The sequence below is a fragment of the Paraburkholderia solitsugae genome (genome assembly GCF_013177695.1).
In the GTDB taxonomy this organism is placed as follows: Bacteria; Pseudomonadota; Gammaproteobacteria; order Burkholderiales; family Burkholderiaceae; genus Paraburkholderia; species Paraburkholderia solitsugae.
Window position 1 is genome coordinate 1 of record NZ_WOEY01000078.1, and the last position, 57,671, is coordinate 57,671.

Consider the following 57,671-nt stretch of genomic DNA (forward strand, 5'->3'; position numbering starts at 1 on the left):
GGACTCATCGAATGACGGGTAACCCATGCTGGCAAGCGATTCCGACGAAATTGAGCGAAGCGCAGTTCGAGGAATTTGTCTTGCCGCACCTGAGTCGTGGCCGACGCGGACCGCCACCCACGCTGCCATTGCGCAAGATCTTCAACTACATCCTGCAAATACTGTACATGGGCTGCCAATGGAAGATGCTGCCGATCGAAAGGAATGACAAAGGCTTCCCCGAAATCCACCACACGCGTATCTACCGGATGATGCGGCGCTGGCAGGCCGATGGCAGCATCGACCGGATCTTTTCGGGCACGGTACATAAACTTCATCAGGACCAGCTCCTCGACCCTTCCGTCATCCACGGCGACGGCACGACGACTGCAGCGAAAAAAGGCGGCGACAACCTCGGGTATAGCGGACACAAGCATCTCAAGGGCTGCAAGGTCGTCGCCTTCTGTGATCGCGACTGCAACATCATCGCGCCGTTCGTGACGGCCCCGGGCAACCGCAACGAATCGCCGCTGTTGCGCGACGCGCTGCCCAGACTAACCGAAATGGCCCGCGCCATTGGCGCGGACCTGCAAGGTTCAACCGTCAGTCTGGATGGCGTCTACGATTGCCGGGCCAACCGCAAGGCGATCTTCAATCGCGGTATGACCCCGAACATCCCCGAGAACCCGCGTGGGCGCAAAACACCGAAACGCGGTCGCAAGCAGCGCTTTGATCCGGCGATCTTCGAGGAGCGCTTCAGGACCATCGAACGCGTCTTTGCCTGGGAAGATAAGTTCCGCCGTCTGCTGCTGCGCTTCGAACGCATCAGTGACGTGCACTACGCGTTAAAGACGCTCGCCTACACGATGATCAATCTGCGGCACTACTGCCGTAGCTGATCACCCACCCGGGACCTGTGCTTCATCACCGGCGCCGCGCGCCGCGATGTCGCTCGTCCGCGTCATCGATACAACTTCGCATAACAGAACATGTCTGCGCATCGCGCGCTTTCCAACACCCCATTCCGCGCAGCCTTCGTAATCCGTAAGAAACGCCACCATGATTTTGATCGAAACCCGCAACCAGTTGGTTGCAATGTTCCAGCCACGAATTGGTGGGGCACGATGGTGGCGCCGCGGTGAGAGGAGAGCGAGATGGGTTCCGGCAAGATGTGCTTGCGATCGCTGGTCGAAAAGTGGTTTGGGCACTCTGCGGTGGTGACGGTACGCGTGATGGAGTTCAGTCGCACACCATCGGATCGAAGGCGCTACGTGCGCATCGGCGTGATGCGGCCGGACGGAGGTTTGACCATCGTTTTCTTCCGGCACGATGACGGTTCGTGGAACGTGTTCCCGGCAAAGGCGAGCACGCCGGCGATGCGCGCTTACCCGCTTGCGGCATGAGTGATGGGTCGATAGTCGGGCGATCTCAGGAGAACGGAATGAACATCCTGGAATTGGCGGCGGATGCTGGAATGCTGGTCGTACTTGACGGCAGAATCGGTCGCACCGAGTACCGAAGCGTCAATGGAACGCTCGATGCGTTTCAGCGTTTTGTTCGCGCGTTGGAATCGACGCTGGCGAATAACGAGGAGTCCGATGGGTCTCAGTGTCGGGGCAGCCTGTGCGCGGAGTCTTCATCATTTTGAATAAATGGTGCCGGAGCGCCACCATGGAGACCTTCACGCTGACCCGGAATGCGCATCTGGCCGCTGACCATGAAACTGGAGCGGGTGCAGAACATGCTGGTGCCGAATCGAGTTCGCTCACACGGGGGAGCAAGCTCGATTGGATGGAGAGACTGATGAAGGTTTCCGCAATCTGCGCCTGGGTGACGGCGCTTGCTGCTATCGCCGCGGGGCTCCCGCCGGTCTCGTCCTACGCCTACGCGCTCGATCCGCAACTCGACTGTAGATCGAACGCACACGCGTTCATCGCCCCGCTCCTGAAGGGCCATACATCGATCCGAAGCCGATGCGCGTCGAAGCGAACTCGGTCAACGCATTTCGACCGGCGCACGGCAGCAACCTGACGGCATTTGGCTTTCGCGTCTACGCCGTTCTCGGGTATGAACACGACGATGCACTGTTCAAACGCGGAGATGGCCCGCCTGTTACGGACTCAGCCTATGGCGTGGTAGTGATCGGCCCCACCGAGTCAGTAGAAGCGCACGCGCACCAGGCCGGCAGCGGCGCTGTCATTCATCAAGTAGTCCCCCTCTTGCTAACGGCCATTTTTTGCAGTGGACCGTGACGCGCTCGGCGGCGCGGTCATCGCGAGTCGCTTACTGCTATCGGGCCGCTACAGGTACTGATCCACGCTGCTCATCTGCCCAGGACAGACGGACTCATTTCGCTATCGGAACAAAGCGGCCGCAAGGTGAGTAAATCGCCCCGCAGCTGGTCAGTCCGTGGAAATGCGGGAAGTCATCGATTCACCGCTCGTAGCAGCGGCACGTCGGCGAGTTGGGCGATCGACTGCACACTTTGCTGCTGAATGTGTGCAAGGGCGAGATCGGCATTGAAGGGGTAATCGTACGAAATCTGGCGATAGTCACTTGCAGAGCCGCTTGCAGCAAGGCCCGGCGGCTCCACGGCTTTCGCGCAATCGTCGGATGCGCAAGACATTGATCGAATGATTTTTAGGATCAAACCGCCATAAGTTGCACAAAAGGCACGAACACCCCCTCACCCATTACGGCGATGGAAGTGTGGTGAAGAGGGTTGAGGTCATGCGGTTTCACAGGGCCATTGAAAACCAGCCGCCCGGGCACGTGGGACTGTCACTCGCCGAAGGCAAGTCATTGGTCAATTGTGTGCAGCAGGAGTTTGTCGTCGAGCAGATCGAACGTTTTTACGCATCGCGTAGAGCATGTGTGGTCTGCGGCGCGCAGCGCCGCCTGCACGACAGTCATTGCTCGGAGCTGAAGACCGCACTGGGAAAGGTCTTCTATTGCCGCGAACGATGGAAGGCCTGCAACTGTGGTGCTGACGGCTCAAGATATGTTTCTCCGCTCAAGACCTACCTGACGGAGGCAAGCACCGGTGAACTGAGATGGCTGCACGCGAAGCTTGGCGCCACGATGCCCTATCGGAAAGCCAGGCGCGCCATGGACCTTCTGCTACCCACCTCAGGCCGCGACAATCATGTAACCATCCGCAATCACACCGTGACCGCCGGAAAATCGATACAGCACGCACGGCCTGTGCGCCGGTGGTGCGAGACGACGAAGCCGAATGCGGAGCTTGGCATTGACGTCGGCTATGTCCGTCGCGCACGTAGCAATTTCAAGGGTTCGAGCAAGCGACAATCGCGCAGAAGCCAGAAACGGGTCATCGTCGATCGCAGTCGTCGTTGCTGCTGTGGGCCAAGCCGGTGAGCAACCACGTGCGTGGGCTTCCGCCATGCCGCGCTCCAAGCGACTGAATGAAGAAACGACACGATTCATGGAGGACAGTGGATACGGGGATCCTAATGAAGTCGTTGTCCTGACTGATGGTGAACCGGACCTGGCCGGCGTCGCGAACGACCTTCCCTACGATAGTGAGTGGATTCTCGATTGGGCGCACATCGGGCGGATGTTGCGACGCGTCGATCAAGCTATCGCGCCTCTGGCATATGGGCGACTCACGGACAGTGGATCAGCGTTCGAACTGTGGGATCTGTTCGTCCGCTTCCGCCATTACGTTTGGGTCGAAGACTCAGTGGCTTGGCAGCAGCTCGCAGCAAAGCTCACTCGCCTGCTTGATCTGCGTGAGAACCGAGATCCGGCGTTGAGCAACCAAGTCAAGAAAGCGAGCTACAGCCTCACAAATGTGATCGCCTATCTCAAGAGCAACTTTGAGTCGCCGATCGACTATCGCACATGGCAACGTGTAGGATGGCGAATCTCCACCGGCTTCGTCGAATCGTCGATCAACCGAATAGTTGGCCGTCGAATGTGCAAGAGCCAGCATATGCGCTGGAGTCGCGTGGGGGCACACAGTGTCGTGCAATTGCGCGTCGCGCTGTTGAACCAAGAATTCCACGAACTCGCACGCCGGCAGTTTCCGTGGATTGGACAGCGACGTGTTACGTGGCCCTGGCAGAAAACATCCCGGGATTTTTAACGGCTTCCACCAACAGTTGCATTGAGATGCGAACGATGCTGATAGCCGCCGAATGAGGAACAGGACCGTACCAGCAGCCGGCCGATCGCACCCACGGGTAGCGGCGCGTTGCCCTCGTCGACTACCTTCGCCTCCACTCCGGGCAATGGACAGCCGTCGGTCGCGAACGACCGCTCATCGTCGTCATCGAGTTTTGTCAACGTGACGGCGCCCATTTCGGTCATTCCCCACGCCGAGACGATCTTCGCGCCAATCGCCTTGCGTGCCTGTTCAACCAGGCACGCTGTCTGATGAGGCGTCCTACCATCAAAGACCGGCGCGATCCGACGCTAGCCTGTCGACTAACAGCAAAACTCTCGAGTATCGGCTTACTCTGCGACACTATCCAGCGCGGCGGCACGAATGAGCCGTGTCTCCTGTGCCGTGATCAGATGGCCCGATGCCTTGAGATAGGCCGGGAAATCCGGATGCGTATCGCGTGCGACGCACCGTCGTTCGTAGTCCGCCAGATCGTCATACCCCCACAGGTGGGTGAACTGGTTCTGCTGCCCCACCAGACTTGTCCAGAAGCCGAGCGGATGTCCAAGCGTCTCGCGCAGGATCGGCATGGCAAGCCTGTCAAACACCTCGAGAAACTCGGGCATCTTGCGCAGCGCGATAGTGTAGACCCGGAAGTCCACGAGGGGCTTTGCCAGAAACATTGGGTGGGTACTCATGCGTGCACCTTCTCTTCGCAGGCCATGGCTTTGGTCGCGATGGCGTTACCGGTGACATAGCCGAAAGTCATATTGGGCCCATGGGTGATACCGGCGCCCGGATAGTTGCCGCCCATCACGCTGCGCCGGTCATTGCCGACCGCGTAAAGACCCTCAATCTGGCTGCCGTCGGCGCGCAGCACTTCACCGGTAACGCTAGTCCTGAGGCCGTCGAACGTGCCCAGATCGCCCATCACCACCTTCACCGCATAGAAGGGGCCGGTCGCGATCGGCGCAACGCAAGGATTGGGCTTGTTGTCCGGATCGGCGAGATAACGGTTGAACGATGTGCGACCGCGATGGAACGCCGGGTCTTCTCCGCGCTCGGCATCGAGATTGTAGGCATAGACCGTCATCTCAAGCACATCAGGAGCAATCCCGCAATTGCGCGCCAGCCCGCCGATCGTCTCGCCCTTGATGAGGTAGCCCTTGCGCAGCAACGACCCGACCGGCATCGGCGCGGGCTTGGCATAGCCCAGTCCATACTTGCCCAGCGCCACCTTATCGCAGATCAGCCACATCGCCGTCTCCCGCTCACCCTCGCAGGCGCGGATCAGCGCCGCGCCAACATCGTGGTAAGAGTTCGATTCATTGGTGAAGCGCTGACCGCTGCGCAGCACGCCGATCACGCCCGGTTTATAGCGGTCGAGCAGATGCGGGAATACGCCTGTGCGGCCCTTGCCGAAGGGCACCTTTGAGACAGGCATCCAGGCCGACGCATCGGGGAAGCCGAGCTCCACGGCACCACCCACCTTCTCCGCCATGGTCAGCCCGTCGCCCGTATTGCCGACGGGCGTCGGCGAGAGATGCTCACCCCCACGCTTCACATGCGGATAGACCTGCGCGATGCGCTTGAGATCGTGCGGGAAGCCGCCGCAAGCCAGCACGACGCCGCGCCGGCCGGTGATCCGAAGGTCACCGTCCGCTGCGGTCGCGCGCACACCGACCACCTTGCCGTCCTCGCTCAGCAGTTCCTTCACGGGCGTCGAAGTGAGGATCGGAATGTCGATCGCCAGCGCCGACTTCGCGAGCCTCGCGGCGAGCGCGTTGCCGCTTGTTACGTTGATCCCCCGCCGGTAGAGCGCCAGCTCCTTGATGTGCGTAGCCAGACGCCGGGCCACGTAGAGGAACGAAACAATGGACTTGGTCGCGCGGAAGAAGTGCTTGAGGTCCGCGTTCGAGGAATTGAACATCATTCCCATGAAGGTGATCGTCTCGAGCGGCGGCTTGAGACGGCGCATGTCCTTGCCCAGCCCTCGAATGTCATACGGCGCGGCGAGGATCGAGCGGCCGATGTCGACGCCGCCGGGCGCATCCGGGTGATAGTCCGGATAGAGCGTGGGCACGAACTTCATCTCAGTCTCGCGCTCGAAGAACTCGACCATTCTCGGCCCGTTCTCGATAAAGCACTGGACCGCGGCGGCATCGTAGTTATTGCCCGTCTCGCTCATCATGTATTCGCGCACGCGCTCGACGGTGTCCGCCGGGTTCTGCTGTCGGCCATATTTGCTCAGCGGAATCCACAAGACCCCGCCCGACAGCGCGGTGGTACCACCGAACACGGGCTCCTTTTCGAGCACGATGACATCGAGGCCGCGCTTGCGTGCAGTGATCGCGGTGGCGAGGCCCGCAGCGCCCGATCCGACCACGACCAGATCGCAAGTGATCTCCTTGGCCATATCCACTCTCCTTTTCGTTATGGTGTGATGGTGCTCACGCGGCCGGGGTGGCGTTAAAGCCGGGGCGCGGAACCATGTCCATCAGCATGCAATCGAGCCCGCCGTCGACGAGCATCTCGGCGCCATTGACGTAGGCCGCCAGGTCAGAGGCGAGGAACATGGCCGGCCCGGCGAGGTCCTCCGGCTCGCCGATGCGGCGGCTCGCAGTGGCGGCGGCGCGGCGAGCCTCGAAGCCTGGCTCCTCGTAGAATTTCGCGGACAGCGCGGTTCGGATCATGCCGGGCAGCACGCAATTGCTGCGCACGCCGCGCGGGCCCCACTCCGCCGCCAACTGCCGTGAAAGCAGCAGCACGCCTGCTTTGCTCGGGCTGTAGGAACCGCTATTGGTCTGCGGATTGAGCGCCGCAATCGAGGCAACGTGGACGATACTGCCCTTGCCCGCCGCCAGCATGTCGCGCCCGAACGCGCGAGCACACAGAAGATAGCCAGTGAGGTTCACGGCGATGGCCTGGTTCCAGTCTTCGATCGAGACCGTCTCGAGGGGACCGGCGCGTAGCAGTCCTGCATTGTTGACAAGCACGCTGGCCGGACCGAGCGCTGAGCGAACCTCGCCGGCGGCTGCGGCAACCGAAGCCTCGTCCGACACGTCGCAGCCGATCGCCTGCGCCACAGCGCCTGCCTTTCGAAGTTCGGCGGCGACAGCTTCGGCGCCGGCAAGATTGCGGTCCACGAGCGCCACATGTGCTCCAACACTGGCGAAGGCGCGCGCGATGCCGGCACCAATGCCGCTACCCGCGCCCGTGATCACGCAGACCTTGCCGCCCAGGTTCAGCCCGTATGCAGTCGAGGCGGCCGCGCGATTTTCAAGTTCCTGTTCCATGCTGTTACTTTCCCTAAAATTTTCCACGCAATTACACTTCCTGTAATTCGTATCGCCATTGAACGCCTCAAGCGCCTGTGGAACAATGGACAGAGACGACATATAACAGGACATACCGTGCATCATGGCCGATGACCAACAGCGCCGCCGGACCGTTCGGCACTTCGCGCTCTATGGGACGGAAGCGGGCCAATCCTGGGTCGACATGGTGCATTACGAGCCCATTCCCCTGCGTGCCGGCCGTTTCGACTTCGACATCAAGCCGCACGTCCACGATGCGCTGATCCAGGTGCTCTACGTCACCCGCGGGGGCGGCGAAACCTTCATCGACGGCAGGACGTGGACAGTCGAAGCGCCATGCCTGATCGTCGTGCCAGCGCACTCGGTTCACGGCTTTCACTTTCGCAGCGACATCGACGGTCACGTCATCACCGCCGCGCAGCCTGCACTGGAATCGCTGGCGATGACGGCCGCGCCCGACCTGCTGGAATTCATGCGCACGCCGACGGTGCTATCGGTTGATCCCGACGTCGAGCGCGGCACACCGCTGGACACGCTTTTTCAGTCGATCGGGCATGAGGCGGAGAGCCACGAGCGCTGGCAGTTCACCGCGGGCGCGGCACTGACAATCACCCTCTTCGTCAAGATCGGGCGCCTCAGCGAAAGCGCCCGGCTTTCGGCCAGTTCCGAGCAGCGGACAATGGCGGCGCGGATCGAACGGTTCCGCGCGCTGCTCGACCGCCATTGCCGTGAGCGGCGGCCGGTCGCAAGCTACGCCGACGAGATGGACGTGACCACCGGCCAGCTCTCCCGCATCTGCCGCGCAACCTTCGGGGTCTCGGCAATCGAGGCAATCGACGCACGCTCGATCCATGAGGCTAAGCGCCTGCTCGGCTATTCGAACCTCAGCGTGAAGCAGATCGCCAGTGAACTGGGTTTTCAGGACGAGGCCTATTTCGGTCGCTTCTTCCGCAAACAGACGGGACTGCGGCCTACCGAATACCGCTCTGCGGCCCACGATCGATCCTTGCCGCCAAAAAAAGGGGGAGCGGACTGACTCGACCGCCCCCACCTCCGGGTCAGGTCGATAGCCCGCCCAGCTTGACGAACAGGCGCTCCGGCCCGGAGTTGGTCAGATTGTTGCCCCGCACATACTGGATCGGCCGTGCCGGATCGAGCGCCATCGCGCCAATCTTGCGGGCCAGAGCCTTCGTCGCGATCAGCGTCTCCAGCTTGGCGAGCGGCGCGCCAAGGCATTTGTGCATGCCGTTGCCGAAACCCAGGTGGCCGCTGGAATCGCGGTCGATGTCGAACGTCTCGCCGTCGGCAAACTTGCGGCTGTCGCGGTTCGCAGCCGACAGCAGCAGTCGCACCACCGCGCTCTTGGGCAGATCGACGCCCGCGACCGTGGTCGCTTCGGTAGTGATGCGGCTCACGCGCTGGACGGTGCCGCGATAGCGCGCCACCTCCTCGACGAAACGCTCAGCGTCGGCGGGGTTTTCGCGGATACGTCCCAGCAGATGCGGCTGTTCGGCGAGCATGCGGAAAGCGTTGGCGACAAGGATGGTGGTCGTGTCGTGCCCGGCGATGAAGACGAACGCGCACAGCTCCTTCGCTTCCTTTTCCGAAAGGAGACCGTCCTTCCACATGCGCGCGATATGCCCGCCAATCGACTGGCTGTCGGTGAGCGCGAGCCGCTCCATCGCTTCCTTCAGGTATGCGAAGAAAGCCTGTGCGCTCTGCTCGTCGGTGCCGGTCCCCGGCGCATTGCGGGCGAGGCGGCCGAAGTAGCTGAAGGTCTCGTCCGACCAGAACTTCATCTTCTCCTCATCCTCGTTCGGCACGTCGATCATCGTGGAGATGGTCGAGATGCTGAGCGGGATGGCGAATTCGTTGACGACATCACCGCCGCCTTTGGCGATCATCGCGTCGAGCAGGTCCTCCGCCCTTTGCGCGATCTGCTCGATAAAGGGATCGAGCGCCAGCGGCAGGAAGGACGGCTGGACGACCTTGCGCAAGCGCGAATGGTCGGGCGCATCGAAGAGCGTCAGGAACGTCAGCGGCGGCGGGCTCACGACCTCGGAGGAAAACAGCTTCGGGTTGCGGATCGCCTGGTAGACATCGTCATAGCGCGAGAGGAACCACACGTCCGAAGTCGCCGACTGGCAACGCAGCACCGGCGCATGCTCCCGCATCCAGCGGTAGTGCTCGTAAGGGTCGCCTTGCGAGCCGTCGTCGACCACCTTGAATGGCTCCAGCCCCTCGGGCCAGTCCAGTTCGTGTGAATAGGCCGGAAGGGTTTTGGCCGTGAACGGGCAAACCTGCGGCGCACTCTGCGGCACAGCCGGCGGAGGCACGGGGGGCGCCTCGACCTTGGGTACCGTCTTGCCTTGCGCCATACGCTCCAGCGCACGGCTCATCGTGGCCTTGGAACGGAGCGCATGCAGCGCAATCACGTCTCGCGCCTTGTTCAGGTCGCCCAGCTCGAAGGCGCCGACAATGTCCCGGTGCTGCTGGACGATGTCGCCGACGATCTCGATCTGGTCGGTCAGCGCGCGAGCGATGTAGTCCTGCACGGCCAGTTGCCGGTAGAGCACGATCAGCTGGGCGTTCCCGGAAGCCTCGATCGTGAACATGTGGAAGGCGTGGTTTGCCTCGATGTAGCGCGCAACGTCGGTAAAGCGCTGCCCGGACACGAACGGCGCCGTCGCCTCGGCAAGCTCGCGGAAGCGGATCAATTGCTCGCTCGACAGCCGGCCCATGGTCAGCTGGGCCGCCCCCAGTTCGAGCGCCATGCGCAGGTCGAACGCTTCATCGACATCAACGGGCGCGATGCGCTCCTCGCCGGTCTGCACCACCAGGCCGCTGCCGGCGAACTTCTCATAATAGAAGTTGCGCGGCGTCAGTCCTTCGGCCGAGAGATAGTTGCGCACCGCGTCAACCATCGGCGGCGGCCCACAGAGGTAGACGTCCGCGTCGCCGTCGTTGAGCTGGGAGGGGACGATGTGATGGGTGACATAGCCCTTGCGGGGGTGGGCACTGTCGGGGCTGGCGACGGTGCAGGCACAGGTGAAGTTCGGCAGGCGCTTCGCATAGGTTTCGAGCCGGTCGATGCCAACCAGATCCTCATCGTTGTTCACACCCAGGATCATGCGGATCGGATACGGGCTGCCGCCGTCTTCGACGATCTTGTCCAGCATCGAGAGGAACGGCGCGAGGCCCGTGCCACCGGCCAGAAAGAGCACCGGGCGTTCGATGGGGCGCAGGTAGAAGCTTCCCATCGGGCCGCGAAACTCGATTGGGTCCCCTGCTTTGGCGCTTTCACTGAGCCAGGTCGACATCGCCCCTTGACGCACATTGCGCACAAGGAATGACAAGTGCGGCTCGGACGGCCCCGAACTGAAGGAGTAGGACCGCGTCTGATCGGTTCCGGGCACGCGGATGTTGACGTACTGCCCAGGAAGGAAGCTGAGATCCGCGCGGTTCTCCAGCTCCACCGAGAAGGCGATCGTGCTGTCCGATGCTCGTTGGCAGGCGATGATCCGTCCACTGAAGGAGGACGGGCCGGTGCCGGAGACATCGGAGTTCGTGGTGATCTGGATCACGCAGTCGGAACGGGGGCTCATCTGGCAGGTGAGAACCTTGCGCTCGCTCGCCTCCTCCGGGCTAAGCGCATCTTCCACGCAGTCGCCCAGAACGTACTCGCCGGACTCGCAGACCGCCTTGCAGGTGCCGCACACACCATCACGGCAATCGAGGGGAATATTGATCTTCGCGCGAATGGCGGCATCGGTGATGCGCTCTGTGTCTTCGCATTCGATGAAGCGGGTCACTCCGTCCTCAAAACGGAGTGTTATCTGATGGGCCATGGCGGTGTCTCCTCTAGAGCCGCCCGAACCTGGCGCTCCGCTGGCAGGATGTTCGGACGGGGTGGCGCGCGGTCTTCGTGTTTCTCGCAAGCGCCCGGTGGGTTTAATGCCACCAATTTAGAGCCTGAGCCGCGTTCTCCTCAATGGACAGAGACGACGTTCAACCGGACAAAACGTGCATCGTGATGGAGGCGGATGACCGTAGGAAATGGGGCCCCACTCGTCTTCCGTGTCCGGAAAATGCCCATCGATCACATGACGTGAACAGCGCACCGGCCTGCGGAACACCCTCGTAGACCGACGCGACGGTGTCAACGTTTCGGTAGTAATTGTGTCAATCTGAATAAATTACAGCGCTGACAGCAATCTGATCGAATTTTTTGGTGCGGGCCGCTAAGCGAACTGGCGGCAGGTCACCTGCGGCGCCCGCGCTGATGACAGCCGAAATTTTCTCGGGGCGTCGCCATGATCCTCAACAAAAAGCGACGCGTCGAAGCTCGCTTCGAGCCGCATTACAGTAAGCCCCGATGGATGGGGTTGACGTACTTTTCGTGTAATTTCTGGCGGTTTGTTTCTAGAGATCCTTATCGATCAACGATTTGTGCATCCGTCTATTGCCCGAAAGCCGCGCGTCGCAAAGCCTTGCTGCGAGCGGCTCTGCGCGCGGCCACCGCCAGATTTCGCCCGAAGCGCACGATTACCCCCTCACCGCTGTGTCGGCACGACCCCCATCTTCTTCTCCGCGCCTTGCGCGTTCTCCGGATAGTTCGGGTCGTAACCGCCCGGCTTGTAGCCCGCACTCTCCAGCTTCTTCAGCTCGGCGTTCCTCCTGGCGCGTGCCTCCTTGCGAGCGGCCTTACGCGCCGCCTTCTTCTGCGCCTTCGTCACTGATGCAGAATTCGGCTGACTTGCCGCCGCGACAGCGTTGCTGGACTCGTCAGCATGTTGCGGTTGGGCGGTCGCAACCGACGCAGCAAAGCTCATCGTAATCAGCGTGGCCAGTGTTGCGGCCTGGAATTTCTTCATCCTGTTGTCTCCTTCTTGCCCGTTGATAAATTAGCTCTGGTACGCGCCCCGCTCGCGAGGCGCGACAACGCGGCTGCGTTCATCCCGCTTCGGTACGTCGGGCAGCGAAATCGTGCTTTGGCTCCCGCGCTCCGAACGCGGCGATCAGCAGCCCCAAAACTGCCGAGCCTAGTGCAATCTGCAGAATCACCGAAATGCCGGCGTGCTGCGCGATGCCGCCCGTCACCGCAGGCGCTACCGCGCCGCCGATGATCTCGCCGAGGCCCACGATCATTCCCGTCGCGGTCGCGCCCAACTCGGGCGGCACCGATTCGCTCGCGAACGGCCCGACGGTGATGCCGATGACGCCCGCCATCAAAAACGTTACGAAAGCAAGCAGGATGAAAAGCTTCATTGGCTCGGCCCCGGTCTGTGTGACGAGCCACAGGCCGATCACTTCGAACACAAGCGCGGTCACTATCACCGGCTTGCAGCCGAAGCGGTCCGACAGCGCGGGCAGCACCACGACGCCGAGGCAGCAGCCAACGCCAAGCGCCGAAAGCACGAGACTCATCGAATCCATGCTAAGACGCAGATGATCTGTGAGGTAGCTAGGCAGAAAAGCCGACAGCACGACAAGTCCCGAGAGCGCGCACAGCATCAGCAGCGTGCCCGAAATGACGTTGCGGTAGCGCAGCACGTCAAACCACGACGAGCTTTGCGCGGCGTTGGCCGGACCGGCCGGCGCATCCGCACGCAGCGACTTCGCGAGCAGCGCGGCGATCACGAAGCCCGGCACCGCGACGATCGCGAAGATCCAGTGCCAGTTGGGCACAACCTTCAGCATCGCAATCGCGATCAGCGGCCCAAGCCCCAGCCCAACCAGCGGCGCGGACATCTGCTGCAGACCCACGTTCAGTCCAATACGGCTCGGCTTCGATGCTTCGACCGTTGCAACGATACTCGCGGGCACATAGGCGCCTTCCGCGATCCCCATCAGGCCGCGCAGCAACACCATGCTCAGCATCCCCGCCGCAAGCCCGCTGCCGCCGACGAGAAGCGAGAACACGATGACCGCCGGCACGATTACGCGCTTGCAGCCAATCCGGTCGGAAAGCCGCCCGGTGAGAATCGAAGCGAGGCCCCAGCACAGCGAAAGCACTGCGGAAATCAGGCCGAGATCCTGATAATTCATTCCAAGCTCTTTGGCGATCACCGGAAAGAGCGGGTAAATGATGTTCCGGTCCAGGCCCACCAGCCCATAACCGAGGGCCAGCAGGAATACGGCCTTGACTTCATACCGCACATTCCATCCGGAGCGGTCGTCCGTGACGGCAACAGTTGTCTGCATGATGCATGTCTCCCATCTTTTGATATGACCCACGACGCTGATTACACAGGCAATTCACCGGACTACCAGGTGTGCATCATTCCGAGACGGACCATCGTCTGGTTGCCGGAACTCGAAAATGCCCCCGCCCCGGGAATCAGTGCGTCAGCACCGCCCGACGCGTGTTGATATGCGACAAATCCATAGACGCTGGTACGCTTCGAAAGGTAGTAGGCGAGATTCAAACCAGCCTGATGCATTTTCACGTCGTTCACGGCGTGATTGCCATCATTGAACTGATATTCGAAGCCGACGATCGCGGCTGGACTCAGCGGGTAGGTCGCGGCGAAGTCATACACCATCACTCGCGCGTTATTGAACGTATTCGTGGCCTGCGCAACCATCAAGGCCGCAAAACCCTGGCCTATCGGCACTCTTCCGCCCACGCCCCAATCGCGGAGCCCACTATTACCCGCATTGATCGTCGGGAACTTCGTGTACGTGTAAGCGGCATCGAGTGCAAAGGGCCCTGCGTTGTAACTGACACCCATACTTTGCGTGCTGTTCTGGCTAAACGCACCTGCCTGACCACCAAACCCGTACATCGCGCCGAATTTGAAGCCGGCAATCCGCGGACTCTCGTAGCTGACGGCATTAGGCGTCGAATACAGATCTGCGGTTCGAAGAAAGTCCATGGAACCAAACGCGGGCGCGCCCAACCCCGGGTAAGGGCCACCCTGCGTAAAAGTCGGCTCCAGCGAAGCCAGCATGGGACCCCACCGATCAATGGTCATGTAGTTGAACATGAAATCGGTCTCCAACCCCATCGTGAGCTTGCCGAGTGAATCGTTATCAAGACCCACGTACGAGTAACGGAACATCATGCCAGGCGAATACAACGACCCAGTACCGATGTCGAAGGTATTGAGCAGTTTCGCGATGGCCCGGGTCCCGCCACCGAGATCCTCAATCGCGGAAATGCCAAACCCCGTATTGTTTGAGATTCCTCCTTGCATGAACGTGTTCGAGTGACCGTCTGAATTAGAAACCCATGTCAGCCCGGCGTCGATCGCGCCGAACAATGTCACGCTGGACTGGGCATTCGCCGAACTCGCGACGAGCGTCGCAACTGCGCATGTAATGATTTTCGCTTTCACCCTGTCTCCAAATCTTATTGTCTGCTGCTGTGTGTGCCATACCCGGAAATGCATCCGGTCACGACGTGTCGGTGAGGTCGCCTCCGTTAGCGGCCGCTGACGGGTCTGGCTCCGGACCCGTCACGGTGCCACTCAGTGCTTGAGAAAATCGATCACTAACCGGTTGAAGCGATCCGCGTGCTCCCACTGGGCCCAATGTCCGCAGCGATTGAACACGTGCATCTGCGCGTCGCGCAAACCCCAGATCATGCGCAAGCCGCTGTCCAGTGGCACGAAGCGATCGTCGCGCCCCCATGTAACCAGTGTCGGCGCACCGATTTCGGCGAGACGGCCACTCAGGTCCGGAAACTGGGTCGGGTTGGCCTCCAGACTCTTGACGAAATTCTCGAGGTGATCGCGGTGCGCCATCATGTTTTCAAAGCGGCCCTGGATCAGATCGTCAGTGATCGTAGACGGGTCGAAGACAAACACGTCAAGCATCCTGCGCAGATTTTCCAGCGTCGGCGCCTTGTACACGCCGAACAGCAGCTTGATGCCTTCAAGCGGCATCGGCTGGAACAGGCTCGGACCAACGCCGCCGCCACCCATGATCACCATCTTGCCCAGACGCTCCGGATAGTTCAGCGCAAATGAAAGCGCATTCACGCCGCCCATCGAGTTCCCTACGACGTGAGCACGCTCAATATCCAGCTCGTCGAGCAGCCCCTTGAGTGCCCGTGCGTTGAGATCGGCCCGCGAGCCGCTCGTGCAAAGAATCGGATCGCTCTTATTCCAACCGGGCGAATCCAGCAGAATTACCCGGTAGCCCGCGTCCGCTACCGGTCCAATGTTGCGGTGGAAGTTGCTCCAGCCGGACGCACCCGGTCCGGAACCGTGCATCATCACGACAACTTCCCCTTCCCCAGCGTCGTTGTAGTGAACTTTCAGGTCAAGGTTGCCCTCCTTGATCTGTGCATACTTGCTCGTACCTGCTTCAGTCAGTGCAATCATTGCTCTCCTCCTTGATCAGACTATCGTCCGATATCAACAATGTTTTCGGGGATGTGAACCTCGCCCCAAGCCATCTGATTAGTATTGCGAAAATTATCCGTCCATACCCGTCAACCTGAAATACAACAAATCCGAACAACGCTTTCGCAAATAGTGAACGGTCACGACTAGATCGGTACTTCGGCCGTCTGCGCGCGCTTCAAATCAAGCGCAACGTCCACGATCATGTCTTCCTGCCCGCCTACCATTCGTCGCTTGCCCAGTTCGACAAGGATGTCCACCGTCTTCAGACCGTACTTCTTAGCAGCCGCTTCCGAGTGCCGCAGAAAGCTCGAATAAACACCCGCGTAACCGAGCGCGAGGGTCTCGCGGTCCACGCGTACTGGCCGGTCCTGAAGCGGACGCACGATGTCGTCGGCGGCATCCATCAGCGTGTAGAGATCGGTGCCGTGATTCCAGCCAAGACGCTCCGCCGCTGCGATGAATACTTCCAGCGGCGCGTTGCCCGCGCCGGCGCCCATACCTGCCAGCGACGCGTCAATGCGGTCACAGCCTTCCTCGACCGCAACAATTGAGTTCGCCACGCCCAGCGACAGGTTGTGGTGTGCGTGCATGCCAGTCTGCGTTTCCGGCTTCAGCACCGCTTTCAGCGCGCGAAAGCGTGCGCGCACGCCGTCCATCGTCAGCGCACCGCCCGAATCCACCACGTAGATGCAGGTCGCGCCATAGCGCTCCATCTTCTGCGCTTCGACGGCAAGGTTTTCCGGCGTGGTCATGTGGCTCATCATCAGGAAGCCGACCGTATCCATGCCGAGTTCACGCGCATATTCGATGTGCTGCTTCGAGATGTCCGACTCGGTGCAATGCGTCGCCACGCGCACGATGCGCGCGCCTGCCTGGTACGCAGCCTTCAGATCGTGAATCGTCCCGATGCCCGGCAGCAGCAGTGTTGCGATTTGCGCATGCTCGACCACATCCGCCACCGCTTCGATCCATTCGAGGTCGCTATGCGCGCCAAACCCGTAGTTGAAGCTCGAACCCTGCAGGCCGTCGCCGTGCGCGACTTCGATGCTGTCCACCTTCGCCTTGTCCAGTGCGCGAGCAATGTTCTGCACGTTCTGGATCGAATACTGATGGCGGATCGCGTGACTCCCGTCGCGCAGCGTCACGTCGGAGACGTAGAGGTTTTTGCCGATGTTGCTCATGCGTGTGCCCCCTCGCCGCTCAGCAGCGTTTGTGCCATCCGCTCCGCGGTGGCGAGCGCGGCGGAGGTCATGATGTCGAGATTGCCCGCATACGCCGGCAGGTAGTGCGCCGCGCCTTCCACTTCGACGAACACGGACGTCTTCAGCCCGCTGAAGCGGCCGACGCCCGGGAGGTTCAGCGGTGCGTTCGCTGGTATCTCGTCGAACTGCACCTTCTGCTTCAGTCGATAGCCCGGCACGTACGCCTGAACCTTGCGCGCCATCTCTTCGATCGAGGCCTCAACCTTCTCGCGGTCGACCGTGTCGGACAGCGTGTACACCGTGTCGCGCATCATCACCGGCGGCTCGGCGGGATTGAGCACGATAATCGCCTTACCCTTGCCTGCGCCGCCAACTACCTCGATCGCCTTCGAGGTAGTTTCGGTAAACTCGTCGATGTTCGCGCGCGTGCCGGGACCGGCGGACTTGCTGCTGATCGACGCGACGATCTCTGCGTAGTGGACCTTTACCACGCGCGACACGGCCGCCACGATGGGAATGGTTGCCTGCCCTCCACATGTGACCATATTCAGGTTGAGCGCTTCGATGTTCGCGTCGAGGTTCACAACCGGCACGCAGTACGGACCGATCGCGGCAGGCGTCAGATCGATCATGCGGACGCCTGGCTTCAGCTTGCGCAGCAGCGCGTCGTTCTTCACGTGCGCACCCGCCGACGTCGCATCGAACACGAAGTCGATCTCGTCGAACACCGGCAGGCGCGTCAGTCCTTCGGCGCCTTCGTGTGTGGTCGCGACGCCGAGGCGTGCGGCACGCGCGAGACCGTCCGATGCCGGATCGATGCCAACCATCGCGGCCATCTCCAGATGCTTGCTGTGACGCATGATCTTGATCATCAGGTCCGTGCCGATGTTGCCGGAGCCGATGATCGCCACTTTGCTCTTCTGTTGTGTCATGGTTTTCGCTGCCCTTTCTGTCAAACGAAGCGTGCCGAGCATTGGCCGATGCCGCCAATCGAGACGTGAAGGTTGTCGCCCGCCTTCACCGGCACCATCGTCCCCAGCGAACCCGAGAGGATCACCTCCCCTGCCTTGAGTGACACGCCGAGACGGCCGAGCGTATTCGCAAGCCAGGCTACCGCGTTCGCCGGCGAGTTCAGCGCCGCGGCACCCGCGCCTGTCGTCGCTACCGCGCCGTTGCGTTCAAGCACCATGCCGCACGTGCGCAGATCGAGCGAGCGCGGGTCCACCAACTGGCTACCGAGTACGAACATCCCGCATGAGGCGTTGTCGGCCACCGTGTCCTGGATGCGGATCTTCCAGTCGCGAATACGTGAATCGACGATCTCAAAGCACACCAGTACCCCTTCGGTCGCGCGCAGCACGTCTGCCACGGAAATGCCGGGGCCGCTCAGATCGTGTTTCAGCACGAACGCTATCTCGCCTTCGGCTTTGGGCTGAATCAGATTCGACGTGTCGATCGGGTCACCTTCCGCACACAGCATCGTGTCCAGCAGATAGCCGAAGTCCGGCTGATGAACGTCGAGCAGCGTCATCACAACCTCGCTCGTCACGCCGATCTTCTTGCCGACCATGCGCGCGCCTGCGTCGAGTTGGCGCGCGATCAGATGCTGCTGGATCCGGTAAGCGTCTTCGATGCTCAGGTCCGGATAACGGCCCGAGAGCGGATCGATCGCCGTCTGGCTGCGCAGCGCGCGCCAAAGTTCGTCGCCGAGGTCCGATATCAGTGAAGGGTCCATTGCGTGTTTCCTGCGTCATACGTAAATGTCGGGAGGGGCGCGGCCGCTCGCGCGCCGCGCCTCGAAAGTGCCGCGCTGCAACCGCGCCGGCTATGCTGTTGTCTGCGCGGGCAGCGGGTCGCGCGAATAGAACAGCGGCGGCAGCGGCTGGCCAAGCAGATAACCGCCAAGCGTGCCGGCCGTATCGTCCGCGTTCTGCGTGATGTGATTGGCCGCCGCGATCACGTCGCGCAGGATGCGCTGCAACGGGTTGTCGAGATAAATGCCGCGCGCCGAGAGCGCCTTGAACAGCAGCATCACCGCTTCCTCGCTTTCGCGGCCCACTCGCGCAATATCGAGCATTCCCGGTACGCGCTCGTCGAGCGGCACGAGTTCGCGCTGTTCGGTATAGCGGGTCGTCTCATCCATCATGTGCAGAATCCGCGCGCGCGATGAGCGTACCCGCGCCACCGCATTGCCGAGCCGATCCTTCACGTAAGGGCTCAGGCTCGTCTTGCCGCCACCGGTCGTATCGCGGCGCGTCTGCATCTGTTCGATGAAAACGTCCACTGCGCCTTGCGCCATGCCATTGATCGCCGACGACACCGCTGCGTAGAAAATTTGCGAGAACGGATACAGGTACGTGTTACCGCGATCGCTCATGCTGTAATCCGCGAGACTGTGCGCGCGGTATTCCGGCACGAACGCGTCCTTGACGACCACGCTCTTGCTGCCGGTGCCGGCCAGGCCGAACACGTGCCAGTCGTCGAGAATCGTGTAGTCCGTGCGCGGTACGAGCACCGACAGGCGATCAACCGGCTGCTTGTTTTCGTCGAGCAGAATCTGCCCGAGAAACGCCCATTGGCCATGATCCGTTCCGCTGGAAGTCGGCCACCGGCCATTGATGATGTAGCCGCCGTCCACCTTGCGATAGGTGCCGAACGGCGCGTACGACGACGCGACGATGACCGAGTCGTCCTTGCCCCAGACGTCGTCACAGGCACGCGGGTCGAGATGACCGAACTCCCACGTGTGGATGCCGAGAATCATCATGTTCCAGGCACTGCTGCAACAGCCGCGGCCCAGTTCCATCAGCACCTTGAAGAAGACCGCGGGATTCATTTCATAGCCGCCCCAGCGACGCGGTTGCAGGATGCGGAAAAAACCCGCCTGCTTGAAGTGCTCGATGATGTCGGCCGGGACCGAGCGCGCCTGCTCGACTTCCGCGGCCCGTGCGCGAAGCATCGGGATCATGGCCTTCGCGCGTTCGACTAGCACCGCTTCAGTCGGAATCGGGTAGCCGACTGGATCTTTCAAAACCGTGTTCATACTGCTCCTCCATTGGAATTGTCTGACTCCGCCTGATGCAGGCCGGAAAACTTGCCACCGAAATACACCAGCGGCGGCGTTTCTTCTTTTGCACAACACACTTCGATGACGTCGCACAAAAAGACCGTGTGGGAACCGCCCGGTATTTCCTCAATAACCCTGCAACCGAACGACACGAGACTGCCTTCGAGAATCGGAATGTCGAGTTTTCCGTCGCGCCAAGTGCCTGCGCCGTGAAAGCGGTCATCGCCGACCACGTTGATCACCATCCCGGCGAACCGCTTCGCGATGTCCTCCTGATACCCAGTGAGCACGTTCACGCTCAGCAGGCCGGATTCACTGATGACGGCATGCGCGCGCACCGAACGGTTCACGCAGACCAGTAGCCGCGCAGGCTCAGCGCTGAGCGAGCAGATCGCGGTCGCGGTCAGGCCCGCTCGCGAGTCGCCGCTACGCGACGCGATCACCGTGCAACTGGCAGCAAGCCGCCTCATGCCAGACCGAAAAAGCGATGCGTCCACACCGACATAAGGCGTTTCGTCGCAGGCCACGGCACCGTCCGTGGTAGTCATAGCGGTTGCCATCACACTTGCCCCGTTGAAAGAAACGAATGCATCACCGCGTTGAACTCGTCGGGATGCTCGTATTGCGGCCAGTGCGCGGCGTCCCCCTGCATCACGTACAGCGTGCCCTTTGCGATACGTGGCAATGCGGCCTGCGCCGCGAGTACGTCGTGGATAGGGTTATGTTTCGTCCACAGCAGCAGCGTCTCGCATTGCAGTCGTTCCAGTTCGATCATGTCCATGCGTTGGCTGGCGTCACCGGCCTTGCGCATCAGGCGGCCGAACACAAGCGGCGCCGACTGCTGGAAGTCCGGTCGCGAATAGATTGCGAGACGGCTGCCAATCAGTTCGTCGTCGAGCAGGTGCCAGTTGCTCTCGTGGATCAGCCACTGCATCCGCGCGCGCACGCTCTCGGCAGTCGGCGGCTTGCCGAAGTTGCGCTGACTCAGCTCGGCGAGGTTCTTCAGGTCGCGATGCCCCTGCTCGCTGACGATCGGAATCCCGCCGGTCGTGTTAAGCACGATGCGATGCACGCGCTGCGGATACTTCACCGCGAAGCAGCCCGTCACGACGCCGCCGAGCGATTCACCCGACACGTGGGCGCGCTCGATGTCGAGCGCGTCGAGCAGCTCGCGCAACTGCTCGACGTAATCATCGATCTCGTAGCCGATGTCCGTTTTCTTCTCGGACAGCCCCTGACCAACGAAGTCGAACGCGAGCACGTGATAGTGCTGTGCGAGCGCGACAACGTTCTTTGCATATGCCTCGACATGACCGCCGATGCCGTGCATCAGCACCAGCGTCTCGCGATTCTGTCGGCCGGCCTCGATCACACGCGTCGCGCCGAAACGGGGCGTGTGAACATAGCGGACTTCCGCTCCAAGAAAATCGATCCAGATACTCACATTCATCTCCAGAAAAAGGCAACACGCTTCCCGCCGACCGTACGTGTCGGTTCACAGTCATCTCAGCGGGGAAGAGAAAAGGTGGCGGCCGCCTGCGGCGTTCAGGCCGGCACGGGCGGCGTGCGCTTATGGCCCCAGTCGCTCAGCTTCGAATAGTTGACGACCTTCCACGTGGCGTCGTCGATCACGATGCCGCCGTGGCCGTATTCGAGCGCAAAGCCCGACGGGGTCTGCACGTAGAACGAAAACATCTGGTCATTCGGATGGTGGCCGAGATGCAGGATCATCGGCACGCCTGCCGCCATGCAGCGGTCATAGGCGAGGCCGACGTCGTCCATTTCCTTGACCTGCACCATCAGATGATTGAGCCGCTTTGACCCGGGAATCGCTGCGGTCGCGAGCGAATGATGGCGGCCGGTTTTCGTATGCATGAACGTCGCGTCCACGACGATGCCCGGCTCGCGTTCCTCGCGTATATAGTCGCTGACGCGCAATCCGAGCACGGAGCGATAGAACGCGACGGACTCCGGATAATTGTCCGAGCGCGTAAGAATGTGGCCAATGCCAAGCTGCCCCGTCTCGAACCCGGCGCCGCGCAGGACACTGGAGCGAAACGGCTCGGTCATCGGAGCGATCGCCGGCCCGAAGTAGAACGCATGCCGGTAGCCGTTCGGGTCCTCGCAGTAGTACAGCTTTTCAACGCAGCGTTGCGCGCAATAGTCGCGATTGCCTTGTGTCACGGCGAGGCCGCTCACGCGAAGCTGTTGAGCGAAGCGGTCCAGTTCCTCTTCGGTCTCGAACTCCCAGCCGGCTTCCTGAATATCGTCCGCGTCGCTCTTTTCCAGCACGATGCGCTGCACGTGCTCATCCATGCGCAGCACGAGCGCATTGCCGCCATCGCGCGTTCCGATCTGAAAACCCATCAGGTTATGAGCGAAATCCGCCCATGCGCCCAGATCCTTGACCCCGAACACGACGTACCCAAGGTTCGAAATTGCCGCAGCCATGTTGGCCATATCTCCTCCATCCAGCTTATGTGTATTAAGGACTCTCTAATTCACGAACGCGTTGAGATTTTCGCGAATCGTGGACCTCTCTATGCAAACGGTGTGCCAAGCGCGCGATGCGGCACGCCGTAATGACATGTGCGCCGCGCCCGGCAAGGCTGTGCGCCCAAACAGCGAGTAACGCCCAAGCGTGCCACCAACCGCCGAGGCGCATGCGCGATTCAGAAAATGATGAATGCACACCGCCTCGCTCCCGGGCGACCGCGGGATTTCATGAATTACGCAGCCGGCAGCAAGCGTTTAAGGTTGTGCCTGCAACTAACATGCAATCGCAGGCAAGGGGTAAACACATGGACGAAACGATCGACCGGAACACAACGGGTTGCACGCTGCCGCCAGAATTCGTCCTGCTCGACGCGATGGACTTCAGCGACATCGCCGAGCAACTGCATTTCAATCCGGTCGAGGGTCGGATCTGGCTGCAGGACCGCCGCATGGCGCTTCTGTCGGTCGACGTGCTGGGTGCCCTGCGACGCGAACTGGTCGATTCACTCGGGCTCGAAGCGGCGCGGCGGATGTTCACACGGCTCGGTTACGCAGCTGGCTCCGGCGATGCGGAGTTGGCGTGGAAGGTGCGCAGTCATCAGTCGCAACTCGATATCATTGCAGCGGGCGCGCAGCTTCACGCGCTCGAGGGCTTCGTGCAGGCGGAGCCGGTTCACATCGAAATCGACAGTACGCGCGGCTATTGCTATTCCGAATTTTTCTGGAATCACGGCTTCGAAGACGAAATCCATATCGCGAACCATGGCGTCGGCCATGAGTCCGCGTGCTGGATGGGGATCGGGTATACGTCTGGTTTTCTCAGCAAGATCATGGGAAAGCGCATTCTCGCGCGTGAAGTCGAATGCCGCGCGATGGGGCAGACCAAGTGCCGCGTGATCGCCAAACCGGTCGAAAGCTGGGACGATCCCGAAGAGGATCTACACTATCTGGGCTTCACGCCAGCGCAGCAAACGCGCGTCTCAGTCCCAGCAGGGATGGCGACTGCGGACAGCCTCTCCCCGCCGCCGCCCGCAAACGCCCATCCGGAGCCGTCGCAGGCGGGTCTCATCGGATCGTCGGCCAGCTTTACGTCAGTGCTGCACAAGGTGCGGCGCGTTGCCACAACGCGGGCCACCGTGTTGCTGTCTGGCGAGAGCGGTGTCGGCAAAAGTGCCGTTGCGCGCGAGGTGCATCGCTGGAGCACGCGGATCGACAAGCCGTTCGTCGAACTCAACTGCGCGGCAATTCCCGAGCAACTGATCGAATCGGAACTGTTCGGTGTCGAACGCGGCGCCTATTCGGGCGCCACCGAATCGCGCCCGGGCCGCTTCGAGTCCGCTAACGGTGGCACGCTGTTTCTTGACGAAATCGGCATCCTCAGCTTCAGCGCACAGGGCAAACTGCTGCGCGTGCTGCAGAACGGGGAGTTTGAGCGGCTCGGCTCCACGCGCACAATCAAACTCGACGTGCGCGTCGTGGCCGCCACCAACGAGGACCTGCCGCAGGCGGTGAAGGAAGGACGCTTTCGCGAAGACCTGTTCTATCGCATCAACGTGTTTCCGATTTACATTCCGCCGCTGCGCGAACGAAGAGACGATCTGCCGCTGCTGATCGAATATTTCATCCGACGGCTTTCCGCGCTGCACGGGCGGCACGTGCCAGGCATCACCCCGCGCGCGCTCCAGGCCGTGCTCAATCACAAATGGCCGGGCAACATCCGCGAGTTCGAGAACGTGATCGAGCGCGGCATCATTCTCGCTGACGACGGCGAATCGCTGGACCTGCGCCATCTTTTCAGCGTCGACACGACGCTCGGAAATTCGAGTCTGATGCGCCTGACCGAAATGGGGACGCTCGTGAAAAGCAGTACGCTGACGGTCGGCGAAGAACCGCCGGCGTCCGGCACCGCCGCGCCGATGCCCACGACGCTCGACGAATGGGCGCGTGTTGCGATCAGTCAGCAGAACACGCAGCTCGCCGACGTCGAGGACGCGCTCGTCAACGCGGCGCTGGCCGAAGCGGGCGGCAACATCTCGAAGGCCGCTTCGCTGCTAGGCCTGACGCGCGCGCAGCTCGACTATCGTGTGAAGCGAAACGGCCGCGTTTAGTGCACCTTTCGTCTTTCCCGAAAGGCGAATTCGCCGCGACCCGCTATACCGCGATCGCCGCGCCCCCTATTCTCAACTCGCATGTTCAATCGCGAGGACGAGGATCTATATGGACGAATATTTCGACGTGGTGGTGGTGGGTTGTGGTGTCGCGGGGCTATCGGCCGCCGTGAGCGCGGCGCAACGCGGACTGAACGTTTGCGTGCTGGAGCGTGCGACGCGCGACGAGCGCGGCGGCCAAAGCCGTTACACCGAGGCGTATCTGCGCATGAAGAGCCTTGACGAGGTGTCCGACGACTTCGAAGAGCATCTGGCCGAGAACGGCAGCCGCTACATGGACCCGGACCTGACGGCGGAGATGACGCTCGATCGCGCGTCCTGGTCGCAGATCACCAAGGCGCTCGCCATCGCCGATGCAGAGGTACTGTCGACCTTCTCAGCCCAGGTGCCGTCGGCCGTACAGTGGCTGCGCGGCATGGGCATGCGCTTCGAGTTCCTGCCGACGCAATTCCTGACGCGCTCGCAGCCACGACTGCTGCCTGTGGGTGGCGGCGAAGCGATGGTCGAAGCGCTGGCCGCGCAAGCGGAAGCGCTCGGCGTCACGTTTCACTACGAATGCACTGCGCGCGACCTGATCTTTGACACTCAGGGCGCGGTAGCCGGCATTACCGCGTGGAAGCGCAATGCGGGCCGCCGCCGCTATGCCGGCGCGGTGGTGCTCGCGAGTGGCGGCTTTGAAGGCAACCCCGAGATGCTCGCGCAGTATCTCGGACCGCGTGCGGTCTATCTTCGCCCCGTCTGCAAGGGCGGCTATTACAACCGCGGCGAAGGCATCGCAATGGCCCTGCGCGCCGGTGCGGCGCCGTGCGGTGAATTCGGCAGTTACCATGCCGAGCCGGTCGATCCGCGCTCGGGGGTATCGGAGCCGTCCGTGTTCGTGTTTCCCTACGGGATTCTCGTCAATAAACACGGCCACCGCTTTACCGACGAAGCGCCCGGCACCGTCGACGCATGGTACGAGCGCGTCACACGCCGGATCTACAAGCAGGACGAAGGCATCGCTTACGTCATTCTCGACCAGCGCGTGAAAGACATCCCGAACTACCGCCTCGCGATCCGCACCGACCAGCCGGCGATCGAGGCGTCGAGCCTGGACGCACTGGCAGAAAAACTCGGCATGCCCGCGGATGCGCTCGTCGCCACGGTCGCCACGTACAACGCGGCATGCCGCGACGGACACTACGACCCACTCGTCGCCGACGGGCTTTCGACCCTGGGTGTCGAGCCGCGCAAGTCGAACTGGGCACTGCCGCTGGATCGCGCGCCCTACTTCGCTTACCCGATCATCTCGGCGAACGTATTCACGTTTGGCGGCCTGAAGGTGGACGCCGCCGCGCGCGTGCTGAACACCGATGGCGCAACGATCCCCGGTCTGTACGCCGCGGGCGAAACGGTCGGCATGTATTACGGCAACTACACCGGCGCAACGTCGGTGCTCAAAGGCATCGTGTTCGGCAAGCTGGCCGGCGAAACCATCGGCAACCGTCAGTGAGCGGCGAGTATCCCATGATGACCTCAGACCTTCTTGTGATCGGCGGCGGCATGGCAGGGTTTTGCGCCGCGCTCGAAGCGGCGCAGGCCGGCTTCGCCGTGACCCTGCTCGAAAAGCAGCCCGAAACCGGTGGTTCGTCCGCGATGAGCGGCGGTTGTCTCGCGTTCGCGGGCACCGATCTGCAACGCGCGCACGAAGTTGAGGACAGCGACGAACTGCTGTTCACCGACCTGCGCGAAGTCGGCCAGTTCGACAACGACGAAACGCTGGTGCGCGCCTACGTCGATCATCAACTCGATACCTATCACTGGATGCGCAATCACGGCGTCGTGTTCGGTCCGTCAATTGAAACCTCGTCGGGTCAGTCGGTGCCGCGTGTGCATTCGGTCGATCCCGCCGACGCGGTGCGGCAACTGGCGCGCGCGTGCGCGGCCACCGACCGCGTCACGGTGCATCTGAACGCCCCAGCGCACCGCCTGATCCGTGACGCCCAGGGTCGATTTGCCGGCGTACAGGCAAGCATCAACGGCGAGCGCCACACGTTGGCTGCGCGCTACGGCGTGATCCTCGCGAGCGGCGGCTTTTGCCGCAACGCCGAAATGGTCCATCGCTTCGCACCGCAATATGACGACGCCGTGTTCATCGGCGGCGACGGCAACGTGGGCGACGGCCTGAAGATGGCGATGGAGTTCGGCGCCGACCTGCGTGATATGGCTTATATCAAAGGGACCTACGGCAAGCATCCGCTCGACGAGACCAATCATCACAGTTGCCTCGCGGTGTACAAGGGCGCGATCGCCGTCAACCAGGACGGCCGGCGTTTCGTCGACGAGTCGGTGTCGTACAAGCTGCTCGGCGATGCGGCGATCCGCCAGCCCTACGGCGCGACGTTCCAGATTCTCGATCAGCGCGTGATGGACAGCGGCGACGACCGCGTGCGTATTCTGGATTTTCAGCGCCGCCTCGACGAAGGACTGTTCATCCAGGCCGACAGTCTCGACGAACTGGCACAACTGATCGAGGTGCCGGCCGACACGCTGCGCGATACGGTCACCGCCTACAACGCCGCAATCGATGCCGGCCACGACGAGGCATTCGGCCGTACGCACCTCGTCCACCGCCACGGCGCGCTGTGCCGGATCGAGCAGGCTCCGTTCTACGCGTACCCGTCCACGGCAGCCGTGTTCGGTACCTATTGCGGCCTGCGCGTGAACGCCACGATGGCTGTGGTCAACGTGTTCGACGAGACCCTCGACGGCCTTTTCGCCGCGGGCGAGGTGATCGGCGGCTTCCATGGCGGCGCTTACATGACGGGCACCGCGCTCGGCAAGGCGGCAATCTTCGGCCGCCTCGCCGCGCGCAGCGCATGCAGCACTGCGAGGCTCGCATGAAGATCTGTGCCCTGCTTGGCGGCATTCTCGATCCCAAATGGCCACTGCCGCCGCACGACTATCTGCGGCGACCCGAGATGCTCGACGGCATCGCGCGCAAGCTGAGTCCATTTGACGACGCCGCACTCGAAGTCGCGCTGCGGCTGCGCGAAACGATGCCTTCGTCCACGCTTGCGGTCTACATGCCTGACGGGCCGGGCGCGGAGGGACTGATGCGGGCAGTTGCCGCACACAAGCCGGATCAGGTAGGTCTGCTTGCGATCGATCAGGCGGTGCGCTGGGACGTCACGGCGTTCGCGCGCCAGGCCGCCGCCGGCCTGCGTGACGCAGACGCCGGCACGCTCTGGCTGACCGGCCGAGAATTCGGCGATCTGGACGACGGCGCATTCGGCGCATGCCTCGCGCGCGCGGCAGCCGCCAGCCTGATCGCGATGGCCGAAGAGCTGCGCGTCGACGCGCACGGTACGCTGCGCGCGCTGCGCACCCGCACCGACGTGACCGAACAAGTGCGTGTGCCGGATGCGTGCGTGGTCACACTGACTAACGCGCGCAGCAACCGCCTGCGCCATCCGTTGATGAAGAACGTGATGCTCGCGAAGAAGCTCGCAATCGACCGCGTCGCTTGCAATAGCAACGCCGGCAGCGACGGCACGGCCGCCGCGCGCGTCGCCCCGGCGCTACTGCTCTCAGCCGCCGAAGCCAACCGCCCCCGTGCCGTGCGGCTGCCCGCATCGGCAGGCCTCGACGCCCAGCTGAATGCGGTCCTTGAACTCCTTTGTACGGCCAGCCCAACGTGACCCCTTCCCCGACTCCCCGTGTCATCGCCCTGCTGATCGCCGAGCGCGACGACGCGCACGAACTCGCGCGCCACGCTGAAGACGTGCTCAACGAAACTTTCGCGCGCGCGCCGGCGCAGGCCGGGCCGCCCGACGTGCTGGCCGTGTGCGTGACGCGCCGCTACGACCCGCAGCTCGTCGAATCGCTGCTACGGCTTGCGCTGCGCACCATCGTGGCCGTGACCGTGCCCGATCTGCGCGCGCCCGTGCAGGCGGCCGACCTCGCAAGCGTGCTGGAACGCACGCTTGCCGCGCAGGCGCTCGGGCCGCACGACTTCGTGTGCGCACCCGCCAGCGCGCTCGGTGAAGAAGTCGCTGGGCGGCTCGCAGCCGCATGCGGCGGTGTCGCATTCGGCCGCATCCAGCAATTCGGCTTCGACCATCCGGGCGCGCACGCGCACCGGACCGTCTTCGGCGGGCGCGCGAGCGTACGGGTACAGGCCAGAACCGGTCCCTGGTTCGGCGGGCTGCGCGCGCAACCAGGGAGTGCGAATAAACCCTCTGCTGTGCCAGGCGCCACGGTGCTGCGCGAAGAAGCGAGCGTGCCGCACGACGCCGACGAAATCACCCTGTTACCGGCCGACGCCGGGCGGCGGCCGGTCGAGACCGCGCGCGTCGTCGTCAGCGGCGGACGCGGCATGCAGGGCGCCGAGGGCTTCGCGCTGCTCGAACAGCTCGCGACCCGGCTCGACGGTGCGGTTGGCGGCAGCCTGCCCGCCGTCGATGCGGGCTGGGTGCCGGTCACGCATCAGGTCGGACAGTCAGGCAAGTTCGTGAGTCCCGAAGTGTACGTCGCGGTCGGCATCTCGGGCACCCCGCAACATCTGGCCGGCATCGGTAGTGCAACGCGGATCGTCGCGATCAACAACGATGAAGACGCGGATATTTTCCGTGCCGCGGACCTTGGCATCGTCGCCGACTGGCACACGTTCGTGCCCGCGCTGATCGCCCGCATCGACGCGGCGCGCTGCGCGGATGCTGGATCGCGGTAGGCCCCCCAACACCCCAACCAGCAGAGAAGCAGCATGGACAGACTGTGGGCAATGGAAGTATTCGCGAGAGTGAGCGAGTGCGGAAGCTTTTCGCGCGCAGCAGAGTCGTTGAATCTCGCGAACGCCACGGTGACATCGTGCGTTCGCAACCTCGAAAAGCATCTGGGCGTCACGCTGCTGCAGAGAAATACGCGGCATCTGCGCCTCACCGACGCCGGCGAGCGCTTCCACGCGCGCTGCAAGGTGTTGCTAGAAGACGTGCTCGCCGCCGAACAGGAAGCCGCGCAAGCGCACGCCGAGGTGCGCGGCACGCTGAACGTCGAGGCCCCGATCGCGATCGGGCAGGCGCTGCTGTTGCCGGCGCTGCCGTCTTTGCTCGCGGAGCATCCGGGTCTGTCGGTCAACGTGAACCTGACCAACAAGCCGCACGCGCTGATCGAGCGCGGCATCGACATAGCGATCCGCATGGACGCGGTCGAAGACTCGGACCTGGTCGCCCGGCCGCTCTACGCAGCGAGCTATGTCGTGTGCGGCCGCCCCAACGTGGTCGAAGAACTCCGCGCGACGGACCCGTCGGACCTCGATCCGTCGCGTTGCCTCGGTCTTTTTCCGGACGGACGTCCTACATTGCAGCCGTGGCTGTTCGCGCGCGACGGCGAAGAGTCCGTCGTGCGCCCCGCCGGGCGGCTCTCGTTCAACAGTTCAGACGCGCTCGTCAACGCCGCGAGCCAGGGATTCGGCCTGATCTGCGTGCTCGACCTGTTTGTGCGCAGCGAACTCGCGTGCGGCAATCTCGCCACGATCTTCGACGAATGGGAGCACGGCGGGCGGGTGTTCCATCTGGTGTCCGCAAAATCGAGCTTCGTGTCGCCAAAGGTGAAAGTGTTCAGCGACTTCCTGCTCGACGTGGTGAGGCCTCAGAGCCGCCCCGATCATCGCGAGCGGATTCCCGTGCAGCGCAGTCGCTGAGCGCCCCATTCATCGACCCGGCTGCACAGCCCAATCATGCGGCGCCGCGCCCGGCAGCCCCGGGCTCGACGTCTGGTCGGCAGGCTGACCGCGGATGGCATGCAACCCATCCAGGCCATAGAACGCAAGCACTTCGCGCACCCGCGCCTTGTCGGGCTGCGCCGAGAAATAGCCGCGCCGGCAGGCCTGCAGGCCCGATGTACGGCGCAGATCGACCAGCGACTCTGCATCCTTGATCCATGCCGCGAGCGAGTCGATCACGGGCACACCGTCCACCTCGCGTACGCCATTGCGCGCTACCAAGACGTTCAGCGGTGCTTCGCCTGGAATAATGACCTCCGCGCCCTGCGCGATCAGCCGGCGCGCACTGTCCTGGAACGTTGCAATCAACCGCGACGGCTCGCTGAACGCTTCCAGCACGTCCGCGAACCCGAAACCAACGTGACGCGCGCCCGCGAAGCGCTCGCCGAGTCCGAGGCGCGCTACGTTGTCAGCGACCAGTTCGGCGAGTTCGTCAATAAACACCAGCGCGCCGAAGCGCCGGCCAAGCTGGCACGCACGCAGCATCGCCGATTCACCGTAGCCAACCACCGGGATGTCGAGCAGCGAGCGCGTCTCGCGCAGCGCCGGCTCCGGCAGCGTGCTGATCGCATACGCATCGAAGCCCTCCTCTTCGGCCCGGACACCTGCGGCGAGAAACTGCAGCCCATGCAGGAACTGCAGCGACGCATACTTGATGTCGTCGCCGGGGTAATGTGTGCGGTACGTACCCTGCGCCATGCCGTGCATGACGATTTCGGTGTCCGGCCGCGCGACGGCGCGAAAGTGCTCCCGCAGCGCGTCGCTATACGGACCGAGGTCGGACAGAACCGTGAAGCTTTGATGCCAGATGCGAATGCTCATGGTGTCATTTCCTGGGGGTTGACGGAGAAGTGCTGCCGCACGCTGCTCAGACGAACGTGACGCTCGCCGAAGTCTCGATGCGGCAAAAGCGCCGGATGCTTTCGATCGAATTCGCGTGCTCCTGCGCCGAGTGTGCCGCGCAACAGTCTTCGAGCACGACCACTTCGTAATCGCGATCGTGCGCGTCGCGCACGGCAGCCTGCACCACGGCCTGGGTGGACACGCCGGAGCACACGATGCGAGTCACGCCACGCGCGCGCAACTGTGCTTCAAGCGTCGTCGCATAGAACGGACTCACGCGATGCTTGACGATCTGCAGGTCAGTGTCGCGCACTTCCAGTTCTGGATGAATTTCGGTGCCCCACTGACCGAGCTTGAACAGCCCCGCCGCCGGCGCGCCCGAGAACACCGGCGAGTTCGGCGGACACTCCTGATAGTGGGCGCTGAAACCCACCCGCACGAAACCGACCAGCGCGCCGGCCACCCGAGCCTGGCGCAATGCCTCTGCCGTGCGGGCTGTGGTCTCGCTCAGCCGCACCTGTTCGCCCAACGGACCTTGGCCGGTGGGGCCGTCGGCGTGCACCAGATCGTTCTGCATGTCGAGAAGCAGATATATGGTTTGGTTCAATTTGGATTCCTCATGGTTAGTCGCAAAACATACCGCCGTTGACGTCGAGAATTTCGCCCGTGACGAAACCGTTCGACGGAGCGGACAAAAACAGAACCGCGCGCGCGACATCTTCGGGCGTCCCCATCCGGCCTGCGGGAATCAGCGCGCGCAACGCATCGGGAAACACCGCTGTCATCGCCGTGGCGATCGGGCCTGGCGCGACGGCGTTGACGGTGACGCCGTGCCCGGCCAGTTCTTTCGCCAGAAACAGCGTGAGCATGTGAACGCCCGCCTTCGACACGCCATACGCAACATTGCCGGCGCGCTGCTGCTCGCCCGGATCGAGCCACGGACGCGCATTGCCCGCGTTCTTGCCCACCACCGACCCGATGTTGACGATGCGTCCCGCGCGTTGCGCGATCATCTGCGCCATCGCTGCCTGGCAGCAGAGAAACACGCCCTTCAGGTTGATGTCGATGACGCGATTCCATTCCGACTCCGCAAGCGTCGCCGCCGCGCCGAACGAAACGACGCCCGCGGCATTCACAAGAATGTCGAGCGCGCCGTGACGGGCGACGACGCAGCTCACTAGGCGCGCCGCGTCGCCGCTCGACGTCACGTCCAGTTCGACGCATTCGGCCGGCACGGCCAAATCGCCGTGGGGCGGCCCGGTCCGGTCGGCGCTGACGACCGTTGCGCCAGCCTGTGCGAGCGCGCGCACTACGGCCGCGCCGATCGAACCTGCGCCACCCGTCACTAGCGCGACTTTTCCGTGCAGTTCCTGCAGCATGTTCATTTGTCTCCTGTTACCGTTGCGCGGCCGGCTCGCGTGCGCGCAACGCCGCGCGCGCACCTGCCGTGCGGCCGATCACGGAGCCCGCCGTCAAGCCGATCCCGCCCGCGTACTTCACGTAGTAAAGACCGCCCACCATCTCGCCCGCGGCGTACATGCCGGGCAACGGCTGGCCGGCTTCGTCGAGCACCTGTCCATGCACGTCAACCTTCACACCGCCGTACGTGCAGGTGATGCCGCATGTAACCGCGTACGCAACGAAAGGCGCCGTATCGAGCGGTTGCGCCCAGTTCGACTTGGGCGGCTCGATGCCCTCGGTGCAGCGACCATCGCGGATCGCCGGATTGAACGGCACGTCAACGCGTATCGCGCGGTTGTACGCGTCGACCGTTTCGAGAAACGCGGCGCGGTCGATGCCGTCCAGCTTGCCCGCCAACGCTTCGAGCGAATCGGCCGTCACCTTTGTGGCGTGTTTCATCCGATACTCGTCCGGCAGCAAGGCCGCAGCCTTCGCGTCGAACACCTGCCAGGCCATCGCGCCAGGCTGCGCGAGCACGCGCGCGCCCATGCCTGAATAGGTGTAGTTGCGAAAGTCGCGCCCTTCGTCGATGAAGCGCCGCCCGTCGGCATTGACGACAATGCCGAGCGTGAAGTAGTTCTTCTGCTGGTTGAGCAGGTTGATATCGCCGAATGCGGGTGCGTTCAGGTCATAGAAGACTGCATGACAGCCCGTCCAGTTGCCGTGCGCGACCGCGCCGGCGGACCTCGCGAGCTCGATGCCGTCTCCCGTGTTGTAGCGCGACCCGCGCACGCGCGCGAGGTCCCAGTTATGCCCGAGGTATTGAGCTCGCCACGCAAGATTCGCGTGAAAGCCGCCGGTCGCGAGCACGACCGCGCCCGCATCGATAGGCTCGTGGCGGTCGGGATGCTGTACGCCAATCCGCCAGCGCCCGTCTTCGCGCGTGACGCTGGTTGCCCGGGCGTCGTAGCGGATGTCCACGCCTGCCGCCTCCGCGCGCGCATAGAGTGCCTCGACGAGCCCCAGACCGCCGCCGGATACCTCCACCGTCAGGCCGCCCCAGAACTTCTGTCGGCCGTCGACGCGAAATGACTGCCGTCCGTAGATCGGTGCGAAGCGCACGCCCTGTTCCCGCAACCACAGCATCGTCACGAGGCTTTGGTCAACGACGTGCTCCAGCACGTCCGCATCAGCGCGATAGCCGCTCATCGCGACCGACTCTTCGAAAAACTGCGTCGCCGGATAGCTACCGAAGTCGGCGCCGCTCAGTTCGTCGTCCTGCAGGTCCGGCATCAGCCTGACGAGATCGTCGACACCGTCATAGGCGATCCGGAACGCACCGCCCGTGAACGCGGAGTTGCCGCCACGGTGTTCCCGTGGCGCACGCTCCAACAGCACCACCCTCGCCCCCGATTCACGCGCCGCTAACGCCGCGCAGAGCGCCGCATTACCGCCGCCCGCCACCAGCACATCGCATTTATCCATGTCCCCTCGCTATGCAGCCTGCGCCGCGATCCCTAACGTCTGTCTGGACACCATGGTCGCCCAGGTGGCCGCTCGACGTACAGGCAGTGAAATCGAAAAGCTCTTTTGATTTTTTGCACGGCTCGTGACTGTCGGCCGCGCATGGGTGTCGATACAAGCTCATTAGCGTGGCGCGTGTCGCGTCGCACCTTTCATTTTTTTCAAATAGAGCTTTCGTCTCGCGACGCTCGTTCCGCGTGCGGCCGGCCGATAGAGTAGATCGCTCACGGCGGTAAGCCGCGCGAAAGCAGACGCGAACGTGCGGAAGTAGCGAAGCGATTCGCAATGGAAACCCGACAGAGGACGAGACGATGCGCAGGAGCTCTACACAAAAGGCCGCAGGAAAAGTCGCACTCGCGACGATGATTGGCACCGCGACCGAGTGGTACGACTATTTCCTGTACGGAACAGCCTCCGCACTGGTGTTCGAGAAGCTGTTTTTCTCGAACTTTTCCCAGGTAGCCGGATCGATGGCGGTATTTGCCGTATTCGGTATAACGCTGGTGGTTCGCCCTGTGGGCGCCGCAATCTTCGGCCACTTCGGTGACCGCCTTGGCCGCAAGAGCATGCTGGCAGTGTCGATTCTCGTGATGGGCATCGGCACGTTCATGATCGGTCTACTGCCCACGTATGCATCGGTCGGCCTATGGGCGCCACTCGCGCTGGTGGTGCTGCGCATGCTTCAAGGTTTCGCAGTGGGCGGCGAGTACGGCGGTGCAACCACAATGGCCATTGAATATGCGCCCCCGAACCGCCGCGGCCTGTATGCCGCGATTCCGCAGGTCGGCAACCCGCTCGGCATGCTGCTCGGCACATCGACGCTTTATCTGTTCGCGCAGTTGCCAGAAGCGCAGTTTCTGGCGTGGGGCTGGCGGGTGCCGTTTCTCCTCAGCGCCGTCATGGTTGCAATCGGCCTTTATATCCGGCTCAACATTGCGGAAACCCCCGCATTCGAACGGACTCGCGCCGTCCACCGGGAGCGCGCCGCGCCGCTTGCGCTGCTGTGGCGCCACTACCACCGTACGCTTGTACTGGTCATCCTCGCGCCTGCCGCACTAAACGTGGGCTTCTACATCTATTCAACGTGGTCACTTTCGTATCTGACGTATCAAGTCGGGGTGCCGATCCATGTGCCGCTTGTGGCCGTCATGATCGCCGCCGCTCTTAATGTGTTCGCACAACCGCTGTTCGGGATGTTGTCGGACCGCTTCGGCAGACGACCGGTTTATATCGGCGGCGCGCTGTGGATCGGCGTCGTCGCGTTTCCGTTCTTCTGGCTTATCCAGACCGGATCGCCCTTGCTAGTGACGCTCGCAATGATTCTTTCCATCACCATCGGACACGGCGCGACCTACAGCGTGCAGGCGAGTTTCTTTTCCGAGGCGTTCGACACCGGTGTCCGCTATAGCGGTCTGTCGATCGCCTACCACCTCTCCGCAGCACTGTTCTCCGGTCCCGCGACGTTCCTAGCGGCAGTGCTTGTCGCATGGACCCATCACACGTGGGCGATTTCCGCCGCAATCATCGCTGCATCGCTACTGTCCATCGTCTCGACGGTGGCACTAAAGGAGACGGCCGGCCTGCCAATGACCGATATCCTTGGGATTGTCGATCCAGCGGGCGATGAGCGGGCCACTGACGTAGGCGTCCGGACAGCATGACGGCCCGGCAGCACCCGCAGCCTATGCAGATCCGCTTTGTTGTCAAGCGCCCGCTCGTCATTCGTGCGCTATCGTTGCCGTTCGCGCTGCACTGCACGTGCTCGCGCGGCGGTCAGCGAATCGAGCAAAGACGAGCGCGCTCTCTCGATCGTGACGAGATCCATCTGCGGCCGCAATCGACCATCGACTATTGGCTGCTGCCCGATATCACCGGAGCGGCCGCGGCTATCTGGTGGATCGACGAACGGTCTCCACCCGCCGGGCCGCTTCAAATGCTCCGCGACGCGTTCTACGAACCGCGGCATTCATTCAGCGCTACCCTTTCCCGCGCTGTGTTTCTCTATCCGGAGCGCCCATGGTCATTGACGTCTATCGCCGCAGACCTGTGCAAGCCGGCACGTAGTGTACAAATGCGGCTTTTCAGAGAGAACGAGAGCTTTGCGGCCATCGTGCGACGGCAACGTCTGCAACGGGCGCTGCTTGCCGTGCTGCATGCGAGCGACCATGAATTCGGCCAGGGGGTCCAGTTTGATCTTGGCATCTGTAGCCCCGCCGATCAGGACGTGCTCGCCCGCGGTTTGGCGTTGTTATGAGATTTGACGTGTCGCTGCCCCTGGCTGACGGGCCAACACCAATGGGCGAATGGCAGCTTCGGCCGGGAACTTGCCGACCAGGGCGGAAAGACGAGCGGCCATTGTAGTTCGAGAAACGGACATCGAACTCGTGCGTGGTCTAGTGACCGTTACAGGGCCAGCGCCATTCGAAAAGCGTGGTGCGCGAACGCTCAACGTGCGCAAATTTACGGATCTTCAGACGGACCATCATAAGCAAGCCGGTTCAATGAACGGCCCGACGCCATCCAGAAAAGCGCGGTGAACGGGTTTCTGTGGACTCGTTCACCGCGCTTTTTGTATCCCCGCTACTATTGATGAAACAGGTATCAAGAGTAAATCACGCCCTTGAAGGTGAGCTGTTACGGGCGCCGCCGGTGAGCCTTTTCAGGAGAATCTGCCCGATGTCTTCCCCGCTGCCCCCCAGTCACCGGTGCGCAGGAGGCGTGCTCGTCTTGACAACCACATCCCGGCCTGGTTGTTCAATGCTCGAACCACGGATCTGAGATCCGGCGGCCCGAAAAACCACAAAACATCCGTCAATATCACTATGCTGGGTAGGTCAGCGGAGCTGGGTACGCGCAAGTACTCGCAACGTCAGGTCAGCGAGAAGGCCAGGCTAACTACCCGACCACGGTATGGCTCGCCGATATTGTCATAAAAGAAATTATCAACATCAGTGGTACCTATGGAAGTGTTGCGTTTTTCGGGCATCCTGCGACGGCAGCTCAAGGCTTCGAGCCAGATTCTGCGCAACAGAAACGGCCACGCATGCGACGCAACGGTTCCTGCTGCTTTTTCCTTGCAAAACTTAACACAGGCGTCGACAAACACTGACATTGGCCATTCCCCTTGTCGCGCAACGCCTCGCCGTAGGTGCCAAGAATCAACATATGTGGTCAGTTTGAAAGTGTTGCGTTTTTCGGGTATCTGGCGACGGCAACTCAAGGCTTCCAGCCGGATTCTGCGCAACAGAAACGGCCACGCATGCGACGCAACAGTTCCTCGTGGTTTTTCCTTGCAAAACATTACTCAGGCGTCGATAAACGCTGACATTGGCCATTCTCTTTGTCGCGCAACGCCTCGCCGTAGGTGCCAAGAATCAACATCTGAACGATCGTGCGTTTTTAGTAACAGTCACCGTTCAGCGTGTCGTGTGTGAATCCCAGTTCAGCGAGGCGCGAAATCTTTGACGGTCAGCCGCACCGGTTCAGCCGACCGCGCAAGCAACTTCCTTCGCGCAAGCGCAACAATACGGTCACGCCCGTCTTCAAAGGCCCTGATCGTGCGCGCTGCGTCGGCATCGGGTGTTAGCCAGAAGTGCTGCTCAAGTGCGTCACGTGTGACAGTACATTCAACCTCGCGGTTGCGAACCGAAAGCGTGAACAGCACGGTGCGTCCGTCCGTTGAGGGGTAATCGTCCGATTCGTGTGAAATCTGGCGGTTCTGTCAGGAAAACCCTTATCGATCAAATATTTGCGGATCCTCCGATTGCGTGGAAACCTTGTAGTCCGCAAAGCCTTTCTGCAAGCGGTTCTGTGTCCGGCAACCGCCAGATTTCACACGAATCGGACGATTACCCCAGATAATGAGGGTGGTCGGCCGGGATATCGAGAATATCTGAGGCTTCAGGTATTCTCGAATGGTGAGTATCCTTGTCAACGAGGATGCGATGGCATCACAGGTCAACGGCCCGATCCGGTTACGATTCGTGACGGAGCTCGAAGAAAGACAGGGTTGAATCAATCTGACGTTGTCCTTGTCATGTCAGTCTGTCCAGCAGTCGACGTTGCGCCTGATGTCACGCAGCTTGCGTGTCGCCGTCGTATCGCTGCCGCTCAGCTCCCAGGCCCACGTACTTGCTAAACTTGTTCATGACCTGCCCCCTCAATGCGGCTCGGAGCCGCGGTGTAGCCCACGTGTCATTGGCGATCTGAAAGTCGTCAAAACCTGACGGTGTGAAACTCACAGCGTGGAACCAACTTTTCTTGGTTAATTTTCTTCTGGCCTGGTTTCTCTACAGCCTGGTTCTTCTTCAGTTTTTCTTCGCTTCTTTCCGTTGCTTTCCTTGTGGTTGCCGCATTCTGAGCGAATTTTCCACTGAGGTCAGCCACGGCGTAGAACCGGCTTGACCCTTGATCCCGCCATCGCGCGATCGCTTCATCAACGTGAATTTCAAACCGTCAGTTTTAGACGAATTTGACGCCGCTGGTAACACCACCTCAAGCTTAATCCGCGTACCTTGAGGTGCGGCAGGTCCATACATGATGTCTAGAAGTGCTGAACCAGTGCGATCCGATAGACCATCTGGTTGCCCGTTGACGAAAGATCGTTCGACCCGACAATGTGGGCCAGATCCAGGCCTGTTCCGGTCTTGCCGTTCGTATGCTGCCACGCACCTTCTACGTACACCGAGGTACGCTTGCTCAGACTGTAATTCAGCATCAACGACACCTGATGCCAGTTCGGGCTGTCGCTGCCCGTGGTGTCCTTCAGTTCGCCATGGGTGAACGTATACGCGCCTATCACCGAAAGATCCGGACGGAAGAAATATTGCCCATTGAGCTCGATGTTGTCGAATTTCCACGACGTCCACACCTGCGTGCCGATGTTCGGCACGTAGGCATTGGCGGTCGGATCGTACACATCGGTGTGTGAATAGGCCAGCGCAACGTTCGAGTTATCCGAGAACATCCACTTGATGGCCGCACCGATATTCTGCTGCGACGCCGCCGCGAACACGGCATCCGTGCCCACCGCCCCGCCTGCCGACGTGCCCCCGCCGTTCTGCCTGGTGTACGCGAGTGCCGCAGAGAGCGGGCCAATCGAATACGTGCCGCCCGCGCTGTACGCCCGGTTCGACGCGAAATTCGTTGCGTTGCTAAAGCCGTAGACCGCTTCTGCCTGAAACCCGTCAATCACGGGCGTGACGAACTTCACTGAATTGTTGAAGCGGTAGTCGGAGTCAGCATTATCGTTGTCGAACGGGTGCGCGGCAAAGTCGCCAATTGCGCCGCCTGCCGCCGTAAACGGACTCCACATGTCGACCATGGCCTCATACTGCCGTCCCAGCGACACCGTCCCCAGGGTTTGCGACGACAGGCCAACAAACGCCTGGCGGCCGAAAAGGCGCCCCCCTTCGTCGAGCGCGCCGCTGTTGATATTTACGCCGTTCTCCAGTGTGAAGATCGCGCTGAGTCCGCCGCCCAGGTCCTCTGTGCCCTTCAGCCCGAAACTGGTTTCCGCAGTGTCGCCGCTAACCATCGAGAATGCGTGATGGCCTCCAGCGTTCGTCGTAAAGTTCAGTCCATCGTCCAGGACGCCGTATAACGTCACACTGCTTTGCGCTTGGGCTTCAGACGTTAAACCCGCGATGGCCGACAGGCCGACGAATATGAATTTGCTTTTCTTCATTTATTTTCCAATGCAATTCGTTAGTATAACTATGTAATTAATATTGAATATCCACATAAACCTTTGTAAACGCCAAACGACAGTCGCGCTGGCTTCGGCTGGCAACCAACTTGAAGCTCCATGCCGGCCCGACCATCGTACCAATACGGACGGATACCGGCCTTCAGAGCGACGTTGCGAATACTTTCTTCAACTGCTCATAGATGTTCCTGAACCGAAATAGGCGCTCCTCAAGCAAGGGCTTCAGCCCCCTGTTAGGCTCATATACCTCGGTCGTTGGTGGAGGCACGCAAACTTCGTCGACGGACTCGGAGGACGAGGCGAGTCTGGCAAGTCGTGCTGCACCAATGGCCGCCCCTAGATCTCCCCCCTGATGCCTGCGCACGACGATGCCCGTGGCCGTCGCACAAAGTTCGGCCCAGAAGCCGCTACGCGATCCGCCTCCAATGAAAGACACAGCATCAAGGCGGGAGCCGGCACTTTGTAGAGCGGCGTAGCCGTCAGCCATCGCAAACGCGACTCCCTCCATTACGCTATACGCAAGATCGGCGGCCGAGTGGGACGAGGTAAGGCCAAAAAACACGCCTCGAGCATTGGCATCATTGTGTGGCGTTCGCTCACCGCTCAGATACGGCAGGAAAAGCGGTGCCGCGGCCGGAATCGATTGCATGGCGCGTAGTGACAGTTCTGCGACGCTCACACCGAGTACCCTGGAGAGCCATTCGAGGCTCGCCGCGGCCGAAAGGATGACACTCATCTGATGCCAACGCCTCGGGAGACAGTGACAAAACGCATGTACGCCTTGTTCAGCGTTAGGCATAAAACGATCTGTGCCGGCAAACAGCACGCCGGAAGTACCCAAGGACAGGAAGCCTGAACCTGGCTGGCAAACTCCCAGACCGATGGCGCTTGCAGCATTGTCACCAGCTCCGCCACACAGAACTACTTCTCCTGCGAAACCCCATTCCTGCCGCAAATCAGCGCGAAGCCGTCCCGCAACTGAGCTTCCTTCGACAAGGCGTGGCATATGATCACGGGTCAGACCAGTGGCAGCAAGCATCCTGTCGGACCAGTCACGCTTTTCCACGTCCAGCCACAACGTACCTGATGCATCCGACATCTCGGAAACGAACTCGCCGGATAGCCGCCACAACAGATAGTCCTTCGGCAACAATACCTTTTTTGTCGCGCGAAATACTGCAGGCTCATGCCTGGCGACCCACATGAGCTTCGGCGCGGTAAATCCCGGCATTGCGAGATTACCTGTGATTACGCGGCTGCGCGGCTCGTTCGCTTCCAGCTCTTCACATTCGGCAAAGGCACGCGTGTCATTCCAGAGAATGGCAGGGCGAAGAACATTTCCGTGAGCGTCGAGCAAGGTCGCGCCGTGCATCTGCCCGGAGACACCGATTGCCTTAACTTCCTTGAACGCACCCGCGAACTTTTCCCTTAGTGCGTTTACCGAAGTGACCGTCGCTGTCCACCATGCTTCGGGGCTTTGTTCCGACCACATCGCATGTGGACTCTGAGCATCCATGCGGGTACCACTACTGCCTAATACCGTCGAATCATCGTCGGTCAGGACTGCCTTGACTTCCGATGTACCGAGGTCGATGCCAAGATAGGTCATGATTGAATATCCAGTGTTTTTGCTTCAACGCAGCTACGCGCATTTCAGCTGTTGTTGGCCAGACTTTCTGCGTTCACTGCATGCGTGGAATACAATCGCTCGCGCACAAAGTCAGCCACCGGCGAGCGCTCGTATCCGTCCCGGATAAGGTGTTCCAACCGCAGTCGTGCTTCGGCAAAGACCTTTCCGGTAATCGCGCCAATCTGAAAGTCATAAATCCGTATGACACGCTCGATTTTTTCAGACTCCTGGTCGTCCAGCCTCCAGGTACCCCGCCTCTCAGCCTTTAACACCGCCTCGTCAAGGACATGCTCAGCTTCAATGTAGGCATCGATATCTGCCTCGCCGTATCCCGTCTCCCATAGGAAAAAGGACAGGTAAGTGATGCGTATAAGTTCATTGAACATGTGACGATTTGCCTCCTCACTTCGACACGTAACGAGGGCAAGGTGGCTGGCAAGGGAAAGCTCGTCGACGTGGTACGCTGTTAACGGAAGCAGCATATGCTTCGGCCAGCGAACTGAACGGCCGGGAGCGGAACGTTTTGCCTTCTTTTCTTTAGTCATACCTTCCAACGACCTCTTCGGGCAGAAGCATGAATCAGGGCCTATTCACGCTAATGACGGCCCTTCTGGGGGCCAGCCCCGCGAAGGTTTTTATATTCAGGGGAACGTGCCTTTCCGCCGTTGGCGCTTGTCGGCCATGCTCCGGATTGACGAGGGCGCAACGAGATGGCCCGATTCAGAACGTAGCCGGACGGCAAGGGGCGAAACTACGGCCGGTAGATTAATGCTCCCGCTTCGTGAACAAACATCCCTGAGCAGGCTCCGTTGGGACAAGGCTGGAGTACGTGAAGCACCCGCCTCGCCCGTTGCCGATTACGCTACGATCCTGACGGAACTCAGGAACTATGCCGCCCCTGGCGCGGGCCTGCGGTTCCTTGATTCAGGCGGCGCCGCAGAGAGACGAGCCACCAGAGAGCGCCGATTGCGAGGGCGACAAGGGTCGTGACGGCTGCGTCGTGGTTCTCGTCAGGCAAGGTGAGAGTAACAATCACGACCAACGTCCACGCACCACCCAGCACGATCATCGGGACGAGCCATCTGCCAAGGTCGAAGACGCCCTGTGGTGCTGAGGGCATATCTCCGCGCCGGTGCGCCATGTAGGCCGCGACGAGCGTCAGGAAGTAGGTCAGGTAGTAGGTCAAACCAACCATCGAATAGATGGCGGTGACGAACCCTCCGCTTGCCAGATTCAGGATGACCGCAATCACCGTGATGAGCAGGATGGCGCCGACCGGAGTCCCGAACCTCGGACTGACCGACGAAAGGAACCCCGACGCGGGAAGCATACTGTCCCGGGAAAGGGCAAACGTCATGCGCGTGGCGACTGCCATGTTCGCGATCAAACACGCAAGAATCGATGCGAACGCGACTACCACCATGAAGCTGCCCGCGAGCCTACCTAATTGGAGTCGGACGATGTGGATGACAGGATTCTCCGGTTGAGCCAGGAGATTGTCCACTGAGCCTGGGATCGCAATGCCAAGCAACGCAAACACAACGAATCCCAGGATACTCGATACCACCACCGCCCGGATCATTGCGCGGGGAGCCGTCTTACGTGGATCCTTCGTTTCCTCGGCCAGGTCCGCCGCGCCCTCCCAGCCGAGCAGCACGGAAACCGGCAACAGTGTGGCGAGCGCCACTGTTACAAAGTGAATCGGCTGCTTACTGGTCGGGTGCGCTGATACCAGAATTCCCAATCCTTGCGTATGGTCAAAGAAGAAGAACACGCCGGCAATCAGTGCAATCGTGAGGATGACAGTCCCAATTAGCTCGATAGATGCCCCCAGGTCATTGATGCGCGTGGCGATCTTGATCCCAACGACGTTGAGAAGGCCAACTACCACGGTAGCGCCGATGCTCAGCAGCTGAACTTGCAACTGTGTGGGATTCGGCCATATCTCCGGCGCGAACACGCTTCCGATGGCTGCAGCGGTTGCTGCCGTACCAGCTGCAAACGAGATGAAGGCGACCCAGCCAGTGAACCAGCCAAAATGATTTCCGGCAAGCCGGCTTGACCATTGGTACGCGTAACCGGTCAGGGGGATGCGCCCTGCCAGATGCGAGTACACCATCACGATGCAGAATACAAGTGGAATGACAACGAGCCACAGGAGGATCCCAACGCCGCCAACGCGCGTAAATGGATCCGAGAACAGGGTGACGACGCCCGTGTTGATCGAAACCATCGAGAACGCAAGCGCGAATGAAGTGAAGGACCCCATTGTGCGATGCAATTTCTGCTGATAGCCGAGCGACGCGAGCTCCGCATCGTCACTTGCCGCCTGCTGGTCGTCGCTCAATGCCCCAACGCCCTCCCCACAGGACTTGGCGGTAGAGTTCATTTCGAATCCTCCTCGATGGCGCCCAGTACTTCGTCAAGTACGTCGAGGGCGCGCGATAACAGCGGTCGCTCGATGTCAAGTGGCGGTTTCACCTTGATCAGGTTGCCGAGACCGGCGTACCGGCTCTCGCCAAAAAGCACACCAAGCTCGACACCACGGCGGTAGACCTCCTGCGATTCCTTTTGAGCCGGGGTCTTCTTCTCCCGATCGGTAACGAGCTCAATAGAAACCATCAGACCCGGACAGCGCACGTCGCCGATCAGTTTTCTGCGCTTCTGCATCTCGAGCAATCGTTCGGTGGCGTATTCGCCCGCCGCCCTTGCTTTCTGGCAAAGGTTATCCATCTGGATAGCTTCAATCGTTGCGAGACCCGCTGCCAACGAGACCGGGAAATTCCCGAACGTCAAAGCCTCCTCACCTTCGTCGAACCACGTCAGCCGATCGTCGGCAAGAACACCCGCCAGGGGGAACCCACCGCCGATACCCTTGCCGAAGACAATGATGTCTGGCACCACATCGTAGTACTCCGCTGCCCACATCGTGCCCATGCGCCCGAAGCCAGTCTGCACTTCGTCAAGGATAAGCAGTACACCGAGGCGGTCGCAGATTTCACGAACGCCCTTGTAGTACGAACGTGGGAACTCGATGTGGCCACCATTGCCCTGGATCGGCTCCATCATCACCGCCGCAACCGGGCCGTCAACACCCTTCGTGATCGTATCTTCCAGGAGACCGAGGCACAGTTGCACTTCGACTTCCGGATCCATACCAAGCCGGCTGCGGTACGGGTACGGATGCGGGACACGCGTGAACCTGGGCTGAATCGGCAGGAACGGATTGTTGGGATGCGGCCAACTGGCCCCGAGCGTTGCCAGGGAACGGCCATGATAGCCGTCCTGGAGGACGATCAGGTTTTGCGCTCCGGGGCGGTTCTTGAAGGCCAGCTTCATCGCCATTTCGCCAGCCAGACTGCCATGTAGTGCAAAGCCGACGTGGTTCAGATTTCCCGGTGAGATCTCCTGAAGCTTGGCCACAAGCTTCCGGCGCGGCAGCGACTCGAAATTGGGGCGGATATGAGTCATATCACGGAGTTGCGCGATAGCCGCTTCCACTACACGTGGGTCATTGGCGCCCAGATTGTTCGACCATGCCTGCGCCGTGCAGTCGATGTATTCACGGCCTTTGTCATCCCAGACAAGCGAGCCCCTCGCCTTAACCAGTGTGATCTTGTCCGAGGATTGCGCCAAGGTTTGCAAGCCACCCACTTCCGTGGCAAATGCGTCTTTCCCACCGTTCATCTCTATCTCCTGTTTGCGTAGACGGACGCTAGAACCGCGCCTCGATCAAATGCTAGGACTTGCGGGAACAGTCCAGAATGACGAAATAATGCTGAATTTATTGGAATCTCTTATAAATCGTGGCAACATAAGCTCAAAGACTACGACCACTGACCGGAGGCGCCGTGCAGCATTTCGGGTTTGATCTACGCCAGCTGCGTGCCTTTGTAGTGGTGGCGGCGGAACTGAATTTCCTCCGTGCCGCCCAGCGCCTGCACATTTCACAGCCGGCACTATCCCAGACCATACGTCAGCTCGAAGGGACGCTAGGTGTAGTGCTGTTTGACAGGAATACGAGGAGCGTTGGGCTTACTGAGGCTGGGCAGGATTTGCTTCGGGACGCGAACAAGGTCCTCGCGCACGCGCAGAAGCTGGCCGACAACGCCCACGATCATGCGACTGGTGTCCGTGGCGTGTTGAACGTCGGCTTTCTCATCGGAACCGGCGTCGACCTCATGCCTGAAGTGCTTCGCGCCTTCAGCGAGAAATACCCTGACGTACGAGTACTGGTAAAGGAGTTTGATTTTTCCAGCCCCGAAGCCGGGATAAATGACGGGATGGACGTCGCTGTGCTTCGTCCCCCAATCTCGGCCGATCACGTGGAACTGAGGACGTTACTCGAAGAACCCTGCGTCGCCTGTCTCCCGCTTGGCCATCCCCTGGCGCAAGCAAAAAGCGTGAGCGTCTATCAGCTACTGGACGAGCCTATCGTAGCTGCACCCTCGCGAGGGGTATGGCGCAATTACTGGATAGCAGACGAATACAGGCGCGGCCGCGCCGCAAAGGTAGTGCATGAAGCTGCCACTGTCGAGAGCGAATTGCAAGCAGTTGCATCGGGACGCGGTATCAGTATCACTGCACTATCAACAGCATTGTTTTATGCCCGGCGAGGTGTGTCGTTCCCGGTTATCCGTGACATGCCACCGTGCCGGATCGCGGTCGCCCTCCCTGAACCAGCGACGATCGCTGCGAAGAACTTTGCGGACATGGCTGTCGCCGTCGCCGAGTCAGGGCAAAGAGATCGACCGGCAGGCTCGACTGATTCTCCTCAGCCGGCACAAGATTCCTCCAGGCGCAGCCCTTCATTACGAATCGCGCCGCGCGCCGGTAGATGAATCCGCGCCGGGTCCTTCCGGACGCTTTCAGGTAAACCCCATCCACGCTCGGATGATGTCGACCGAGCATGAGGCGTACAGGTAGTCGTTTTCGAGTCTCCAACAAGCGGTGTCCGGCGGCGGCCGTGCAAACGCAATCAAATGAAGCGACGGCCATTCGTCATCACGAGCATGTAACGTGATTGTATTCACGATAGGCAGTCGTAAACACGACCCCAGATCGAAGCAGCGTCCGCGGCATCGATATCCTGTCCTGTTCAAATTGCTGCTCGAGAACCACGGATCTAGCACAATTCGATCAACCGTCACTGTCGCGACGGTCCCATTGATCTCCCAGACACACCGTCCCGCTAGAAGTGCTGAACCAGTGCGATCCGATAGACCATCTGGTTGCCCGTCGACGAAAGATCGTTAGCGCCAACGATATGCGCCAGATCGAGGCCTGTTCCGGTCTTGCCGTTCGTATGCTGCCACGCACCTTCAACGTACACCGAGGTACGCTTGCTCAGACTGTAGTTCACCATCAGCGACACCTGATGCCAGTTCGGGCTGTCGCTGCCCGTGGTGTCCTTCAGTTCGCCATGGGTGAACGTATACGCGCCTATCACCGAAAGGTCCGGATGGAAGAAATATTGCCCGTTGAGCTCGATGTTGTCGAATTTCCACGACGTCCACGTCTGCGTGCCGATGTTCGGCACGTAGGCATTGGCGGTCGGATCGTACACATCCGTGTGCGAATAGGCCAGTGCGACATTGGAGCTGTCGGAGAACGTCCACTTGATGGCCGCGCCGATGTTCTGCTGCGACGCCGCCGCGAACACGGCATCCGTGCCCACCGCCCCGCCTGCCGACGTGCCCCCGCCGTTCTGCCTGGTGTACGCAAGTGCCGCAGAGAACGGGCCAGTCGAATACGTGCCGCCCGCACTGTATGCGCGGTTCGACGCGAAGTTCGTTGCGTTGCTGAAGCCGTAGACCGCCTCTGCCTGGAACCCGTCAATCACGGGCGTGACGAACTTCACTGAATTGTTGAAGCGGTAGTCGGAGTCAGCATTATCGTTGTCGAACGGGTGCGCGGCAAAGTCGCCAATTGCGCCGCCTGCCGCCGTAAACGGACTCCACATGTCGACCATGGCCTCATACTGCCGTCCCAGCGACACCGTCCCCAGGGTTTGCGACGACAGGCCAACAAACGCCTGGCGGCCGAAAAGGCGCCCCCCTTCGTCGAGCGCGCCGCTGTTGATATTTACGCCGTTCTCCAGTGTGAAGATCGCGCTGAGTCCGCCGCCCAGGTCCTCTGTGCCCTTCAGCCCGAAACTGGTTTCCGCAGTGTCGCCGCTAACCATCGAGAATGCGTGATGACCTCCAGCGTTCGTCGTAAAGTTCAGTCCATCGTCCAGAACGCCGTATAGCGTCACACTGCTTTGCGCGTGAGCTTGAGTCGCCAACGCGCAAGCAGAAATCGTCAGTAAATGCAGCAATCGTTTTTTCATTTTCCGTAACCTTAATTGTGTAGGATTACATATTAATCAGCAAATTATCTATTCCGATGGCATGGCTTGCCGTCCGATTTCCTTACTTTCCCACAGCGCCGGTCCACACTCCTTTTCAAGCCCTCCCGGCGAAATCGATTTCAATCTCATCCACAACGAACCACGAGGCCGTCGCAGGTCCTCGCGTCGTTGGCGGCGGCGCCAGCGAACAGCGGGATCAGGTCCGCGGGTTAAAAATCATGGCCCGATATTGCGCACAGGCGACTCTATGAATCTGTCGGACTGCCGCCAACCGAAGTCCGCCCTATTTTGAGCACCACCGCGTGACAGGTCCACGGAAAGCCGTCCCAACGATTGCAGCCCAGCCGGAAGCCCACATGCATAGTTCCTGCTGGATCGACCCAGCCTGGCACCGACGTTCGTCAGAGACCGCTAATCCTCCGTCAAGCTGTACGGCCTCCTCCCTTCGCGACACACACTCACTTCTCCGGCGCTTTTTTACAGATAGTGACAGCCGACTCCCGGTCCCCCACACCTTGACATCGTCGCATGCCCACTTGCTCATCACTTCCTCACGAAAACGTTTTCGTGAGGCCGCCTTTCGGTCTCCGTGGATTTTTGTATTAGTATGGAATGCATAACATCTGATTCTTTATCTCAACCTCGCCTCAACATATTTTCCTTTCCGGTTATCTTACGGCCCTGACCGCACCACTCGGCCTTGCAAATTACGGCGACGTATGCCGGCCCCTTGCATCTACACCATCAGACTGGTATCGGCGGTTGCACCAGTGACCACCTCGTTCAGAGGCTTTCGACGGTTCGACTGAATTTCAGAACACCGCCTCTATCAATCCAGCCGATAGACGCGAATTGCCGTGTCCCGGTATAGTTTGCGCTTCTCCGACTCGGATGCCCCCTCCACGACTTCGTCCAGAATCTCCACGAAGTCCCGATACGAGTGAGTCAGTTCTGCCACAGTCCAGTCGCTCCCATACAGCACGCGATCAAAGCCAAACTGATCAATAACATGCGCGATGTATGGCTTCACGTCATCTTTACGCCATGCCGAGTGGCCAGCCTCGGTAATGACGCCGGAGATTTTGCACACCACATTTGGCATACGGGCCAATTCTCGAATCTGTTGCTTCCAGGGTTCTTGCAACCCGTTCTTGATATCCGGCTTCCCAATGTGATCGAGCACGAACGTAACCTCGGGACAGCGTCGAACAAGTTCTAGTGCGTAGACCATGGCCCAGTGCTTGACGCAAATATCAAAACTGAGTTGGTATTTCGGCAGCAACTTAACCGCCGATATGAACCCCGGCTCCAAACAAAACGACGGATCACGCTCAGTTTCAATCAAGCGTCTTACACCACGAACACACCGATTCTGCATTAAGGCGACAAGATCTCCCTCGACGTCCGCGCCCTTTTCTAGCGGCGCGTGAACCACCATGCCGCAGAGTCGAGGGTCCGTGTTTGCCAACCTCTGAATAAAGCTGGCTTCCTGAAGGTGGAATCCGGGCGCTACAGCGACCTCTGCGAAAACAATCTTGTCGACTTCGACCTCTTCCCGAGCAACATCGAAATGTTTGAGCAAGCTTGTGCGGTTGATCTTGGGTACTGTCGCGAGCCAATCGTAGCGTAACCTTTCTACGTCATAGAGGTGAACGTGGCTGTCAACTATCGGGAAACTAGGCACCTTGATTCCTTTCCATCGATTCTTGGTATGGTCTCGGACAACAGACCTCAACAATCATGAAGTTGCCGTGCAATCGCTGGACCAATCGTAAAGTCGCGAAAGGCCACCTTGAAACCTTCTCGCTCGGGAGAACAGCACATCACCCCAACGTCAATGGCTCGTGAACGTGGCAGATAGGCAAGGCGAACCAGCTGCCATAGGCTAGTTTCAGCGTCGAAATACTGGACACGAATCGCCTCACCATGACGCGTCAAGCGTAACCGCACTCCGGACGCCGCAGTCTGGATTTTCAGCATGGACCAGTCGGAGGTATCGTTGGTGACTACCACCGAGAAGCACATCTGGCCATCAGAATACTCAACGCCCGCCTTGATCCAGTGCGTTTCACCAAGGCGCGCCATTAGGCCTGCCTGATCGTAAAGCGTTTCATAGTGGCCATCAATTGCCACCTCCGCAGTGAAATCGCCTTCAACTGATTTATATGCGAAATGTCCGCTGTCGCGCCGGAATCCATAGAACGTCTCGCGCCAAAAATCAGTCTTTCCATCGGTTCTGACAAGCAACGCCTCGTCACGAATTTCGAAAGCCTTCGGCTGGTTCAGCCATTGAAGCTCAGCAAGCTTTAGCATATTTGACACTCTCAAGATTTGATAATGCATGTCGCTCAGTTAGGTCCTACCGCCGTGGACCGACCGATGAACTCGCAAGCAACACTTCGCCACGCCCAGGCGTTAGAAGGTTGTTGACGACGGTTCTCCGTGGAGCGCATGCAAATGGCAGCGGCCGCTCACGACATGTTGACCGGCCTAGCGATCGTGCCCTTCCGCAAAATGACATTTCCGTAGAAACCGGTCTCGCCAGTGGCCACTACGGCAAATGCCTGCTCCGTTCGGCGATAGAAAGCGTGCCGCTCGAGTAGCCGCAGTTCGGCATTCACACCTCTTTCAGTCACAGCGGCGGCAATTTCTGCGTGCATCGGAACGCGCTCATCAGGCGAACCGATGACCTCCATCCCAAGGACTGGATCGGGATCCGATTCGTCCAGAGGCAGCACGGCAAGGATCGCGCGCAAGGAACGTCGCAGATTCACACCATCCAGGCGCACGAGTCTTTTTGCAACGGCCGCAGCGGGAAAACTTCCATCGGCAACAACAATCTCATCGCCATGTCCCATGGCGCGGAGATACGAGAGAAGTTCGGGGGTGAGAACAGGATCCAGCCCAATTAGCATGATCGTCTCCACTGATTCAAGCAAAATAGATATTCACTTCCGCAACCCGGAGATTTCTCCAGGAACCGGCGCCGCCGGCACGATTACGCCGTCTTCACGCAACGCTGCCCATAAGTCGACTGGAATTGGAAAAGAGTACATCGCAATATTCTCCTCAATTTCCTGTGGCATTCTGGCGCCAGTCAGTGTCGAGGCGACGGCCGGATGCGCCGCTGCAAACTGCATCGCAGCAGCCTTCAGCGGAACGCCGTGCTCCAGGCAAATCCCTTCGATGCGCAATGCTCGCTGGATAAGCGTTTGATCGGCATCGGCATAGTTAAATTTAGCGTTGGCTCTCGGGTCTGCAAGTATGCCGCTGTTGTAGACGCCGGCGGCAATAACTGAAATGCCGCGCTCCTCGCAGAGCGGCAAGAATTCCTGCAAGGCCCCCTGTTCAAGCAGCGTATAGCGACCAGCCAGAAGGAAGCAGTCAAAGACACCGTCGCGGGCAAAGCGCGTGAGCATTTCACTCTGGTTCATGCCGGCACCGACCGCCTTAACGACACCCTGCGCTCTTAAGCTGTCAAGCGCTTTGTAAGCACCATCAATCGCGGCCGTGTAATGGTCGTCCGGATCATGAATGTGCAGGATATCAACGCGCTCTGCGTCCAGTCGGGTAAGGCTTTCCTCGAATGACCTCATTATGCCGTCGTAGCTGAAGTCAAACACCGGCCGCTCAGGTGGAGTACCTTTATAGTAGGCATCTTCACCAACAGGTTGATCCGGGATTCGCAACAATCGTCCAACCTTTGTTGCAAGAACATAATCTTCACGCGGTTTCGCCTTGAGAAACGCTCCGAGCCTCCTTTCTGCCGACCCGTTGCCGTATTGAGGAGCCGTATCGAAGAAGCGTATGCCTTGCGACCATGCCGCTTCGAGCGTAGCCAACGCGTTCTCATCATTAACCGGCGCGTAGAGACCACCCAGCGGCGCGGTCCCCAAGCCCAGTTCCGTGACCGCACAAGAAGTGCTGCCCAGACAATGTTTCCCGTATTCCATGCCTGTCCTCCAGGATTGTTAAAACGAAATGGCTTGCACGTCGATGACATGCGCGGACCGTCCCAACCACAATTGCCACGTTCTGCATGCAGACATGCCTGCGAGCAGGCTGACTTGCCACGCAACCTTGTGGACGGCTCCGCATATCCCCACGTGTTCATGCAGTCCTATCAGTCATTCAATATGTACTATTGGAAACCGATCATTACTTAAGCCCAGACAAACCGCTCTTTTCTGGCAATGAAACACCAGCGTCTTACGAACGCTGCGGAGTTAAGCCCACCAGGAGAGTCGGGCAGCCTGGCGCTCACACAGCTCTCTGCTTCACAACACTTCGCCGTAAGGAGAACGCACCCAAAACGGCGAGGCTCATCGTTCCAAATAAAACCAGCGTAACAAGTGCGTTGATCTCCGGGGAAAACCCGACTCTCATCATCGCCCATAGACGCAGGGGCAGCGTCGGTTCGTCACCGACAAGAAAAAACGTCACAAGCGTCTCATCAAAACTGATTGTGAAGGCCAGCAATGCGCCCGTCACCATAGCCGACCCCAACTGGGGAACCACGACCAACCTGAATGTCTGGAGATGCGTCGCACCAAGATCGGCTGACGCTTCGATCTGCGACGTTTCCAGTGCTTCCAGTCTCACCATCACCATACGGTAGATGATCCCGATTACGATCACGATGTGTCCGATCGCAACAGTCACCAATCCCCGATCGACCCCAAGCTGACGGAACGCCGTCAATAGAGAGATGCCAGTAATGATCGCGGGCAACACAAATGGCAAGAAAATGACGAACTCAACGTAACTGCGTCCGCGACGCTGATCGAGTCGCATGTAGTAAGCCAATCCGACCGCCAATATTGTTGCTATCAAAACCGAAGCGGATGCGACTTCAATGGTGTTGCCTAATGCGCCCAGAATGGTATCGTCGTGAGCAAGGCTGACGTAATGATTGAATGAAAAGCTTCTCCAGTCGGTCGCACCACCCCGTCTGTCGAAAAATGAGAAAACCACTACCAGTACGGCGGGCCCATACAGTAGGCCAAATACCAATCCGGCAAAAATCCACAAGGCGGCGATAACTATGCGCTCTTTCATTGTCAGGACACCCTTCCCGATCGCGTGACGACTCGGGCCAAAGAAAGAATGACGGCGATCGCAAACAGAAGCATGACCGCAAGAGCAGCACCGAAGGGCCAATCGAACGCCATGCCAAATTGACTCCAGATCGCCCTGCCGAAAGTAAACCCCTGGCTGCCGCCAACCATTTGCGGCGTGAGAAAATCCCCAAGTGCCAAAACCATGACAAAGAGCCCACCTACAATGGATCCGGGAAGACCCATTGGGAACACCACACGCCAGAACGTTTGGCCCGACGACGCACCCAGGTCCGCCGAAGCCTCCAGCAAACTCGGAGGAATTCTCTCCAGGGAAAGAAAGATCGGCAGTATGGCGAATGGCAGATAAATAACGGACATCGATATCAAAACTGCAGTCTGGTTGAATACAAAAATCTTACTCGGCGCATCTATAATTCCCGCCCATATCAATGCACCATTTAATATTCCGTTGAAGCCGAGGATGCTCCGCATCGCGAATATCTTTACGATGTAGTTCATCGAGAGCGGAATTACACTGAACAGAAGCAGGATGTAGCGAAGCTTCCCGTGTTGCCTCCATATGAGATAGGCAACGACATAGCCACCGACAAGACCGAAAATCGCGACAAAACCAGCGAGTTTTATGGTTTCGAAATAGACCCCCCAGTAGCTAACGTCATTGAGGAATTTCTGATAATTTTCCAAAGTCCATTCGCGACTCAGGTTACCGTCACGAATGGACCAGAAGCTCGATACCAGAAACAGCACCATCGGACAGAGAATCACCACAGTCGGGATCCCATAGACAGCAAGCTTCGCAATGAGGCCGCTTGCGGTCATCCTGTCGCGCTGGACTGGAGAGTTAACTTTCGCAACGGTCATGGCTTCCATAGCCGGAGACATAGGAGGTTTGGTACCCATATTCTTCAGTGCAACAGAGTAATGTCGTCGGGCGAAATTGCCATAGAGAGACGGCCGCCGACGGCCAGGGTCGCGCATTCCACGGTGGGCAGACTTGCACGAATCGAGAAATCACCTCCCTGCGGGATGGTAAGTGCCACCTGCGACGTGGCTCCGAAGAAATTCACCGATCGAATCTCAGTCGGAACTGAATACTCACGCTCCGACTGACCCGGCCTTAGCCTGATGTGCTCCGGCCGCACAGCGAGCGTTACCTTGGAACCAGTCGAAATTAACAACCTGTCGGGAACAGAGATACGCCCCAACGGACTCTCAACGACGAGCTGCCCGTCACTCCTGCTGTCCACCGTTCCTGGAATAAGGTTGTTATCCCCAAAGAAACGAGCGACAAATTCGCTGTTCGGGCGATGATAAATTTCCCGCGGCGTGCCGATTTGCTCCACCCGACCATGATTCATCACAACGATGCGATCGGCCATCGAGATAGCCTCGTGCTGGTCATGCGTGATGAAGACGAATGTCGTCTTGATTCGACGCTGAAGGTCCTTCAGGAAGTCCTGCATCGATCGCCTCAGCTCGGCGTCGAGTGCAGCGAGCGGTTCATCGAGAAGTACGACTTTCGGCTCACAAACGATAGCCCTTGCGAGTGCCACACGTTGCCTTTGCCCACCACTCAACTCGCTAGGAAAGCGGTGGCCCTTGTCGCCAAGTCCAACAATCGCCAGGACTTCGGCAACCCGGCGCCCAGTTTCAGTTTTTCCCACGCCACGCACGCGCAGCCCGTAACCTACGTTCTGTGCGACACGCATGTGCGGGAACAGTGCATAGTCCTGAAACACCGTGTTAAACGGCCTTCGGAAGGCGGGCAACTGACTTATATCCTGCCCCTGGAACACGATCGATCCACTCGATGGCGCGGTAAAACCACCGATCATCCTGAGAATCGTCGTCTTTCCGGAGCCGGACGGCCCGAGAATCGTGATGAATTCGCCATCCTCAAATGCCAGGTCAACGGGTTGAAGTACCTGAACATTGTTGTATTTCTTGCTGACGCCGATCAGCTTCAGACTCGCGTGTGTCATGTTCATCTCCAGACAAGATTCAGGTAACTGGCGTTGCCTTGATCTCGTTCCACAAGTTGATACGCTTTCCCTGATCTTCGGGCGCCTGCAGGAACACAAGGCGATCGGCGTATGTGAGACCGATTTTCTCGTTTGCCGCGATGTCAGTGGTATTCCCATAGCCCGTCTTTTCGCTGATGTAACGCCCAATCCGTTTGTCCATCATGAAATTTATCCACGCGTGAGCGAGATTTGTATCTCGCGCTCCAGCGCTGACGGTCCAACAATCGATCCAGCCGATTGCACCTTCGTTCGGAATACAAAGCGCCGCATCGACGCCTTTCTTCTGCAGCATCTGCACCTGGGGTTCACCCATCGACATCATGAAGTCCACCCCACCTTGGGCCATGATCGATACGCCATCGTCAAAGCCTGCGTAATAGGTGAGAACGTTCTTTTTCTGCTCGAGCAGTTTCTCCTTGACCGCAGAGAAATCAGCAGCAGTCATATTGAACGGGTCCTTTACGTGCAATAGCAGCGCTGTTGTGACAATCGCATTGGTCGCGTCATCCATCGCGATCATCCGTCCGGCATATTTCTTGTCCCAGAAGACCGACCAGCTTGTCGGCGCTTTAGAAAAAACCTTGCGATCATAAATCAGCGGGATGGAACCCCATGCGAAAGGCGCTGCATAGGTTCCGCCATTGAAGACAATCGACTGGACGCCGGTAAATGCGGGACTGAGATTCATGCGATTGGGCAGCAGGCCGAGATTCAACGGTTGCAGCAGCTTCTGCTGCACGAGGCGCTTATATGACGACGTCTCAATAGCGATCACATCGTAGTCGCCACCCTTGGTTGCCAGCATCTTGGCAAAGATTTCGTCAACACTTCCGGTGTAGCTCACCTTCACGCTGACGTTGTGCGCCTTTTCAAATTCACTCACCCAAACCTGGTCTGCGTAGCCTTCCCACGTCAGAAGACGAAGCTCTTTGGTAGCCGCTCGCGCCGAACCGATTCCCGATGCCATCCCCGCAGTTGCCGCAAGTGCGATGCCCGCACTCGATGATAAAAATTTACGCCTATCCATGTTCGTAATCTCCCGATGTCAGAATTCGTTAATGTCAATTGCAAATATTTTCATACCCGACCAACAATCCGGACAACATTGGCTTCTCTCTGCTTAACAGAATCGCGCCAGCAAATACCTTTGCAGATTCTGCATAAAAACGCTTTCTGAGAAAATAGTTCTGTCGACCTATTTGAAATAATGCTTCACCAATTTTTACAGATCAAGCAAATTATTTCGCATACCTACATATATTCACAAATGCCTAGCCTGTCTGTTTGTTACCCATAAGCGAGCAAGCGCCAGGTTGCTTTAACCCAGCCAAGGAGTGACGCAATTACAAGTCAGGTTATCGGTCCGATCTGCCAGGGAACAAATTCGTTCTGACCGTACCCATGGACCTCACTCCTGGTCCTCACGCCGGAAGCGACGTCGAGCATCAACCGGAAAATCCGTTCCCCCATTTCATCTATAGAGTCACGTCCACTTATGATCGATCCGCAATTAATATCCATGTCTTCTCGCTGCCGATCCCACAGCGCGTCGTTAGTCGCGATCTTTAACGACGGAGTGGGTGCACAGCCATAGGCAGAACCACGCCCTGTCGTAAAGCAGATAACATTTGCACCGCCAGCGACCTGCCCCGTTGCAGAAATCGGGTCATAGCCGGGCGTATCCATGAACACGAGACCCTTAGCCTTGACACGCTCGGCATACTCATACACCTCAATGAGATTCGAGTTTCCAGCCTTCGCAATTCCACCGAGGGACTTTTCCAGCACCGTCGTCAGGCCACCCGCCTTATTGCCCGTGGACGGATTGTTGTTCAACGTCGCGCGGTTGCGGGCGCAGTAATCTTCCCACCATCGGATCCGGTCCACGAGTTTCATGCCGACCTCACGCGTCACAGCGCGACGCGTGAGCAAATGCTCGGCGCCATAAATCTCGGGCGTCTCCGAGAGGATCGCTGTGCCGCCATGGCTGATCAGCCTGTCCACCGCTGCGCCGAGAGCAGGATTCGCGGAAATTCCCGAATATCCGTCAGAGCCACCGCATTGCAGACCCACGAGCAGGTTGCTTGCGGGCACGGGGTCGCGCTTTGCCTCGTTGGCTCGCGCGAGCATGGCCTCGACCAGTTCGATACCGCGCGCGATGGTCTTTCGCGTGCCCCCGCTGTCCTGAATGGTGAACGTCCGGAGGGCGTCGCTTTCTTCAAGGCGCTGCGTTTCGAGCACCTTGCCGATCTGGTTGGTTTCACATCCGAGTCCGATAATCAGAACGCCGGCGAAATTAGGGTGGGTGGCGTAGCCGGCGATGGTTCGTTGCAGCATCGTGAGCCCTTCGCCCTCGGGATCGACCGCGCAGCCGATACCGTGCGTCAGTGCAACGACACCGTCGACGTTCGGATAGGGCGCAAGGGCCTCGGGATAAATGTCTCTGCGAAAATGCTCAGCAATGGCTCGCGCAACGGTGGCCGAACAGTTTACGGAGGTCAATATGCCGATGTAGTTACGAGTTGCTACCCTACCGTCGGGTCGTACGATGCCCTGGAACATGGCTGGGAGCTCGGCCTTCCTGGTCGGTCGCACCTCGGCACAAAAGGCATAGTCCCGCGTGAAATCGCCCATAGCGA

50 protein-coding genes and 3 pseudogenes (1 of these 53 running past the window's edge) are annotated in these 57,671 nt (G+C 60.1%); 15 read left to right on the plus strand and 38 right to left on the minus strand.

The genetic code is table 11. The features are described 5' to 3' along the window. The 4 genes and pseudogenes from GNZ12_RS19435 to GNZ12_RS19450 all read left to right on the plus strand — a co-directional run. Positions 1-878: IS5 family transposase (locus tag GNZ12_RS19435; protein ID WP_235993809.1), on the plus strand; the 878-nt coding region annotated here is incomplete at its 5' end. Positions 879-1,133: 255 nt separating this feature from the next. Beyond that, positions 1,134-1,382, plus strand: coding sequence for a hypothetical protein (locus GNZ12_RS19440; RefSeq protein WP_172312645.1), 249 nt, complete (start codon positions 1,134-1,136; stop codon positions 1,380-1,382). Between the two features lie 38 nt (positions 1,383-1,420). Next, positions 1,421-1,627 (plus strand): hypothetical protein, encoded by a 207-nt coding sequence (locus GNZ12_RS19445; RefSeq protein ID WP_172312647.1) that lies wholly within the window; start codon positions 1,421-1,423, stop codon positions 1,625-1,627. Positions 1,628-1,782: 155 nt separating this feature from the next. Beyond that, positions 1,783-2,231 (plus strand): annotated as a pseudogene (locus GNZ12_RS19450) (hypothetical protein). A 173-nt stretch (positions 2,232-2,404) separates the two neighbouring features. On the opposite strand, the gene GNZ12_RS19455 reads toward GNZ12_RS19450, so the two are convergent. After that, positions 2,405-2,605: a hypothetical protein gene (locus tag GNZ12_RS19455; protein WP_172312643.1), complete on the minus strand. Its 201-nt coding sequence runs from the start codon at positions 2,603-2,605 to the stop codon at positions 2,405-2,407. A 35-nt stretch (positions 2,606-2,640) separates the two neighbouring features. On the opposite strand from GNZ12_RS19455, the pseudogene GNZ12_RS19460 reads away from it, so the two are divergent. Further along, positions 2,641-4,087: pseudogene (locus GNZ12_RS19460) on the plus strand (ISKra4 family transposase). A gap of 14 nt (positions 4,088-4,101) precedes the next feature. Here GNZ12_RS19460 and GNZ12_RS19465 read toward each other — a convergent pair. The 4 genes and pseudogenes from GNZ12_RS19465 to GNZ12_RS19480 form a co-directional block, all read right to left on the minus strand. Continuing rightward, positions 4,102-4,365 (minus strand): annotated as a pseudogene (locus GNZ12_RS19465) (AMP-binding protein); the annotation flags it as partial. Between the two features lie 90 nt (positions 4,366-4,455). After that, positions 4,456-4,803, minus strand: coding sequence for an NIPSNAP family protein (locus GNZ12_RS19470; RefSeq protein ID WP_172312649.1), 348 nt, complete (start codon positions 4,801-4,803; stop codon positions 4,456-4,458). Beyond that, a complete protein-coding gene (locus tag GNZ12_RS19475) occupies positions 4,800-6,542 on the minus strand; it encodes an FAD-dependent oxidoreductase (RefSeq protein ID WP_328806034.1) in 1,743 nt (580 codons plus the stop codon). The genes GNZ12_RS19470 and GNZ12_RS19475 overlap by 4 nt, the downstream gene beginning before the upstream one ends. Positions 6,543-6,555: 13 nt before the next feature. Next, a complete protein-coding gene (locus tag GNZ12_RS19480) occupies positions 6,556-7,401 on the minus strand; it encodes an SDR family NAD(P)-dependent oxidoreductase (RefSeq protein WP_172312653.1) in 846 nt (281 codons plus the stop codon). Between the two features lie 124 nt (positions 7,402-7,525). Between GNZ12_RS19480 and GNZ12_RS19485 the strand changes: the two genes are divergently transcribed. Beyond that, positions 7,526-8,458, plus strand: a complete 933-nt coding sequence (locus GNZ12_RS19485) for a helix-turn-helix domain-containing protein (protein WP_172312655.1) — start codon at positions 7,526-7,528, stop codon at positions 8,456-8,458. A 22-nt stretch (positions 8,459-8,480) separates the two neighbouring features. Here the strand turns inward: GNZ12_RS19485 and benC are convergent, their stop codons facing one another. The 12 genes from benC to GNZ12_RS19545 all read right to left on the minus strand — a co-directional run bounded on the left by benC (position 8,481) and on the right by GNZ12_RS19545 (position 22,496). After that, a complete protein-coding gene (gene benC, locus GNZ12_RS19490; protein ID WP_172312657.1) occupies positions 8,481-11,270 on the minus strand; it encodes a benzoate 1,2-dioxygenase electron transfer component BenC in 2,790 nt (929 codons plus the stop codon). Between the two features lie 705 nt (positions 11,271-11,975). Continuing rightward, complete coding sequence (locus GNZ12_RS19495) at positions 11,976-12,296, minus strand: hypothetical protein (protein WP_172312659.1); 321 nt, start codon at positions 12,294-12,296, stop codon at positions 11,976-11,978. Between the two features lie 79 nt (positions 12,297-12,375). Then, positions 12,376-13,626: an MFS transporter gene (locus GNZ12_RS19500; RefSeq protein WP_172312661.1), complete on the minus strand. Its 1,251-nt coding sequence runs from the start codon at positions 13,624-13,626 to the stop codon at positions 12,376-12,378. 62 nt (positions 13,627-13,688) lie between these two features. Continuing rightward, positions 13,689-14,762: a porin gene (locus tag GNZ12_RS19505; protein ID WP_172312663.1), complete on the minus strand. Its 1,074-nt coding sequence runs from the start codon at positions 14,760-14,762 to the stop codon at positions 13,689-13,691. A gap of 132 nt (positions 14,763-14,894) precedes the next feature. After that, positions 14,895-15,752: an alpha/beta fold hydrolase gene (locus tag GNZ12_RS19510; RefSeq protein ID WP_172312665.1), complete on the minus strand. Its 858-nt coding sequence runs from the start codon at positions 15,750-15,752 to the stop codon at positions 14,895-14,897. Between the two features lie 167 nt (positions 15,753-15,919). Further along, on the minus strand, positions 15,920-16,957 hold the full coding sequence (gene dmpG, locus GNZ12_RS19515; RefSeq protein ID WP_172312667.1) for a 4-hydroxy-2-oxovalerate aldolase: 1,038 nt from the start codon (positions 16,955-16,957) through the stop codon (positions 15,920-15,922). Then, positions 16,954-17,910 carry an acetaldehyde dehydrogenase (acetylating) gene (locus tag GNZ12_RS19520; protein ID WP_172312669.1) on the minus strand — a complete coding sequence of 319 codons (957 nt, stop codon included), beginning with the start codon at positions 17,908-17,910 and terminating at the stop codon, positions 16,954-16,956. The genes dmpG and GNZ12_RS19520 overlap by 4 nt, the downstream gene beginning before the upstream one ends. Positions 17,911-17,930: 20 nt before the next feature. Further along, entirely contained in the window at positions 17,931-18,713 is a 783-nt protein-coding gene (dmpE, locus tag GNZ12_RS19525) for a 2-oxopent-4-enoate hydratase (protein WP_172312671.1), read from the minus strand. 90 nt (positions 18,714-18,803) lie between these two features. Further along, positions 18,804-20,021 (minus strand): acyl-CoA dehydrogenase family protein, encoded by a 1,218-nt coding sequence (locus GNZ12_RS19530; RefSeq protein WP_172312673.1) that lies wholly within the window; start codon positions 20,019-20,021, stop codon positions 18,804-18,806. Next, positions 20,018-20,593 carry a flavin reductase family protein gene (locus GNZ12_RS19535; protein WP_172312675.1) on the minus strand — a complete coding sequence of 192 codons (576 nt, stop codon included), beginning with the start codon at positions 20,591-20,593 and terminating at the stop codon, positions 20,018-20,020. Before GNZ12_RS19535 ends, GNZ12_RS19530 begins: the two co-directional genes overlap by 4 nt. Positions 20,594-20,604: 11 nt before the next feature. Next, complete coding sequence (locus GNZ12_RS19540; protein WP_216673278.1) at positions 20,605-21,495, minus strand: alpha/beta fold hydrolase; 891 nt, start codon at positions 21,493-21,495, stop codon at positions 20,605-20,607. A 95-nt stretch (positions 21,496-21,590) separates the two neighbouring features. Further along, the gene (locus GNZ12_RS19545) at positions 21,591-22,496 is read right to left on the minus strand and encodes a VOC family protein (protein WP_235993811.1); all 906 of its coding nucleotides are present in this window, start codon (positions 22,494-22,496) and stop codon (positions 21,591-21,593) included. A 350-nt stretch (positions 22,497-22,846) separates the two neighbouring features. Between GNZ12_RS19545 and GNZ12_RS19550 the strand changes: the two genes are divergently transcribed. The 6 genes from GNZ12_RS19550 to GNZ12_RS19575 all read left to right on the plus strand — a co-directional run bounded on the left by GNZ12_RS19550 (position 22,847) and on the right by GNZ12_RS19575 (position 30,389). Beyond that, entirely contained in the window at positions 22,847-24,649 is a 1,803-nt protein-coding gene (locus GNZ12_RS19550) for a sigma-54-dependent Fis family transcriptional regulator (protein ID WP_235993812.1), read from the plus strand. Between the two features lie 109 nt (positions 24,650-24,758). Then, the gene (locus GNZ12_RS19555; protein ID WP_172312681.1) at positions 24,759-26,201 is read left to right on the plus strand and encodes an FAD-dependent oxidoreductase; all 1,443 of its coding nucleotides are present in this window, start codon (positions 24,759-24,761) and stop codon (positions 26,199-26,201) included. Positions 26,202-26,215: 14 nt separating this feature from the next. Next, entirely contained in the window at positions 26,216-27,592 is a 1,377-nt protein-coding gene (locus GNZ12_RS19560; protein ID WP_172312683.1) for an FAD-dependent oxidoreductase, read from the plus strand. After that, entirely contained in the window at positions 27,589-28,389 is an 801-nt protein-coding gene (locus GNZ12_RS19565; protein ID WP_172312685.1) for an adenine nucleotide alpha hydrolase family protein, read from the plus strand. Before GNZ12_RS19560 ends, GNZ12_RS19565 begins: the two co-directional genes overlap by 4 nt. Continuing rightward, positions 28,386-29,420, plus strand: coding sequence for an electron transfer flavoprotein subunit alpha/FixB family protein (locus tag GNZ12_RS19570; protein ID WP_172312687.1), 1,035 nt, complete (start codon positions 28,386-28,388; stop codon positions 29,418-29,420). Before GNZ12_RS19565 ends, GNZ12_RS19570 begins: the two co-directional genes overlap by 4 nt. A 33-nt stretch (positions 29,421-29,453) precedes the next feature. After that, the gene (locus GNZ12_RS19575; RefSeq protein WP_172312689.1) at positions 29,454-30,389 is read left to right on the plus strand and encodes a LysR family transcriptional regulator; all 936 of its coding nucleotides are present in this window, start codon (positions 29,454-29,456) and stop codon (positions 30,387-30,389) included. Positions 30,390-30,398: 9 nt separating this feature from the next. Here the strand turns inward: GNZ12_RS19575 and GNZ12_RS19580 are convergent, their stop codons facing one another. The 4 genes from GNZ12_RS19580 to tcuA are packed head-to-tail and all read right to left on the minus strand — an operon-like array spanning position 30,399 to position 34,199. After that, positions 30,399-31,292 (minus strand): aspartate/glutamate racemase family protein, encoded by an 894-nt coding sequence (locus tag GNZ12_RS19580; protein WP_216673279.1) that lies wholly within the window; start codon positions 31,290-31,292, stop codon positions 30,399-30,401. Positions 31,293-31,338: 46 nt separating this feature from the next. After that, on the minus strand, positions 31,339-31,920 hold the full coding sequence (locus GNZ12_RS19585) for an isochorismatase family cysteine hydrolase (protein ID WP_235993814.1): 582 nt from the start codon (positions 31,918-31,920) through the stop codon (positions 31,339-31,341). A 16-nt stretch (positions 31,921-31,936) separates the two neighbouring features. Beyond that, entirely contained in the window at positions 31,937-32,698 is a 762-nt protein-coding gene (locus GNZ12_RS19590) for an SDR family NAD(P)-dependent oxidoreductase (RefSeq protein ID WP_216673280.1), read from the minus strand. Between the two features lie 10 nt (positions 32,699-32,708). Beyond that, positions 32,709-34,199, minus strand: coding sequence for an FAD-dependent tricarballylate dehydrogenase TcuA (gene tcuA, locus GNZ12_RS19595; RefSeq protein ID WP_172312693.1), 1,491 nt, complete (start codon positions 34,197-34,199; stop codon positions 32,709-32,711). A gap of 350 nt (positions 34,200-34,549) precedes the next feature. On the opposite strand from tcuA, the gene GNZ12_RS19600 reads away from it, so the two are divergent. Both GNZ12_RS19600 and GNZ12_RS19605 read left to right on the plus strand, forming a co-directional pair. After that, positions 34,550-35,899 carry an MFS transporter gene (locus GNZ12_RS19600; protein WP_172312695.1) on the plus strand — a complete coding sequence of 450 codons (1,350 nt, stop codon included), beginning with the start codon at positions 34,550-34,552 and terminating at the stop codon, positions 35,897-35,899. Between the two features lie 74 nt (positions 35,900-35,973). Then, positions 35,974-36,492 (plus strand): helix-turn-helix transcriptional regulator, encoded by a 519-nt coding sequence (locus GNZ12_RS19605; RefSeq protein WP_216673281.1) that lies wholly within the window; start codon positions 35,974-35,976, stop codon positions 36,490-36,492. A gap of 615 nt (positions 36,493-37,107) precedes the next feature. Here the strand turns inward: GNZ12_RS19605 and GNZ12_RS19610 are convergent. The 7 genes from GNZ12_RS19610 to GNZ12_RS19640 all read right to left on the minus strand — a co-directional run bounded on the left by GNZ12_RS19610 (position 37,108) and on the right by GNZ12_RS19640 (position 45,262). Beyond that, on the minus strand, positions 37,108-37,350 hold the full coding sequence (locus GNZ12_RS19610; protein WP_172312699.1) for a hypothetical protein: 243 nt from the start codon (positions 37,348-37,350) through the stop codon (positions 37,108-37,110). A gap of 330 nt (positions 37,351-37,680) precedes the next feature. Beyond that, positions 37,681-37,902, minus strand: coding sequence for a DUF1488 family protein (locus GNZ12_RS19615; protein ID WP_172312701.1), 222 nt, complete (start codon positions 37,900-37,902; stop codon positions 37,681-37,683). A gap of 879 nt (positions 37,903-38,781) precedes the next feature. Further along, positions 38,782-39,924, minus strand: a complete 1,143-nt coding sequence (locus GNZ12_RS19620) for a porin (protein WP_172312703.1) — start codon at positions 39,922-39,924, stop codon at positions 38,782-38,784. A 163-nt stretch (positions 39,925-40,087) separates the two neighbouring features. Continuing rightward, positions 40,088-41,554: a xylulokinase gene (xylB, locus tag GNZ12_RS19625; protein ID WP_172312705.1), complete on the minus strand. Its 1,467-nt coding sequence runs from the start codon at positions 41,552-41,554 to the stop codon at positions 40,088-40,090. 44 nt (positions 41,555-41,598) lie between these two features. Further along, positions 41,599-42,120 carry a hypothetical protein gene (locus GNZ12_RS19630; protein ID WP_172312707.1) on the minus strand — a complete coding sequence of 174 codons (522 nt, stop codon included), beginning with the start codon at positions 42,118-42,120 and terminating at the stop codon, positions 41,599-41,601. Positions 42,121-42,455: 335 nt separating this feature from the next. Continuing rightward, the gene (locus tag GNZ12_RS19635; RefSeq protein ID WP_172312709.1) at positions 42,456-43,964 is read right to left on the minus strand and encodes an APC family permease; all 1,509 of its coding nucleotides are present in this window, start codon (positions 43,962-43,964) and stop codon (positions 42,456-42,458) included. Then, complete coding sequence (locus GNZ12_RS19640; RefSeq protein ID WP_172312711.1) at positions 43,961-45,262, minus strand: aspartate aminotransferase family protein; 1,302 nt, start codon at positions 45,260-45,262, stop codon at positions 43,961-43,963. The genes GNZ12_RS19635 and GNZ12_RS19640 overlap by 4 nt, the downstream gene beginning before the upstream one ends. 164 nt (positions 45,263-45,426) lie before the next feature. Here GNZ12_RS19640 and GNZ12_RS19645 point away from each other — a divergent pair, with 164 nt between their 5' ends. After that, entirely contained in the window at positions 45,427-46,416 is a 990-nt protein-coding gene (locus GNZ12_RS19645; protein ID WP_172312713.1) for a LysR family transcriptional regulator, read from the plus strand. A 350-nt stretch (positions 46,417-46,766) separates the two neighbouring features. Here the strand turns inward: GNZ12_RS19645 and GNZ12_RS19650 are convergent, their stop codons facing one another. The 10 genes from GNZ12_RS19650 to GNZ12_RS19695 all read right to left on the minus strand — a co-directional run. Further along, positions 46,767-47,906, minus strand: coding sequence for a porin (locus tag GNZ12_RS19650; protein WP_172312715.1), 1,140 nt, complete (start codon positions 47,904-47,906; stop codon positions 46,767-46,769). 850 nt (positions 47,907-48,756) lie between these two features. Then, positions 48,757-49,611, minus strand: a complete 855-nt coding sequence (locus GNZ12_RS19655; protein WP_172312717.1) for an amidohydrolase family protein — start codon at positions 49,609-49,611, stop codon at positions 48,757-48,759. Between the two features lie 47 nt (positions 49,612-49,658). Further along, positions 49,659-50,240: a DUF1349 domain-containing protein gene (locus tag GNZ12_RS19660; protein ID WP_172312719.1), complete on the minus strand. Its 582-nt coding sequence runs from the start codon at positions 50,238-50,240 to the stop codon at positions 49,659-49,661. Positions 50,241-50,398: 158 nt separating this feature from the next. After that, positions 50,399-50,842: an RbsD/FucU family protein gene (locus GNZ12_RS19665; protein WP_172312721.1), complete on the minus strand. Its 444-nt coding sequence runs from the start codon at positions 50,840-50,842 to the stop codon at positions 50,399-50,401. A gap of 33 nt (positions 50,843-50,875) precedes the next feature. Continuing rightward, complete coding sequence (locus GNZ12_RS19670; RefSeq protein WP_172312723.1) at positions 50,876-51,880, minus strand: aldo/keto reductase; 1,005 nt, start codon at positions 51,878-51,880, stop codon at positions 50,876-50,878. Between the two features lie 307 nt (positions 51,881-52,187). Continuing rightward, positions 52,188-52,985, minus strand: a complete 798-nt coding sequence (locus GNZ12_RS19675) for an ABC transporter permease (RefSeq protein ID WP_172312725.1) — start codon at positions 52,983-52,985, stop codon at positions 52,188-52,190. Between the two features lie 2 nt (positions 52,986-52,987). Beyond that, on the minus strand, positions 52,988-53,878 hold the full coding sequence (locus tag GNZ12_RS19680) for an ABC transporter permease (protein ID WP_172312727.1): 891 nt from the start codon (positions 53,876-53,878) through the stop codon (positions 52,988-52,990). Positions 53,879-53,913: 35 nt separating this feature from the next. Continuing rightward, entirely contained in the window at positions 53,914-54,990 is a 1,077-nt protein-coding gene (locus GNZ12_RS19685) for an ABC transporter ATP-binding protein (protein WP_216673283.1), read from the minus strand. 19 nt (positions 54,991-55,009) lie between these two features. Beyond that, positions 55,010-56,059: an extracellular solute-binding protein gene (locus tag GNZ12_RS19690; RefSeq protein WP_172312731.1), complete on the minus strand. Its 1,050-nt coding sequence runs from the start codon at positions 56,057-56,059 to the stop codon at positions 55,010-55,012. A gap of 323 nt (positions 56,060-56,382) precedes the next feature. Beyond that, on the minus strand, positions 56,383-57,671 hold the 3' portion of the coding sequence (locus tag GNZ12_RS19695) for a UxaA family hydrolase (RefSeq protein WP_235993815.1). Its footprint extends 259 nt past the window's final position; the window shows 1,289 of its 1,548 coding nt (coding positions 260-1,548); the start codon falls outside the window, past its right edge; its stop codon occupies positions 56,383-56,385.

Coding starts and splice junctions, on each gene's coding strand:
- GNZ12_RS19440 (WP_172312645.1), top strand. CDS start 1,134: ATGGGTTCCGGCAAGATGTGCTTGCGATCGCTGGTCGAAAAGTGGTTT.
- GNZ12_RS19445 (WP_172312647.1), top strand. CDS start 1,421: ATGAACATCCTGGAATTGGCGGCGGATGCTGGAATGCTGGTCGTACTT.
- GNZ12_RS19455 (WP_172312643.1), bottom strand. CDS start 2,605: ATGTCTTGCGCATCCGACGATTGCGCGAAAGCCGTGGAGCCGCCGGGC.
- GNZ12_RS19470 (WP_172312649.1), bottom strand. CDS start 4,803: ATGAGTACCCACCCAATGTTTCTGGCAAAGCCCCTCGTGGACTTCCGG.
- GNZ12_RS19480 (WP_172312653.1), bottom strand. CDS start 7,401: ATGGAACAGGAACTTGAAAATCGCGCGGCCGCCTCGACTGCATACGGG.
- GNZ12_RS19485 (WP_172312655.1), top strand. CDS start 7,526: ATGGCCGATGACCAACAGCGCCGCCGGACCGTTCGGCACTTCGCGCTC.
- benC (WP_172312657.1), bottom strand. CDS start 11,270: ATGGCCCATCAGATAACACTCCGTTTTGAGGACGGAGTGACCCGCTTC.
- GNZ12_RS19495 (WP_172312659.1), bottom strand. CDS start 12,296: ATGAAGAAATTCCAGGCCGCAACACTGGCCACGCTGATTACGATGAGC.
- GNZ12_RS19500 (WP_172312661.1), bottom strand. CDS start 13,626: ATGCAGACAACTGTTGCCGTCACGGACGACCGCTCCGGATGGAATGTG.
- GNZ12_RS19510 (WP_172312665.1), bottom strand. CDS start 15,752: ATGATTGCACTGACTGAAGCAGGTACGAGCAAGTATGCACAGATCAAG.
- dmpG (WP_172312667.1), bottom strand. CDS start 16,957: ATGAGCAACATCGGCAAAAACCTCTACGTCTCCGACGTGACGCTGCGC.
- GNZ12_RS19520 (WP_172312669.1), bottom strand. CDS start 17,910: ATGACACAACAGAAGAGCAAAGTGGCGATCATCGGCTCCGGCAACATC.
- dmpE (WP_172312671.1), bottom strand. CDS start 18,713: ATGGACCCTTCACTGATATCGGACCTCGGCGACGAACTTTGGCGCGCG.
- GNZ12_RS19530 (WP_172312673.1), bottom strand. CDS start 20,021: ATGAACACGGTTTTGAAAGATCCAGTCGGCTACCCGATTCCGACTGAA.
- GNZ12_RS19535 (WP_172312675.1), bottom strand. CDS start 20,593: ATGACTACCACGGACGGTGCCGTGGCCTGCGACGAAACGCCTTATGTC.
- GNZ12_RS19540 (WP_216673278.1), bottom strand. CDS start 21,495: ATGAATGTGAGTATCTGGATCGATTTTCTTGGAGCGGAAGTCCGCTAT.
- GNZ12_RS19545 (WP_235993811.1), bottom strand. CDS start 22,496: ATGGCTGCGGCAATTTCGAACCTTGGGTACGTCGTGTTCGGGGTCAAG.
- GNZ12_RS19550 (WP_235993812.1), top strand. CDS start 22,847: ATGGACGAAACGATCGACCGGAACACAACGGGTTGCACGCTGCCGCCA.
- GNZ12_RS19555 (WP_172312681.1), top strand. CDS start 24,759: ATGGACGAATATTTCGACGTGGTGGTGGTGGGTTGTGGTGTCGCGGGG.
- GNZ12_RS19560 (WP_172312683.1), top strand. CDS start 26,216: ATGATGACCTCAGACCTTCTTGTGATCGGCGGCGGCATGGCAGGGTTT.
- GNZ12_RS19565 (WP_172312685.1), top strand. CDS start 27,589: ATGAAGATCTGTGCCCTGCTTGGCGGCATTCTCGATCCCAAATGGCCA.
- GNZ12_RS19575 (WP_172312689.1), top strand. CDS start 29,454: ATGGACAGACTGTGGGCAATGGAAGTATTCGCGAGAGTGAGCGAGTGC.
- GNZ12_RS19580 (WP_216673279.1), bottom strand. CDS start 31,292: ATGAGCATTCGCATCTGGCATCAAAGCTTCACGGTTCTGTCCGACCTC.
- GNZ12_RS19590 (WP_216673280.1), bottom strand. CDS start 32,698: ATGAACATGCTGCAGGAACTGCACGGAAAAGTCGCGCTAGTGACGGGT.
- tcuA (WP_172312693.1), bottom strand. CDS start 34,199: ATGGATAAATGCGATGTGCTGGTGGCGGGCGGCGGTAATGCGGCGCTC.
- GNZ12_RS19600 (WP_172312695.1), top strand. CDS start 34,550: ATGCGCAGGAGCTCTACACAAAAGGCCGCAGGAAAAGTCGCACTCGCG.
- GNZ12_RS19610 (WP_172312699.1), bottom strand. CDS start 37,350: ATGTCAGTGTTTGTCGACGCCTGTGTTAAGTTTTGCAAGGAAAAAGCA.
- GNZ12_RS19620 (WP_172312703.1), bottom strand. CDS start 39,924: ATGAAGAAAAGCAAATTCATATTCGTCGGCCTGTCGGCCATCGCGGGT.
- xylB (WP_172312705.1), bottom strand. CDS start 41,554: ATGACCTATCTTGGCATCGACCTCGGTACATCGGAAGTCAAGGCAGTC.
- GNZ12_RS19630 (WP_172312707.1), bottom strand. CDS start 42,120: ATGACTAAAGAAAAGAAGGCAAAACGTTCCGCTCCCGGCCGTTCAGTT.
- GNZ12_RS19635 (WP_172312709.1), bottom strand. CDS start 43,964: ATGAACTCTACCGCCAAGTCCTGTGGGGAGGGCGTTGGGGCATTGAGC.
- GNZ12_RS19640 (WP_172312711.1), bottom strand. CDS start 45,262: ATGAACGGTGGGAAAGACGCATTTGCCACGGAAGTGGGTGGCTTGCAA.
- GNZ12_RS19650 (WP_172312715.1), bottom strand. CDS start 47,906: ATGAAAAAACGATTGCTGCATTTACTGACGATTTCTGCTTGCGCGTTG.
- GNZ12_RS19660 (WP_172312719.1), bottom strand. CDS start 50,240: ATGCTAAAGCTTGCTGAGCTTCAATGGCTGAACCAGCCGAAGGCTTTC.
- GNZ12_RS19665 (WP_172312721.1), bottom strand. CDS start 50,842: ATGCTAATTGGGCTGGATCCTGTTCTCACCCCCGAACTTCTCTCGTAT.
- GNZ12_RS19670 (WP_172312723.1), bottom strand. CDS start 51,880: ATGGAATACGGGAAACATTGTCTGGGCAGCACTTCTTGTGCGGTCACG.
- GNZ12_RS19675 (WP_172312725.1), bottom strand. CDS start 52,985: ATGAAAGAGCGCATAGTTATCGCCGCCTTGTGGATTTTTGCCGGATTG.
- GNZ12_RS19680 (WP_172312727.1), bottom strand. CDS start 53,878: ATGGAAGCCATGACCGTTGCGAAAGTTAACTCTCCAGTCCAGCGCGAC.
- GNZ12_RS19685 (WP_216673283.1), bottom strand. CDS start 54,990: ATGACACACGCGAGTCTGAAGCTGATCGGCGTCAGCAAGAAATACAAC.
- GNZ12_RS19690 (WP_172312731.1), bottom strand. CDS start 56,059: ATGGATAGGCGTAAATTTTTATCATCGAGTGCGGGCATCGCACTTGCG.